43 protein-coding genes and 1 tRNA gene (2 of these 44 cut by a window edge) are annotated in these 57671 nt (G+C 70.2%); 43 read left to right on the top strand and 1 reads right to left on the bottom strand.

All coding sequences use genetic code 11. The features are described from left to right. From GXY35_00245 to ligA, 17 genes are all read left to right on the top strand, one after another. Positions 1-1991: the 3' portion of a carboxypeptidase regulatory-like domain-containing protein gene (locus GXY35_00245; protein ID NLW93032.1), read on the top strand. It extends 868 nt beyond the left edge of the window; the window shows 1991 of its 2859 coding nt (coding positions 869-2859); its start codon lies off the left edge, out of view; its stop codon occupies positions 1989-1991. Between the two features lie 52 nt (positions 1992-2043). After that, the gene (locus GXY35_00250; GenBank protein ID NLW93033.1) at positions 2044-11007 is read left to right on the top strand and encodes a hypothetical protein; all 8964 of its coding nucleotides are present in this window, start codon (positions 2044-2046) and stop codon (positions 11005-11007) included. 168 nt (positions 11008-11175) lie between these two features. Next, a complete protein-coding gene (locus GXY35_00255) occupies positions 11176-12360 on the top strand; it encodes a hypothetical protein (protein NLW93034.1) in 1185 nt (394 codons plus the stop codon). A gap of 86 nt (positions 12361-12446) precedes the next feature. Continuing rightward, the gene (locus tag GXY35_00260) at positions 12447-13325 is read left to right on the top strand and encodes a lysophospholipid acyltransferase family protein (protein ID NLW93035.1); all 879 of its coding nucleotides are present in this window, start codon (positions 12447-12449) and stop codon (positions 13323-13325) included. A 67-nt stretch (positions 13326-13392) separates the two neighbouring features. Further along, positions 13393-14061: a glycosyltransferase family 2 protein gene (locus tag GXY35_00265; protein NLW93036.1), complete on the top strand. Its 669-nt coding sequence runs from the start codon at positions 13393-13395 to the stop codon at positions 14059-14061. Positions 14062-14173: 112 nt separating this feature from the next. Beyond that, entirely contained in the window at positions 14174-14824 is a 651-nt protein-coding gene (locus tag GXY35_00270) for a protein-L-isoaspartate(D-aspartate) O-methyltransferase (protein NLW93037.1), read from the top strand. Between the two features lie 48 nt (positions 14825-14872). Further along, positions 14873-15460: a DedA family protein gene (locus tag GXY35_00275; protein ID NLW93038.1), complete on the top strand. Its 588-nt coding sequence runs from the start codon at positions 14873-14875 to the stop codon at positions 15458-15460. A gap of 44 nt (positions 15461-15504) precedes the next feature. Next, positions 15505-15581: transfer RNA gene (locus GXY35_00280), tRNA-Pro, on the top strand. Positions 15582-15658: 77 nt separating this feature from the next. Beyond that, the gene (locus tag GXY35_00285; GenBank protein ID NLW93039.1) at positions 15659-16327 is read left to right on the top strand and encodes an MgtC/SapB family protein; all 669 of its coding nucleotides are present in this window, start codon (positions 15659-15661) and stop codon (positions 16325-16327) included. A gap of 43 nt (positions 16328-16370) precedes the next feature. Continuing rightward, the gene (locus tag GXY35_00290; protein ID NLW93040.1) at positions 16371-16961 is read left to right on the top strand and encodes a cation transporter; all 591 of its coding nucleotides are present in this window, start codon (positions 16371-16373) and stop codon (positions 16959-16961) included. A 39-nt stretch (positions 16962-17000) separates the two neighbouring features. Further along, positions 17001-17852: a thiol peroxidase gene (tpx, locus tag GXY35_00295; GenBank protein NLW93041.1), complete on the top strand. Its 852-nt coding sequence runs from the start codon at positions 17001-17003 to the stop codon at positions 17850-17852. A 114-nt stretch (positions 17853-17966) separates the two neighbouring features. Then, on the top strand, positions 17967-18932 hold the full coding sequence (locus tag GXY35_00300) for a hypothetical protein (protein NLW93042.1): 966 nt from the start codon (positions 17967-17969) through the stop codon (positions 18930-18932). A 77-nt stretch (positions 18933-19009) separates the two neighbouring features. Then, complete coding sequence (murJ, locus tag GXY35_00305) at positions 19010-20563, top strand: murein biosynthesis integral membrane protein MurJ (protein ID NLW93043.1); 1554 nt, start codon at positions 19010-19012, stop codon at positions 20561-20563. Next, complete coding sequence (locus GXY35_00310) at positions 20530-21720, top strand: glycosyltransferase family 4 protein (GenBank protein ID NLW93044.1); 1191 nt, start codon at positions 20530-20532, stop codon at positions 21718-21720. The genes murJ and GXY35_00310 overlap by 34 nt, the downstream gene beginning before the upstream one ends. A 30-nt stretch (positions 21721-21750) precedes the next feature. Continuing rightward, complete coding sequence (locus tag GXY35_00315) at positions 21751-22476, top strand: metallophosphoesterase family protein (GenBank protein NLW93045.1); 726 nt, start codon at positions 21751-21753, stop codon at positions 22474-22476. A gap of 1 nt (position 22477) precedes the next feature. Further along, positions 22478-22843, top strand: a complete 366-nt coding sequence (vanZ, locus tag GXY35_00320; protein ID NLW93046.1) for a VanZ family protein — start codon at positions 22478-22480, stop codon at positions 22841-22843. A gap of 30 nt (positions 22844-22873) precedes the next feature. Continuing rightward, positions 22874-24895 (top strand): NAD-dependent DNA ligase LigA, encoded by a 2022-nt coding sequence (gene ligA, locus GXY35_00325; GenBank protein NLW93047.1) that lies wholly within the window; start codon positions 22874-22876, stop codon positions 24893-24895. 90 nt (positions 24896-24985) lie between these two features. On the opposite strand, the gene GXY35_00330 is transcribed toward ligA, so the two are convergent. Then, positions 24986-27427 (bottom strand): YfhO family protein, encoded by a 2442-nt coding sequence (locus GXY35_00330; GenBank protein ID NLW93048.1) that lies wholly within the window; start codon positions 27425-27427, stop codon positions 24986-24988. A 165-nt stretch (positions 27428-27592) separates the two neighbouring features. Between GXY35_00330 and GXY35_00335 the strand changes: the two genes are divergently transcribed. The 26 genes from GXY35_00335 to GXY35_00460 all read left to right on the top strand — a co-directional run. After that, positions 27593-29629 carry an elongation factor G gene (locus GXY35_00335; protein NLW93049.1) on the top strand — a complete coding sequence of 679 codons (2037 nt, stop codon included), beginning with the start codon at positions 27593-27595 and terminating at the stop codon, positions 29627-29629. Between the two features lie 9 nt (positions 29630-29638). Continuing rightward, on the top strand, positions 29639-30613 hold the full coding sequence (locus tag GXY35_00340; protein ID NLW93050.1) for a radical SAM protein: 975 nt from the start codon (positions 29639-29641) through the stop codon (positions 30611-30613). Positions 30614-30653: 40 nt separating this feature from the next. After that, the gene (locus GXY35_00345) at positions 30654-31409 is read left to right on the top strand and encodes a YebC/PmpR family DNA-binding transcriptional regulator (GenBank protein ID NLW93051.1); all 756 of its coding nucleotides are present in this window, start codon (positions 30654-30656) and stop codon (positions 31407-31409) included. Positions 31410-31425: 16 nt separating this feature from the next. After that, complete coding sequence (gene ruvC / locus GXY35_00350) at positions 31426-31974, top strand: crossover junction endodeoxyribonuclease RuvC (protein NLW93052.1); 549 nt, start codon at positions 31426-31428, stop codon at positions 31972-31974. A 4-nt stretch (positions 31975-31978) separates the two neighbouring features. Further along, positions 31979-32566, top strand: a complete 588-nt coding sequence (gene ruvA, locus GXY35_00355) for a Holliday junction branch migration protein RuvA (GenBank protein NLW93053.1) — start codon at positions 31979-31981, stop codon at positions 32564-32566. 190 nt (positions 32567-32756) lie between these two features. Further along, entirely contained in the window at positions 32757-33779 is a 1023-nt protein-coding gene (gene ruvB / locus GXY35_00360; GenBank protein ID NLW93054.1) for a Holliday junction branch migration DNA helicase RuvB, read from the top strand. A 25-nt stretch (positions 33780-33804) separates the two neighbouring features. Next, positions 33805-34872: a tRNA preQ1(34) S-adenosylmethionine ribosyltransferase-isomerase QueA gene (gene queA / locus GXY35_00365; GenBank protein NLW93055.1), complete on the top strand. Its 1068-nt coding sequence runs from the start codon at positions 33805-33807 to the stop codon at positions 34870-34872. A 17-nt stretch (positions 34873-34889) separates the two neighbouring features. Then, the gene (locus GXY35_00370; GenBank protein NLW93056.1) at positions 34890-35858 is read left to right on the top strand and encodes an MBL fold metallo-hydrolase; all 969 of its coding nucleotides are present in this window, start codon (positions 34890-34892) and stop codon (positions 35856-35858) included. 75 nt (positions 35859-35933) lie between these two features. Then, positions 35934-37055: a tRNA guanosine(34) transglycosylase Tgt gene (gene tgt, locus GXY35_00375; protein ID NLW93057.1), complete on the top strand. Its 1122-nt coding sequence runs from the start codon at positions 35934-35936 to the stop codon at positions 37053-37055. A 104-nt stretch (positions 37056-37159) separates the two neighbouring features. After that, positions 37160-37411: a preprotein translocase subunit YajC gene (gene yajC / locus GXY35_00380; protein NLW93058.1), complete on the top strand. Its 252-nt coding sequence runs from the start codon at positions 37160-37162 to the stop codon at positions 37409-37411. Then, positions 37408-38070 (top strand): HD domain-containing protein, encoded by a 663-nt coding sequence (locus tag GXY35_00385; protein NLW93059.1) that lies wholly within the window; start codon positions 37408-37410, stop codon positions 38068-38070. Before yajC ends, GXY35_00385 begins: the two co-directional genes overlap by 4 nt. A gap of 120 nt (positions 38071-38190) precedes the next feature. Continuing rightward, complete coding sequence (gene secD, locus GXY35_00390; GenBank protein ID NLW93060.1) at positions 38191-40707, top strand: protein translocase subunit SecD; 2517 nt, start codon at positions 38191-38193, stop codon at positions 40705-40707. 52 nt (positions 40708-40759) lie between these two features. After that, complete coding sequence (locus GXY35_00395; protein NLW93061.1) at positions 40760-41722, top strand: glycosyltransferase family 9 protein; 963 nt, start codon at positions 40760-40762, stop codon at positions 41720-41722. A 25-nt stretch (positions 41723-41747) separates the two neighbouring features. After that, on the top strand, positions 41748-42614 hold the full coding sequence (gene vanZ / locus GXY35_00400; protein ID NLW93062.1) for a VanZ family protein: 867 nt from the start codon (positions 41748-41750) through the stop codon (positions 42612-42614). Positions 42615-42700: 86 nt separating this feature from the next. Then, positions 42701-44641, top strand: a complete 1941-nt coding sequence (locus GXY35_00405; protein NLW93063.1) for a hypothetical protein — start codon at positions 42701-42703, stop codon at positions 44639-44641. A 74-nt stretch (positions 44642-44715) separates the two neighbouring features. Further along, positions 44716-44862 (top strand): hypothetical protein, encoded by a 147-nt coding sequence (locus tag GXY35_00410; protein NLW93064.1) that lies wholly within the window; start codon positions 44716-44718, stop codon positions 44860-44862. 126 nt (positions 44863-44988) lie between these two features. Beyond that, complete coding sequence (locus GXY35_00415; GenBank protein NLW93065.1) at positions 44989-46173, top strand: nucleoside-diphosphate kinase; 1185 nt, start codon at positions 44989-44991, stop codon at positions 46171-46173. Positions 46174-46179: 6 nt separating this feature from the next. After that, entirely contained in the window at positions 46180-47352 is a 1173-nt protein-coding gene (locus GXY35_00420) for a pyridoxal phosphate-dependent aminotransferase (protein NLW93066.1), read from the top strand. A 78-nt stretch (positions 47353-47430) separates the two neighbouring features. Next, positions 47431-48639: an isocitrate dehydrogenase (NADP(+)) gene (gene icd / locus GXY35_00425; GenBank protein NLW93067.1), complete on the top strand. Its 1209-nt coding sequence runs from the start codon at positions 47431-47433 to the stop codon at positions 48637-48639. Then, positions 48636-49202 carry a manganese efflux pump gene (locus GXY35_00430; protein NLW93068.1) on the top strand — a complete coding sequence of 189 codons (567 nt, stop codon included), beginning with the start codon at positions 48636-48638 and terminating at the stop codon, positions 49200-49202. The genes icd and GXY35_00430 overlap by 4 nt, the downstream gene beginning before the upstream one ends. Positions 49203-49307: 105 nt before the next feature. After that, positions 49308-50606 (top strand): homoserine dehydrogenase, encoded by a 1299-nt coding sequence (locus GXY35_00435; protein NLW93069.1) that lies wholly within the window; start codon positions 49308-49310, stop codon positions 50604-50606. 78 nt (positions 50607-50684) lie between these two features. Further along, positions 50685-51926: a cofactor-independent phosphoglycerate mutase gene (locus tag GXY35_00440; GenBank protein NLW93070.1), complete on the top strand. Its 1242-nt coding sequence runs from the start codon at positions 50685-50687 to the stop codon at positions 51924-51926. Beyond that, positions 51917-53155: an aspartate kinase gene (locus GXY35_00445; protein ID NLW93071.1), complete on the top strand. Its 1239-nt coding sequence runs from the start codon at positions 51917-51919 to the stop codon at positions 53153-53155. Before GXY35_00440 ends, GXY35_00445 begins: the two co-directional genes overlap by 10 nt. Next, positions 53152-54741, top strand: coding sequence for a citramalate synthase (locus GXY35_00450; GenBank protein NLW93072.1), 1590 nt, complete (start codon positions 53152-53154; stop codon positions 54739-54741). Before GXY35_00445 ends, GXY35_00450 begins: the two co-directional genes overlap by 4 nt. 9 nt (positions 54742-54750) lie before the next feature. Then, positions 54751-57390: a valine--tRNA ligase gene (locus GXY35_00455; GenBank protein ID NLW93073.1), complete on the top strand. Its 2640-nt coding sequence runs from the start codon at positions 54751-54753 to the stop codon at positions 57388-57390. A 79-nt stretch (positions 57391-57469) separates the two neighbouring features. After that, positions 57470-57671, top strand: the start of a protein-coding gene (locus GXY35_00460; GenBank protein NLW93074.1) for an alpha/beta fold hydrolase. It continues 578 nt past the right edge of the window; 202 of the gene's 780 nt are visible here — the first part of the coding sequence; its start codon is at positions 57470-57472; the stop codon falls past the right edge of the window.

Below are 57671 nucleotides of genomic sequence, written 5' to 3' on the forward strand. Positions count from 1 at the left end.
TCGGCGACGAGGGGAACGGCATCGAGTGGGACGACAACCTCGACGTCATCAAGGTCCAGTTCTCCCGCATCGGCGGTTTCATCAACAACGTCTGGGCGCGCTGGGGCACGATCGATCTCGAGGCGGGCATCTACCACCCCGTCGGCGTGACCGCCCTCGAACCGGTGACCGGGGAGTGCGACGACGGGGGGTCCAACTACCTCATCGACGACAGCGTCGATTTCTACGAAATCGGCGCCGAGCCGGGGATCGAGGTGTTCAAGTACCCCGACATCGTGACCCCCGTTGGCGTCATCACCGCCATCGGTTCCATCCCCTCCTACCCGGTGACGAACAACACGCTCTTCTTCTCCGAGGATCCCCCGGTAACTTGGGCGGTAAACGATGTTTACTACTTTCACCCCTACCCGGATTACGACAACATCGACCTCGGCGACCCGGACGCGTCGGGCTACTGGCCCCCGACCTATTCTGCCCCCTACAGCGAGGGGGAAAACGAGTTCTACGGCGTGCAGAATCCCTCCACCGATTTCAATATCCGGATGGAGCAGGGATCGAACAAGCCCCCGTCCCTCTACCAGCTCGACATCTGGGCGGTGAACAACTGGTGGGTCACGACGGACGACAACGTGGTGAGCCGCTACATCTGGGACCGCAGCGAAAACGGCTACCTCGGCATGGCGACGTGGCTCCCGCACCGCAATCCCGATACGCGGCGCACCTACTCGATCTCCGGCAGGATCCTGGACAAGCTGAAAGAAGCCGTGCCGGGCGTCCGCGTCGAGGTGGACATCAGCGCGCAGTTCGCGGGGCACACGGTCCTGGCCGACATCACGGACGAGAACGGGTACTACACGATCTACGGCCTGCCCCCCCACGCGACCGCGTATGTCGTGAAGCCGACGAAGCTCGGCTACACCTTCTCCCCCGCGTCGAAATCGGTTTCCATTAAGCCCGCCGCCCCCTCGGACACAATCGGAACAAACTTCACGGCGCTCCTGCCCAAGCCGGCGATCTCGACCGCCGTTCGCGCGGACGGCAAGGACGGCGCGCCGTACGGCCTCAGCGGCAGGACGAACTGGGGGCTCGTCAACGAGGAGACCGCGCTGCGGATCACCGGGTACAACTTCCGCGAAACGCCCGCCGTCTTCCTCAGGGGGCCGAGCCCGGCCGGCACCGATACGCCGTGCGAAGAAGTCGTCTGGACCTCCGCCACGCAGCTCTCGGCGCTGGTGCCGAACGGGATGAAACGGGGGGACTACTCCGTGCGGGTCGTCAATCCTGACGGCCAGTTCGGCGCGCTGGGGACCGCCGCAACCCCGGGCTTCACCATCACCTCGCTCCCCGTACCGGTGGTGACCGGCATCTCCCCGAGCGGCATCAATCAGAACTACCGAGGCCCCCTGACCATCAGCGGCCGGAACTTCCTCGACGGCTGCACGGTGAGGATCGGTAGCGCGCAATTCGGCCCCTTCGACCCGGAGGCTTCGGGGACGCGCATCTCGCTCAACTACGCCGCGGGAACGCTCGGCACCGGCATCTGGGCGGTCGTCGTCGTCAACCCGGACGGGCAGGCGTCCGCCGCCGGCGTCACCCTGTCGGTCAGCTCCAAACCGGGGATCCTTGTCGACACCGTCTCGGAGACGTACGCCCCCGGCTCCCAGATCGCGCTGATCTACTCCCTCTGGCCCGGCGCGGTTCAGGAAGACAACGTCGTGGACCCGTATATCGCGGTCTTTCTCCCCTCCGGGAGCTGGCTCTTCTACGCCGGGAACCATCGCTGGACGTCGTCGCCGGTCCCGGTCTACCGGGGGTTCGCCATAGGAGAGGCGTCGGAGGGCACGCTCGCGGTGTTCACCGTCGGGGCCGACTGGCCGAAGGGGCTCTACAAGCTCTACGGGGGTCTGAACACCCCCGGGAAACCGCCGGTCCTTCCCCCGCCCGGTTTCTGGCTCTCCGATCTTTCGAGCCGCACGTTCACGATACGGTAGCGCCGCCGCGGCGAGGCGGCGAAGGTTTCTCACCCGCACCCGAGGACCCGCAATGCGCTCTACACTGTGTCTGGCTCTGGCATCCATCTGCGTGTCGTTCCCATTCGCGGCGCACTCCCAGACCACCTCCGGCTCCATCTGGGGGAGCGAGACCTGGGATTCGACGATGAATCCGATCCTCGTCACCGGCGACGTGACGATCGAGGAGGGCGCGACGCTCACCATCGAGGCGGGGACGGAGGTCAGGTTCGAACCGAGCGACGACACGGAGTACGGCTGGGATTTCGACCGGTGCGAGATCATCGTCTACGGCACCCTCAACATACTCGGGACCGACGAGAACCTCGTGGTGCTCACCGGGCGGGATACCGCCGCGATGGGCTGGTTCGGCATCATCTTCTCCGATGTCAACGCGACCGGCACGGTCCAGTACTGCAACATCGATCGGAGCGTCTACGGCATCAACTTCACCTCCTGCGCCGGGGGCGCGAACGCCCCCGCGGTGTCGAACTGTCTCATCAACGACGTCGCGGTCGGGATGTATTTCGACAGCGACTCCGCCCCGGCGATCACCGACTGCACGGTCGTCAACGCGAGCATCGGCTTCGAGTGCTGGGACGTCTCCGCGCCCGTGATCACCAACTGCAACGTCTCCGGGCTCGTGCCGGGCGCCGAGGGCGCCGGCAGGTCGGTGTACGCGACCGAGAGGTGCACCCCTGTCTTCACAGGCTGCGCCTTTGCCTCCGGGCCGGTGGATATCGACTGTTGGGCCGACGTCTCGCTCACCGACACCACCGTCGCGCGCACCGCCTCCGGCGTCGTCGGCTACGAGACCAGGAAGTTCGAACAGAGCAAGGTCCCCTCCTACTGCAAGGCCACGCTCGACAACTGCAATATCATCGGCCTCGGCGACCGGGGGAACGGCATCGAGTGGGACGACAACCTCGACGTCATCAAGGTCCAGTTCTCCCGCATCGGCGGTTTTACCAACAACGTCTGGGCGCGCTGGGGCACGATCGATCTCGAGGCGGGCATCTACCACCCCGTCGGCGTGACCGCCCTTGAACCGGTGATCGGGGAGTGCGACGACGGGGGGTCCAACTACCTCATCGACGACAGCGTCGATTTCTACGGTATCGGCGCCGAGCCGGGGATCGAGGTGTTCAAGTACCCCGACACCGTAACCCCCGTCGGCGTTATCACGGCCATCGGTTCCATCCCCTCCTACCCGGTGACGAACAACGCGCTCTTCTTCTCTGAGGATCCGCCGCTGAACTGGATGGAGGAAGATCTGTACTACTTCTGGCCCAACCCGGATTTCGACAACATCGACCTCGGCGACCCGGACGCGTCGGGCTACTGGCCCCCGACGTATTCTGCCCCCTACAGCGCGGGAGAAAACGAATTCTACGGCGTGCAGAATCCCTCCACCGATTTCAATATCCGGATGGAGCAGGGTTCGAACAAGCCCCCGTCCCTCTACCAGCTCGACATCTGGGCGGTGAACAACTGGTGGGCCACGACGGACGACAACGTGGTGAGCCGCTACATCTGGGACCGCAGTGAAAACGGCTACCTCGGCAGGGCGACGTGGAACCCGCACCGCGACCCGGACAAGCGGCGCACCTACTCGGTCTCCGGCATCGTCGTGGACAACCTGAACGAGGCGGTGGAAGGGGTGCGCGTCGAGGTGGACATCAGCGCGCAGTTCGCGGGGCACACGGTCCTGGCCGACATCACGGACGAGGAGGGGTACTACACGATCTACGGCCTGCCCCCCAACGCGATCGAGTACAACGTGACCCCGACGAAGCTCGGCTACACCTTTGATCCGGCGGCAATCCCCGTCTCCATCCCGGTCGCGGACCCGTCCGATGTCGTCGACCAGGATTTCGACGCCACGCTGCCGGCGCCGCGCATCACGAGCGTCGGCCGTGCGGACGGGCTCGACGGCGACGCGCACGGCCTCCCCGGGAGGACGAACTGGGGCCTCGCGAGCGAGACGACCGATATTGTCATCAACGGCCTGAATTTCAGGGACGGAGCCACCGTGTACCTCAGGGGGCCGCTCCCCGGCGCGGACGACATCCCCTGCTCGAACGTCGTTTGGGTCACCGGCACGCGCCTCACCGCCACGCTCCCCGCGGGGCTGGCCGTGGGCGACTACGTGGTGCGTGTCGTCAACCCGGACACGCAGGAGGCCGTCTGGGGGGACACCGACAATCCCGGTTTCACGATCGTGCCCCCGCCCCCCCCGCACGTCTCAGAGATAGTGCCGGCGGAGATCAACTCCTTCGAGAGCGTCGACCTGACGATCACCGGATCAGACTTCATCACCGGCTGCAGCGTGGCGATCGGCGGGACGCTCTGGTCGTCGCTCTCCGTGTTGGACGACGGCGGGCGCATCGTGGTGCACTATTCCCCCGGCACTCTCGCCCCAGGGAGATGGCCGGTTCGTGTCACGAACCCCGACGGGCAGACCTCCAACGAAAACGTGACGCTCGCCGTGAACGGCCCGCCGGCGCCCGCCGATATCCAGATAGACCCCGACCGCGGCCCGAACAACAAGGTCGTGGACGTGATCATCACGGGGCTCAACTTCGTCGCGACCCCCTCGGTGCGGATAGGGACCACCTTCTGCCTCAACGTGGCCCTGATCGACGCCGGGCGCCTGGAGGCCCAGGTCCCGACCGGCATCACGCCCGGCACGTACGATGTCGTAGTCACAAACCCCGACGGCGGCACCGGAACCCTCCCGAACGGCTACACGGTCGAAGAGCCGCCCCTCGCCGTGCACGGCGTGAGCCCGCCGATGGGGAAGGACGACGCGGAGACGGACATCATCGTGGTCGGTGAGAACTTCAAGACGGACCCGAACATCCCCACGGTGAAAATCGGCGACGCGCCGGGGACGGAGTGCACGAACGTGCGTGTGGTCAGTTCGACCTGCATCCTTGCGACGGTGCCGGCGATGATGCCGGGGCTCTACAACCTTATCGTGGACAACGCGGACGGCGAGCAGGCGACGCTCGAGAACGGCTACACGGTGGTGGGGGTGCCGACGCTCTCCTCCGGCGGCCCGACGAGCGGGGCTGCGAACAAGACCACCCCCCTCACGGTACACGGCGCCAACTTCGTCTACATCCCGAAGGTGGAGATACTGACCGACCCGCCGACGCGCTGCACGGACGTGAGGTTCGTCTCGTCGGCGCAGCTTGAGGCGAACGTGCCGTCGGGGATCGAGCCGGGGACGTACGGCATCCGGGTGACCAACCCGCTCGAAAAAGCGGGCGAGCTTCCGGCGGCATACGAGGTGACCGCGCCCCCCGTGAACGAGCCGACGGTGACGGGCGTGAACCCGGCGCGGGGCAGCAACGGCGCGGCGACGGAGGTCACGATCACGGGCTCGGGTTTCACAGACGTGATGGGTACCGTGACGCTGGACACGGTGCCTCCCACGGTCTGCACGCCTCTGACGTGGACGGACACGCAGATCACGGCGACGGTCCCGGCGGGCCTGCGCGTGGGGAGCTATGACGTGGCGGTGACCAACGCGACGGGCACGGGGGCGCTGACGCACGGCTTCACGGCGGGCGGATCCGGAACGCTGCCGGCGGGGCAGACGACGCTGGCGGGGACGGTGCTGCTGACGGGTGACCTCGTGGTGCCCGCGGGTTCGACGCTGACGGTGGAGCCGGGGTCGATGCTGAGGTTCGAGGCCCTCTCCGACGACACGAGCGGGAACTGGGACGGTTCCCGCGGGGAGATCAAGGTCTCCGGCCGGCTGGAGATCCTCGGCGAAGAGACGGCGCGCGCGGCCCTGACATCCAACGGCGGGGCGGCGTCGGACTGGCTCGGCGTGATCCTCTCCGACACGACGGCGTCGGTGTGGATCGAGCACGCCGACTTCACGAACGCGGTGTACGGCCTCGCGTTCGAGTCGAACCTCGCGGTGCCGGCGGCGGACGATCCGCGCCCGTGGGTGCACGATATCTACGTGGCGAACTGCGCCACGGGCGTCGCCCTCAATAGCTCGAAGGCGTTCACCTGCCCGGCGATCGACGGCTGCACGATCGACACGGTGGAGACCGGGATCACGGCCCGGAGCACGGCGGCGCCGATCTTCACGACGGTGCTGTTCAGGAACGTGGCCGGGACGGGGCTGGAGGGGAGGGAGAACGCGATCGTGACGCTCGAGGGCTCCTCGATCGTGGACGCCCCGAAGGCAATCTCCTGCCCGGCGAAGGGGACGGGGGAGCAGGCGAACGCCTCGACGGTGAACCTCGTCTTCTCGGTGCTGGGGAACGGAGCGGTCGAGCTCTCGGACTCCTCCCGGCTGACGGCGAGGATGGTGACGCACCTCCTCTTCCCGGACACGGAGCTGGCGGCGGGGCTGCGCGGCGAGAAGGCGGCGGTGGCGCGGTTCGACTACTCCAACGTCGTGCAGGGCGACCCGATGGGTGTGGGGATCGACTGGGGGAGCGCGGGCGACTGCGCCCTCTCCTACTCGGTGATCCACGACTGGGGCGTGGGGGTGAAGCGGGAGGGCGACTGCGGCGCGGTCGACCTCGGCGGCGACGTCTCGCCCGGCTGGAACGAGTTCCTCGGCGTGATGAATCCCGAGTTCAACGTCTGGAACGATTGCGCGGACGAGATGACAGCGCAGAATAACTGGTGGCTCACGACGGACGAAACGGTCATCGGGAACCATCTCTACGACGGTCTCGACGACCCCGAGCTCGGCCTCATCGACTACGCGGGCTTCCTCGCCGCCCCGCGCACCTACTCGGTGTCGGGCACCATCCTGGACTCCTCGGAAACGGGTGTGGACCGGGTGCAGGTGGTGGCCGAGTACGCGACGCCGCACACGGACAACGACCGGATGGCGATGACGGACGAGAACGGCCGCTACACGATCTTCGGCCTCCTCCCCGGCGACTACACCGTGCGCTTCGAGAAACAGGGATACCGATTCGAGCCGGACTCGTTCCCCGTCTCCATCGACCTCACCAACCCCACGGATATCAACGGGCAGGACACGGTGGCCGACGTCGCCCCTCCGGCGGTCTACGGCATCCGGCGGACGGACGGGGTGGCGAAAGCCCCCTACGGGACGCAGTGGGCGTACCGGCCGATGGCGACGGAGGTGACGATCACGGGCCTCAACTTCCGCCCCGGGGCGACCGCGGCGCTCGTCGGGCCGCTCCCGGCGGAGGCGCCGAACAACCTCCCGGTGCTGACGGTCGGCGCCACGACGATCACCGCGAGCGTCCCCGCGGGCTTCGCCCTCGGCGGGTACGGGGTGCGCGTGACGAATCCGGACACGCAGGCGGCCGACTTCGGCCTCGACGAGGCGAGCCCGGCGTTCACGATCATCGATCCGCCCGCGCCGGTGGTGTCCGCGATCAGCCCCGCCTTGCCGACGAAGGATTACGACGGCCTCTTCGTCATCACCGGCCTGAACTTCTTCGGCGTGCCGGAGGTGCACTTTGGGGACGTCACGGGGTACTACAATTTGGAATACCCCAACTTCGATCCCGCGCCGACCTCGACGACGATCTGGATCCGCATCGCCCCGGAGGATCTCCTCTCGCTCTGCGACCAGGGGGAGCAGCCGGTCCAGGTCTTCAACCCGGACGGGCAGGGGTCGAACACAGACATCATACTCACGGTGAACGGCCCGCCGCCGCCGACAGTGACGAGCGTGACGCCGGCGTCGGAGGAAAGCAACAAGGTCTGTACGATCACGATCGACGGGAGCGCCTTCGTGGAGACCCCGTCTGTCTACCTGGTGAATCCCGACACGGGCGTCGCGACCGACTGCCTCAACGAGACGTTCGTGTCGACCTCCCGGATCACGGCGGACGTGCCGACTGGCCTCGATCCGCGGGCGTACACGGTGCGGGTCTGCAACCCGCCGTGCAGCCCGGGGGCGCCGATCCGCTGCGGCGAGCGAACCGGCGGTTTCACCGTGACGCTGCCGCCGCTGAACGTGATCGGCGTGAGCCCCCCGATGGGACTTCCCGGCGCCCCCACGGAGATCGTCGTGGTGGGGGAGAATCTCCAGCCCTCCGCGACGGTGCAAGTCGGGGCGATGGACTGCCCGGTCGTCCGCGTGGTGAGCACGACCTGCATCGTGGCGACAGTGCCCGCGGGGATGGAGCCGGGGCTCTACGGTCTCACGGTGGACAACCACGATGAGAACCCGACAGCGACGCTCCCGGATGCCTACACGGTGCCGGGGATCCCGACGATCACGTCGGTGACGCCCCCCAACGGTTTCCTGAACGCCACGACGCCTGTTACGGTAGAAGGCACGATGTTCGTCTACCCGCCCATCGTCCGCCTGGAGCAGATCTTCGACGAGGAGACCTCGACGGGGGCGGATTCGAACACGATGACGGACACGGCCGCCGCATGGGAGGTGGATCAGCTCCGGAACGGTATCGTGCGGATCGTGCTGGGGCCGGGCGTGGGGCAGGAGCGGCGCATCGTCTCGAACACGGAGACCACGCTCACCGTCGCCCGCGACTGGGATATCCCCCCCGCGGCCTCCGGCTACCAGCTCGTCCTCGACGGCGCGTGGCATCGCTGCGTCCAGGCGGCGCAGGACCCGGACTCGCCCTCGACCAAGGTCCTGGCGAAGGTTCCGTCGGGTCTCCCGGCGGGGGCATACTTCCTGTCCGTGGTCAACCCGCTGAGCCAGAGCGGCGTCAGCACGCTCGCCGCGTTCACGGTGAATGCGGCGCCGGTGGGGGCGCCGGTGGCGGCGTCCGTGACCCCGCCCGACGGGACGAACGACAAGGAGACGTCGATCACGATCGAGGGGTCTAACTTCACCGGCGCGACGGGTGTGACGGTGGGCGGGACGGCCTGCACGAGCGTGACGGTGGTGAGCGACACGCAGATCACGGCGACTGTGCCGGCGGGCTTGAGGGTGGGGAGTTATGACGTGGCGGTGACCAACGCGACGGGCACGGGGGCGCTCACGCACGGCTTCACGGCGGGCGGATCCGGGGGACTCGACCCCGCCGCCGACACGACGATCGCGGGAGGGGTGCTGCTCACCGGCGACATCGTGGTGCCCGCCGGCAGGACGCTGACGCTGGAACCGGGGACGGTCGTCACGGTTGCGCTCGGCGACTCCACCGGGACCGGCTGGGACACGGAGAGGACCGAGATACTGGTCTACGGCCGCCTGAATGTCCCCGGCGACGCGGAGGCCGACACGGTTCTCCTCGCCTCCGCGGACAACAACGCGTCGGATTGGCTCGGCGTCGTCTTCGCCGATTCGACCGCCTCGGCGTGGGTGCGGCACGCGGAGATCTCCGGCGCGGTCTACGGCCTCGACTTCAAGTCGAGCGTGAAGCTTCCGACCGCGGCGAACCCGCGGCCGTGGATTCAGCGCCTCCTCGCCCAAAAATGCGCCACCGGCGTCGCGCTGGGCAGTTCGATCGGCTTCAGCGCGCCCGCCCTCGACGCCTGCGAGGTGCGTGACTGCGCGACGGGGATCGCCGCGGGCGGGACCGCCGCGCCCATCTTCACCGCGCTCCTTCTCACCGGGGCCGATGCGTCGACCGCCGCGGGCAACTCGATCGTCACCGTCAAGGACTCGGCGTTTGTCTCCGCGGGAACGATCGCGCTCGCGGACGCCGCCTCGCTCAACCTGATCGGTTCGACCGTCGATGCCGCGGGGGGGGTCGTCTGCACGGGCTCCTCCGCCGCCGCGGCGCTGTTCAGCGCGCTCCTCGACGCGCCGGTCGCCCTGAAGGATTCCTCCTCGCTCGCCGCCCGCACGACGACGTTCCTCGGCAAGGGGATCGGCGCCGAGGGGGACTCGAGACTCTCGGCCGCGCATTCCGCCGTCGTCCGGGGGAACTACGAGGGGACCGGGGTCTCCTGGGGCAGCACCGGGCCGTGCGCCTTCAGCACCACCGTCTTCGGAGGGTGGAACATCGGCCTCGACCGGGCGGGCGGGTGCGGCCCGGTGCAGCTGGGGATCAGCCTGGAGAGCGGGGGGAACGAGTTCCTCGGCGCGCAGAACCCCGGGGCGGAGTACAACGTGGCGAACAACTGCCCCCTGGGCATCTCCGCCCAATACAACTGGTGGCTCGTGGCCGACGACGGGTCGGTGATCGGCGACTATATCTGGGACGCGGCTGACGCGGACGGGCTGGGCCTCGTCGACTACTCGAACCAGCTGACGGAGCCGCGAACCTATATGGCCGCGGGGCGCGTGACGGACGTCTCGGGCGCCGGCGTGCCGGGGGCCCGCGTGGAGGCGCGGGGAGTTCCCGCCGCCCCGTACGCGGACGGCGACAGGATCACCTTGACCGACGCCAACGGCTACTACGTCATCTACGGACTCGTCCCCGGCGACTACACGATAGAGGCCAAGGCGCCGGGAGCCGCGTTCGACGTATTGTCCGTGACGATCGCGGACACGTCCCTGGCGGGTCTCGACTTCCCCGGGATCGCCCCCACGCCGACCCCCACCGCGGTGCCGACGTCGACGGCGACGCCGATGGTCACCCCGACGCCGACGGTTACCCCGACGCCGACGCGCACGCCCACTCGGACGCCGACGCGCACGCCCACGCGCACGCCCACGCGCACCCCGACCCGGACGCCGATTCCGCTCACCCTGAACGTCGTCCCCGCGGCCCCCAAGGTGTTCGGCCCGGTCCGGTTCGACGTCACCGTGAGCCCGCTCTCCATCGCCGTCGACGCGTGGGGCGCGATCTTCATGCCGGGAGGGAAGATCCTGTTCCTGACCGGCCCGCCGCCGTGCGCGCTCAGCACCGCCGCGGCGCCCATCGCGCGGAACGTGATGCTCCCCGCGGGCGGCTACAAGGGGACGCTCTTCTCGGTCCCCGCCATCCCGCTCGGGTACGAGGGGACGTACAAGGTGGTCGTGGGCCTGGCGCGCGCCGGCTCCCCCGTGAACCCGGTGAGCCCGTACGGTCTCTACGACGGCTTCTGGGCCCAGAAGATCGTGACGGTGACACTCCCGTAGACGTTGTATGCAACCCCTACGGTTGCAGGGAGTAGCGACGTTATTCGTCCCCGCCGCGTCTTCGTTTCCGCCGCCATTCCTCCAGGCGCGTCCTTCTCCGCCTCCCCGCGACGGCGTCGCGTGAAGCGCGGGGCCTGTGCTATAATCGGCCCGTTCCCGCTGACGCCCATGAAGAAGATCCTCGTCCTCTACGGGTTCGAGCACTCGGGGCACCACGCCGCGGCGCTTGCCCTCCGCGACGCCTTCCTCGACTGCGACCCGGCGCTCTCCGTCGATCTCTTGAACCTCTTCGCCTACGCGAGCAGGATCATCGAGAAGATCGCCACGGGGATCTTCTTCCGCATCGTCAAGAGCACCCCCTCGGTGTGGGACGGGATCTACACGAACCCCAGGAGCGACCCGCGCTTCGACAGGTTCAGGAGCGTGGTGCGGCGGCTGGCGTCGCGCGGCGTCGAGGACGCGTTGCGGGAGTACCAACCCGACGCGGTGGTCTGCACGCAGTCGTTCCCCTGCGGGATGGTCCACGACTTCAAGGAGCGGCGCAACGCGGCCGTCCCCCTCTACGGCGTCCTGACGGACTTCTCCGTCCCCCCGTACTGGGTCTACCGTCGGGTGAACCGGTACTTCGTCGCGTCCGCGGAGGCGAAGGAGGCGCTCGCGCGTCAGGGGATCGACGAGGATCTGATCGAAGCGGCGGGCATCCCGATACACCCGCGCTTCGCCCGGCCGCGCGACCGCCTCGAGGCCCGCGCGGCGTTCGGCCTCGACGCCTCCGCGCCGGTCGTCCTCGTCGCGGGCGGATGGAGCGGCTGGGGCGCGCTCGAGCGTCTCGCGGCTGAGACGGCGAGGAGGGGAGGGGGCTGCAGGGTCGTGGTCGTGGCGGGGAACAACAGGGAGCTTTACGGGCGCCTCAGCGGCCGCGGCGAACTGAAACGGCTCGGCGTGACCGTCCTTCCGCACGTCGAGCGGATGGACCTGCTGATGGCCGCCGCGGACCTGCTCGTCGGGAAGGCGGGCGGGATGAGCGCATCGGAGGCGCTCGCCTCCGGTTTGCCGATGGTCCTGGTGGACTCCCTCCCCGGGCAGGAGCGCCACAACGCGCGGTATCTGTGCCGCGGCGGCGCCGCCGTCGAGGCGCGCGGGGTCGCGGAGGCCGCGGAGGCAGCCGCCGCGCTCTCCCGCGACGCAACGCGCCTGCGCCTGATGGGGGAGCGGGCGAGGAAGATGGCCAGGCCGGACGCGGCGCGCGTGGTGGCGAGGGGGGTGCGGGAGGGGGCGGCGCGGATGGAGGCGCGCCCGACGGGGGAGGCACGGCGGGCGATCGCGAGGGATCCCGCGCGCGCCTTCGCGTGAACCCCTCCCGCGAACCGGAACGCCTCGACGCGCCGGCGAAGGATGCGGCAGGCGACAGGCGCGTGCCGCATCGACGGAGGGGCCGCATGCTCCTGTATCTGGGGTATCTGATCGCCTGGTGGGGGATACGGATCTTCCCGCGCCCGTGCTGCGTCTGGTTCAGCAAGCGGGTCGCGGACCTCTGCTTCATCTTCGACACGGCCGCCCGCAGGGCGGTGATCGCCAACCTGTCGCACGTGCTCGCCCGCACGGGGCGCGAGACGCGGTCTCGGCGCGGCAGGGCCGGCATCAACCGGCTCGCGCGGGAGACGTTCGAGAACTTCGCCGTCCATATCATGGATTTCCTGCGCGTCTACAGGGTCCGGGACGACATCGAGTCGGGCCTCCTCCGCGTGGAGCATTTCGACCGGTTCACGAAGGAGTTCTCCCGGGGGAAGGGGCTCATCTCGGTCACGGCGCACATCGGGAACTGGGAGATGGGGGCCGCGGCGGCCGCGTGCCTCGGGATGCCGCTCAGCGCGGTGGCGATGAAGCTTCCCGACCCGCGGCTCGACCGCTTCTTCACCGAGCTGCGGCAGTCCGGGCACATCCGCCCGTTTCCCGCGGGGCAAGCGGCGCGCGGCTGCTTCAGGGTTCTGGCGAAGGGGGAGATGCTCGCCTTCGTGGCGGACAGGTCGCTCGACGGGAACGGCATCCGGGTGAAGCTGTTCGGCAGGGAGGTCACCATCCCGCGCGGGCCCGCGGAGATGGCCTCGCGCACCGGGGCGCCGATCGTGCCGGCGTACTGCCTGCAGGAGGCGGGGGGGCATTTCCGCCTGGTGATCGAGGAGCCGATCGAGGTGGACGAGGCGCTCCCGGCGCCGGAGAAGGTGGCGGCGATCGCCCAGGCGATGGCTCGCGGCTTCGAGGAGTATATCTCGCGCTACCCCGCGCAATGGTTCGCCTTCTACAAGGTGTGGGGCTGAACGCCGTTTCTCGCGGACCGTCTCCGGTTTTCCGGAATCGGGCGCGGCGGCGGACGGGAACGAAGATATGCGCGTCTGCGCGGTGATACCCGCCTTCAACGAGGCGGCGCGGGTCGGGGATGTCGTGCGGGAGGCGCGGGGGCGCCTCCCGGGGGTCGTCGTCGTGGACGACGGCTCGGCGGACGGGACCGCCGACGCCGCGCGGCGGGCGGGCGCCGAGGTGCTGCGCCATCCGGCGAACCGGGGCAAGGGGGCCGCGTTGAAGACCGGGATGGGACGCGCGTTCGACGACGGGTACGACGCGGTCGTCGTCCTCGACGCGGACGGGCAGCACGCCCCCGGGGAGATCCCCCTCTTCCTGGAGGCGGCGGAGCGGACCGGGGCCGATATCGTGGTGGGGAACAGGATGGAGAACGCAACGGGGATGCCGCTCGTCCGCTACTTGACGAACCGGTTCACCTCCGCCGTCGTCTCGAAGCTGGCGGGGCAGCGGATCCCCGACAGCCAGTGCGGCTTCCGGCTGATCAACGAACGGGCGTTCAGGCGGATGGGGTTCGCCACGTCGCGTTTCGACACCGAGTCGGAGATGCTGATCGAGGCGGGGCGCGCCGGGTGCCGCATCGTGTCGGTGCCGGTGCGCACGATCTACGGGGCCGAAAAGAGCAAGATCAATCCGTTCGTCGACACGGCGAGGTTCTTCCGCCTGGTGGCGCGCCACCTGCGAAGGCCCCGGTGAAGCCCCTTTTCCCGGGGCACACGCGATTATGTCCCGGGGATGAGAATCATTACAACCTTAAGGCACACTTAAGTGTGCCCTGGGGCTGTGGATAACTATGGTGCAAACGGGTATGGACGAAACGGGCTTTGCACGCGAGCGCGAGCTGATGGTCGCACAGCAGCTCGCGCGCAGGGGGATTCGAGACCCGAGGGTGCTGGAGGCGTTCCGCCTCGTCCCGCGGCACCTGTTCGTCGGGGCCTCGCGCCGAAACGGGGCCTACGCGGACCATCCCCTGCCCATCGGCGAGGGGCAGACCATCTCCCAGCCGTACATGGTCGCCCTGATGACGCAGTGCCTCGCGCTCGAGGGAAGCGAGCGCGTGCTGGAGATCGGGACCGGCTGCGGCTACCAGGCGGCGATACTCGCCCGCCTCGCGGCGGAGGTCGTCACGGTCGAGCGCATCGCGCCGCTCTCGGAAAAAGCCGAGGCGTTGCTGGGGAGGTTGGGGTATACTAACGTCCGTTTCGTCGTCGGGGACGGCACGCGGGGCTTCCCCCCGTCCGCTCCGTACGGCGGCATCGTCGTGACGGCGGGCTCCCCGAAGATCCCCGAGCCGCTGACCGAGCAGCTCGCGGAAGGGGGGCGTCTGGTCATCCCGGTGGGGGGCCGCTGGGCGCAGGAGCTCCTCGTGGTGCGCAGGGAGGGCGCGGCGCTGGCGGAGCAGCGGGTCTGCGGTTGCGTGTTCGTGCCGCTGGTGGGCGAGCACGGATGGAACGGATAGCCGGCGCCTTGTCGGGAGCCGGGGACGGGAATAGGAGAGGAGGGCACGATGCGCTGGTTGAGACGCCTGTACGACTGGGTGCTGCACTGGGCCGACACGCCCTACGCCGCGCCGGCGCTCTTCCTCCTCGCATTCTCGGAATCCTCCTTCTTTCCGGTGCCCCCCGACGTGCTCCTCATCGCCCTCGTGATGGGGGCGAGGAGGCGCTGGTTCCAATACGCCCTGCTCTGCACGATCGCCAGCATCCTGGGCGGCCTCACGGGCTACGGGATCGGCTACTGGCTGATGGACACGGTGGGGCAGAGGATCATCGCCTTCTACCACGCCCAGGAGTATTACCGGCAGGTGATGGAATGGTACAGCCGGTACGACTACTGGATCGTCTTCATCGCCGCGTTGACGCCGATCCCGTACAAGGTGTTCACCATCGCCTCCGGGGCGTTTCATATGAATATCCCCGGATTCATGGTCATTTCGATGCTGGGGAGGGGGATGCGCTTCTTCCTCGTCGCCGGCCTCCTGTTCTGGTTCGGGCCGCCCATACAGAGGTTCATAGACCGTTATTTCAACCTCCTCTCCTTCCTTTTTGTTATACTGCTGATCGGCGGGTTCCTGGTCATCAAGATCTGTGTGTAGCGCGGGCGGGGATTCCGTTCCCCGCGCGGCGCGCGGGGGCATATCGGGGCGTAGCGCAGCTGGCTAGCGCGCAGCGTTCGGGACGCTGAGGCCGTGGGTTCAAATCCCACCGCCCCGACCATTACCGAAGGCGGGCGGCCCCGCCCTCTCGCGGCGTGCCTCGGGCGGCTCCGTCTTTCGGGTTCGAGGAGTGCGGCGATGCTCACCCCCTTGGATATCGTCGTGCGGATGCTGGCATCCGCCCTGTTCGGCGGCGTGGTCGGCTTCGAGCGCGAGCGTCATAACCAGCCGGCGGGGCTCCGCACGCACGTCATCCTCTCCATCGGCTCCTGCCTCGCGATGTGCGTCTCCATCAACCTCGCGATGCAGTTCCGCCCGCTCGTCCCCAACGGCGACCCCGCCCGCCTCGCGGCGCAGGTTCTCTCGGGGATCGGTTTCCTCGGCGCGGGGGCGATCCTCCGCTACGGCACGAATGTGCGCGGGCTCACGACCGCCGCCTCCCTCTGGACCATCGCCGTCGTCGGTCTCGCCGCGGGCGCCGGCCACTTCATCCCCGCCCTCGTCGCGACCGCGCTCCTGTTCGCGGTGCTCCAGGTCCTCGACAGGCTGGAGAAACGGTACATGGGGAACCTCGTCCCCAAGATCATCACGGTCAGGGCGAAGGACCGCTACGGCGTGGTGGACGAGGTGAAGAATGTCGTCCAGGGGTTCCACAGCACCTTGAAGACGATGAGCCTCTCCAAGAACCTCGAGCGTCACGAGATCGAGATCGAGGCGGTGGCGAGCATCCCCGCCGGGGAGACGATGGACAAGGTCTTCTTCTCTCTCTCGTCGATCAAGGACGTCACCTCCGTCGAGGTGCAGTAGTCTCTCGTCCCCCCGGCGGGCGTCTCACGGGCACCCGGACCCGATGCACGACCTTCGCAGGAAAGCCCTTCTCCTCTCGTACCTCACCGTCGGCTACAATCTTCTCGAGGGGATCGTGTCGGTCCTGGCGGGCGCCGCCGCGGGAAGCGTCGCCCTTGTCGGGTTCGGCCTGGACAGCGCGGTGGAGTCGCTCTCGGGGTGCGTGATGATATGGCGGCTGCGGCGGGCGGCCGCGGGGGGCGGGGAAGAGGAGGAACGCGTGGAGCGGAAGGCGCTCCGGCTGATCGGGGCGACCTTCTTCATCCTCGCCGCGTACGTGCTGTACGAGTCGGGGGCGTCGCTCCTCTCGGGCGAGGCCGCCGGGCGGACCGTCCTGGGCGTCATCATCGCGGCGGTGTCACTCGTCACGATGCCCGCGCTCTTCTGGGCCAAGCGCCGCCTCGGCGTGAAAATGGGGATGGGCAGCCTCGTCGCCGACTCCAAGGAGACGCTCGCCTGTGCGTTCCTCTCGGCGGCGCTCCTCGCCGGGCTCGGGCTCAACTACCTCTGGGGGCTCTGGTGGGCGGACCCGGCGGCGGGGCTGGTCATCGCGGCGTTCCTGGTGCGGGAGGGGGCGGAGGCGGTTTCAGGCTGACAATCGAGGCGGACGGGTCGCAAGAAAGGAGGCGCCGGGATGCAAGGGAGAAGGGTGTTGTTCAAGGGGTCGCCGCTCACGCTGGCCGGGCGGACGGTGCGGACCGGCGACGCGGCGCCGGAATTCCGCGCGACGACGAAGGAGCTCAAGGAGATGCGCCTCTCCGACTTCCGGGGGAAGGTGAAGGTGATCACCTCGTTCCCCTCGATCGACACCCCGGTCTGCGACCTCCAGGTGAAGGAGTTCAACGCGCGCGCGGCGGAGCTCGGCGTCGGGGTGGCGGTCGTCGGGATCAGCAAGGACCTCCCGTTCGCCCAGCATCGTTTCTGCGAGACGTTCGAGATCGCGAACGTACAGCTGCTCTCCGACTACCTCCACTCCTCATTCGGCCTGAACTACGGCCTGCTCGTCAAGGAGCTGAATCTCCTGGCGCGCGCCGTGCTCATCGTGGACGCAGGCGGCGTCCTGCGCTACCTCCAGGTGGTGCCCGAGATCGCGTCCCCGCCGGACTACGACGAGGCGCTCGCCGCCCTCCGAGAGGTGTTGAAGTCGCCCGGCGATCCGTCGAAGGCGGCGCCCGCCCCCCGGTGCGTCCCGTGCGAGGGCGGCGTCCAACCGCTGCCGCCGGGGGAGGCCGCCTCCCTCGCGGCGGGCATGCCGGGATGGGGGATCGTCGAGGGAACGCGGCTCGTCCGCGACTACGCATTCGGCGACTACCGCGATGCGGCATATTTCGTCGACCTCGCCGCGGCGTTGGCGGAGGAGCAGGGGCACCACCCCGTGCTGACGCTCTCCTGGAACAAGGTCGCGGTCTCCCTCACGACGCACGCGGCGGGCGGGCTCACGCGAAACGACTTCACGATGGCCGCCCTCCTCGACCAGCTCCTCTAGTGGGGTCAGGTCCTTATTTATTATACTAGGGGGCCGAAAGAGCCCCGTTTCGACAGACGGCGACGGCGTCTTCGACGATCTCTCCGGGCGGGGAGGGGGGAAGGGGGGGAGGGCATGTCCAGGCCCCAGAGGATCGAATACCCCGGCGCGCTCTATCACGTGACAAGCCGCGGCAACGAAAAGGGAGCCATCTTCTGGGAGGACAGGGACAGGCGCAAATTCCTGTCGCTGATCGACGCCGCGCATCAGCGCTATGAGATCCTGCTCCACGCCTATCTCCTCATGCCGAATCATTACCACCTGCTGATCGAAACCCCCCGGGGGAACCTCGCCAGGGTGATGCACGATCTGAACGGAGTCTACACGGGGTACGTGAACGCCGTCCGGAAGAGGACCGGCCACCTGTTCCAGGGGCGCTACAAGGCGATTGTGGTGGAGAAGGACCGGTACCTCCTCGAACTGTCGCGGTATATACACCTCAACCCCGTGCGCGCGGGGTTGGTGAAACTGCCCGGACAGTACGCGTGGAGCGGGGTGCACTACCTCCTGGGCGCCGCCGACGCCCCCGCATGGTTCGACGCGGATTTCACGCTGCGTATGTTCGCCGAATCCCGGCGCGATGCGAGGGCCGCGTATCGCGAATTCCTGCGCCAGGGCCTGGAGAAGAAGAGCCCGCTTGAAGACGTCTACGCGCAGTGCATGCTCGGTTCGACGTCGTTCATCGCCGCGGTCAAAAGCGCATGGATGCAGGATGACCGCATCGGCCGGGACGTGGTGCGCGCGAAATCCCTCTCCAGGAAGGCGACCCTCGACTCGATCAGGGATCTTGTGGCCGGGGAGGCGGGGCCGAATGAACAGCCGTTTCCCCGCCCCGGGACGCGGAAGGACCATCTCGGCGTGAAACTCTTTATCTACTTGGCCCGAAGATACACGGACAAGACCCTGCGGGATATTGCGGACTATTTGGGCTGGATGAACGCAAACGCGGTCTCCCAGGCGCATTTCACGTTCAAGCGGCGGCTCGAGCGGGACAAAACGATCCAGGCGACTGTCGCCCGGCTCGAGCAGGCGCTGCGCTAGACTAATAAATAAGGACCTGACCCCACGATGATGAGCGGACGCTGCGCTAGACTAATAAATAAGGACCTGACCCCACGGTGAGGAGGATTGCGCGGGCGTCGATGCTGCTGGCGGCGGCGAGCGCGGGGTGCCACGTCCTCGGGCTGGTCAAGGAGATGCTGATCGCCGGGCAGTTCGGCATCAGCCGGGCGATGGACGCGTTCTACGCCGCCCTCGCGGTCCCGCACGCGCTCAACAATATCCTCCTGTCGGCGTTCGGCGCCGTCTTCATCCCCGCCTACGTGCGCCACGCCCTCCTCGGCAACGAGGCCGCCGACCGCGTCGCCGCCGCGGCGCTGCGCCGCCTCGGGCTCATCCTCGCCCTGGCGGCGGCCGCCCTCTTCGCCGGGGCCCCGCTCGTCATCGGGCTCGGATTCCGGGGCCTGCCGCCCGACGGGGCGGGGGAGGCGGTCCGGATCCTCAAGGTCGTCGCCTTCACGATGGTGCTGAGCGGGGCGGCGGGGGCCTTGTCGGGCGTGCTCAACGCGCGCGCGCACTTCTTCTGGCCCGCGGTCTCGCCGGTCCTCGTCACCCTCGTCAGCATCGTCTTCATCGTGCTGGGCGCCCAACGGATGGGGGTGATGGCGCTCGCCTGGGGCCTGGGCGCGGGACTCCTCGCCCAGTGCCTCGTCCTCGCCGCCGCCGCCCGCCGCGAGGGGTTTCGTCCCGCGTTCCTCGACGCCCGGGGAGAACCGGCGGTGCGGGAGATGACCGCCGGGGCGCTCCTGCTCATCGTCGGCATCGTCGCGGCGCAGGGGAACGTCCTCGTGGACAGCGTGATGGCGTCGTACCTCGCCCCCGGCAGTCTCGCCGCGCTCTCCTACGCGGCGAAGCTCGTGATGGTCCCCCTCGTCGTCTTCACCGGATCCCTCGCCACCGCGGCGTTCCCCCACTTCTCGAAGCAGGCCGCCGGGGGGAGGATCGCGGAGCTGAAGGAGGCGCTCGCGGCGAGCATCCGGATGGCGGGCTTCGTCTTCCTCCCGCTGACGGTCGCGCTCGTTATCCTGGCGCGGCCGCTGATCGCGCTCCTCTTCCAGCGCGGGGCGTTCGACCGCGAGGCGGCGGAACTGACCTCGGCCATCCTGGCCTGCTATGCGCCCCAGATGTTCTTCTGCACGGTCAGCATCCTCCTCGTGCGCGTCCACCTCGCGCTCGACGAGAGGGCCGTGATGGTGAAGGTCGCATTCGCGGGGGTGGGGATGAACGTCGCCTTCAACCTCCTCTTCATCCGGTTGATCGACCCGCCGGCGGCCGGTCTGGCCCTCTCGACCTCGCTCGTCCAGTGCATCGCGTCGTGGCTCTTCTACCTGCCGCTGGCCCGCCGCATCGGCGCCTTGCACGCGCAGGACCTTCTCCCGGCGCTGCTCCGCACCGCCTGCGCCTCCGCCGCGATGGCCGCGGCGATCCTGGCGGCGTCGGCCGCGGCCGGGGCGCGCGGGGCGGGGCCCGTCGCGTGCCTGGCTGTTTCCGCCGCCGCGGGGGCGGTCGTGTTTCCCGCGGCGGCGCGGCTGCTCGGGTCCACCGAGCTCGACGGCCTGGCGCGCCTCGCGCGGGACGCATGCCGGCTTCGGCGGCCGGGGGGGAGCCGGTGAGCGGCCCCCCCCGCGTCTGCATGGTCGTGTGCAACTTCAGCCCGGCCGTGGGGGGGACCGAGAGGCAGGCGGAGGCGCTCGCGCGGGGGCTCCTGGCGGAGGGCGGCGAAACGTTCGTGCTGACGCAGCGCGCCGCCGGGCTGCCGCGCGAGGAGATCAGCGGCGGGCTGCGCGTGCTCAGGAGACTGGGCGGCCCCGAACGGCGCGGCATCGAGGGGATCGGCTACCTGCTGGGGGCGGCGCGCCTCCTCCTGCGCGAACGCCGCCGCTACGACCTGATCCACTGCCACGGGATCTACCTGCACACCGTCGCGGCGGTGCTCGTCGCCCGGGCCGCCGGGAAGCGGGTCGTCGTGAAGGCCGCCTGCGGGGGCGCGTACGGCGATCTCGCGGCGATGCGGCGGCACAAGGGCGGCCGGGCGCTCATCGCGATCTGCCGCGCCGCGGACCGTTTCGTCGCCGTCAGCTCCGAGATCGCCGACGAGCTCCGCGCCGCGGGCGTCCCCGCGCGGCGGATCGTTGCGATGCCGCCCCTCCTGGACACGGAGCGGTTCAGGCCGGCCGAAACCGCGGAGAAGGCGGCGCTGCGGGGCGCGCTCGGCCTGCCGGCCTCGGGGCTGCTCGTCTCGTCTGTCGGCCGCCTCGCGCCGCAGAAGGGGCTCGGCACGCTCCTCGACGCGTGGGGGCGTCTCGTGGACCGGCCGCGCGCCACCCTCCTGCTCGTCGGCGACGGCCCCGCGCGCGGCGAACTGGAACGGCGCGCGCGCGGAGACGATACGGCGGGGCGGGTGCGCTTCCTCGGGGAACGCCGCGACGTCGCCGACATCCTGCGCGCCTCGGACGCCTTCGCATTCCATTCGCTTTCGGAGGGGATGCCGAACGCCCTCGTCGAGGCGATGGCCTGCGGCCTCCCGTGCGTCTCGTCGGCGACCGGGGGGGCGCGCGACCTCGTCCGCCACGGCCTGAACGGGCTGCTGGTCGAACCGTCAGACGCGGCGGCGCTCGCCGGGGCGCTCGAGACGATCCTCCTCGACGCGGGGCTGCGCCTCCGGCTCGGGGAGGCGGCGCGGGCCGCGGCCGCGGCCCGCTGCGCCGCGCGGCTCGTCACGGGCCGTTACCGCGCCCTGTACCGGGAACTCCGCGCCCCGGCGGTGTAATTGTCGGCCCGGATATGCTATAAGGTGCCCATGCGTTACGCGATATTCGGCGACGTCCACGGCAACCGCGAAGCGCTCGAGGCGGTGCTGCTCGACATGGAGCAGGCCCGCGTCGACCGGCGGCTCTGCCTCGGCGACATCGTCGGGTACGGCGCCGACCCGGTCGACTGCCTGCGCCGGATACGGGACCTCAAGATAGAAACGGTGCAGGGGAACCACGACTCCGCGGCGGTCGGCGAGACCCCGCTGGACTATTTCAACCCGTTCGCGAAACGGGCGATCGAATGGACGGCCGGGCGGATCGGGAAGGAGGACGCGGCCTGGCTGAAGGGCCTCCCGCTCGTGCGCGACTGCGGCGGCTTCACCCTCGTCCACTCCTCGCTCGCCCGCCCGCGGGAGTGGGGGTACATCCTCGACTACGAGGCGGCGCAGCGTTGCTTCCGCCTCCTCTCGTCGCGCGCCTGTTTCATCGGCCACTCGCACGTGCCGCTCGTCTTCAGGGACCACGACGACGCGGTCACCGTACGCCGCGCGGCCACGGTGGCGATCGAGCAGGCGGCGCGGTACATCGTCAACGTCGGCAGCGTGGGGCAGCCGCGCGACGGCGATCCGCGGGCGGCCTACGGGATCTACGACGAGGGGGGCGGCACGCTGGAGCTGCGGCGCGTCGAATACGATATCCCCGCCGCGCAGCGCAAGATCGTCGAGGCGGGGCTCCCGGAGTTTCTGGCGGTGCGGCTGGAGGCGGGGCGCTGAGATGTCACGACCGTACGCGATCGCGGCGTTTCTCTGGGCGGCGCTGATGCTCGTGGCCGCGGTCTCGCAGACGCAGCCCGCCGCGGCGACGCTCTTCCCCCAGGAGGACAAGCTCCTCCACTTCATCGAGTACGCGGTGTTCGCCCTCCTCCTGTACCGGGTCTTCAGCCACTCCTCCGACACGCGGATTATCGGGAGGGCGGCGCTCTACACCGCCTGCATCGCGATCGGCTACGGGATCGCGCTCGAGGCGCTCCAGTCCACGCTGCCGTACCGGGAGTGCACCGTCTACGACTTCCTGGCGAACTGCGCCGGCGTGGCGTTCACGCTGGGGCTCTGCTGGAGGCCGGGGCCGCCGGCGGCCTGATCGGCCGGTTTCCCGCCGCGGAGGGAGCGGATGGACACGGCGCGGGCGAAACGGGAGATCGAACGCCTCCGGCGCGCGATCGAGCGCCACAACTGGCGCTACTACGTCCTCGACGACCCCGAGATCTCCGACGCGCGGTACGACGCGCTGCTGCGGGAGCTCGCCGCCCTCGAGGAGCGGTTCCCCGCCCTCCGCAGCCCCGATTCGCCCACCCAGCGCGTGGGCGCCGCCCCGCGCGCGGAGTTCACCCCGGTCAGGCACGGCATCCCGATGCTCAGCCTCGGCAACGCGACGAGCGCCGACGAGGCGCGCGAATTCGACCGTCGGATCAGGCGGATCCTCTCCCTGCCGGGCGACGCGGCGATCACCTACGTCGCCGAACCCAAGTTCGACGGGGTGAGCGTCGAGCTCGTCTACGAGGAGGGCACGTTCGTCTCAGGCTCGACGCGCGGCGACGGCGTCACGGGCGAGGACGTGACCGCGAACCTCAAGACCGTTTCCAGCGTGCCGCTGAGGCTCAGGGGGGAGGAAAGGGCGATCCCCGCGCGTCTCGAGGTGCGGGGCGAGGTCTACATCGACATCGAGGATTTCGAGCGCCTCAACCGGGATCGAGAGGGGCGGGGAGAGCCGCTCTTCGCGAACCCGCGGAACGCCGCGGCCGGTTCGCTCCGGCAGCTCGACCCGTCGGTCACGGCCGGGCGGCCGCTGAAGATCTTTCTCTACGCCCCCGGGCAGGTGGAGGGTGACCGGTTCGAAAGCCAGTGGGGGTTCCTCCGCGCCCTCCCGGAGTGGGGGCTGAGGGTCGAGCGCCATATCCGGCGCTGCGCGGGGATCGACGAGGCGATCGAGTTCCACCGCCGGATGGAGGAGGAGCGGAGCGCCCTCCCGTACGAGATCGACGGGGTGGTCATCAAGGTCGACGACTACGCCCTCCAGCGGCGCCTGGGGGAGGTGAGCCGGAGCCCGCGCTGGGCGATCGCGTACAAGTTCCCCCCGCGGCAGGAGACCACGCGGGTCGTCGACATCGTCGCGCAGGTCGGCAGGACCGGGGCGCTCACGCCGGTGGCGTTGATGGAGCCGGTGCGGGTCGGGGGGGTGGAGGTGCGCCGCGCGACGCTCCACAACCAGGACGAGGTGGAGCGCAAGGACGTCAGGGTCGGGGACACGGTCGTCGTGCAGCGCGCGGGCGACGTCATCCCGGAGATCGTGAAGGTCGTCGAGAGCGCCCGCCCCCCGGGGACGAAGCCGTACCGGCTCCCCGCGCGCTGCCCGGTGTGCGGGGCGGTGGTGGAGCGGATCGAGGGGGAGGCGGCGGCGCGCTGCACGGGGATCTCGTGCCCCGCGCAGCTCGAGGAGAAGATACTCCATTTCGCCTCGAGGAGGGCGCTGGATATCGACGGCCTCGGGGAGAAGCTGGTCCGCCAACTCGTCTCGACGGGCAGGGTGCGGAGCGTGGCGGACCTCTACTCCCTGAACGAGTCCGATCTCCTCCCGCTGGAGCGTATGGCGGACAGGTCCGCGGCGAAGATCGTCGCCTCGATCGACCGGAGCCGGCGCACGACGCTCGCCCGGCTGATCTTCGCCCTGGGGATCCGGCACGTCGGGGAGCACGTCGCGCGCCTCCTGGCGCGCGCGTTCGGCACGCTGGAGCGGATCGGGCGGGCGACCGAGGAGGAGCTCGCCCAGACGAGGGAGATAGGCCCGCGGATCGCCGCGAGCATCGTCACCTTCTTCTCCCAGCGCCTCAACACCGAGGTCATCGAGCGCCTCAGAACGGGCGGGGTGACCTGGAGCGAGACGCCGGCGGCGGGGCCGGGCGTCTTCGCCGGGATGACGTTCGTCTTCACCGGGACGCTCCGACGCTTCACTCGCGACCAGGCGCGACTCCTGGTCGAGGAGCGGGGCGGGCGCGCCGCGGGGAGCGTGAGCACGAAGACGCGCTACGTCGTGGCGGGCGCGGACGCGGGGTCGAAGCTGGAGAAGGCGCGGGCGCTCGGCGTGGAGGTGCTCACGGAGGAGAGGTTCGCCGCCCTGCTGAAGTCGGAGAAGTAGCGGACGCGGCGCGTTCGCTCGGTTCCCCCGAACTCCCCATCGGAGTGCCCCGCACTACGATACAAAGTTATCCACAGCCCCAGGGCACGCTTACGTGTGCCCTGGAGAGGGCGGTGGATATGGGATTGTCTTGCCGCTTCGGGCGCACATGGTTATGACAAGACCCGCGAGCGTGAAGAGGGAGACGACCGCCCCGATGCGGAACCCCGGCGGCGTGTAGCGCAGGCGCACCGCATGCCTCCCCGGGGGCAGGCGGATCCCGCAGAATATCCCGTTCGTCCTCGTCACCTCGACCGGCGTTCCGTTCAGGGCCGCCTCCCACCCCGGCGCCCAGATCTCCCGCGTGCACAGGTGGGCGGGCTGCTCCGTCGCGACCTCCGCCTCGAGCAGCCCCGGCGCGGCCCGCCGCACCGAAACCGCCCTGAACCCGCCCTCCGCGGCCAGCGGCCGCGCGCCGGGGGCGAGGAGCGCCTCCAGGCGCGGGTCGAACGACCGCAGCGTCCGTCCCTCCTCCCCCGGCGGGCAGACCGTTGCGCGCGCGACGAGCCAGGCGTGGGGAAGCCGTTCGGGATTCCGGAAGAGGAGGAGGCGCGGCGCGACCCCCTCCCCGAGGAACTGCCGGTAGACCGGGACGCCGGCGAAGACGCCGTCGGGACGCAGGCCCGGGATGCCGGGCGGGCGGTCCGAGAGCACGAGCCCGACGCCGAGCAGCGAGAGGAGCTCGGGCGCCTCGATCGAGTGGACGGCGAGCGACCAGCGGGGCAGCGGGCCCGCCGCGCCTGAGGCCAGGTCCAAAAACCGGGCGTAGGCGGAGAAGTTGACCGGGGTGTAGCCGTCCACGCGCGAGATGTCGAGCGCGGTGCTCGACGCAAACGGGTACGCCGCCCAGAACGCCGCCCCGCGGGGCGGGGTCATGTCGAGCATCCGCCCGCAGTCGTTCCCCGCCTTCCCTATCGCGGCGGCGAGGGGGGAGGCGGGATGGAGCAGGCCGAGCGGCTGCGCGGCGAGGAACGCCCCCGAGGAGCGGAGAAGCTCGAGGAACGCCAGCGCGCAGAACGCGAAGGAGAAGACGCCTCTCCGGATGCGGGCCCGTTCCCTCAGGGCGCAGAGGAGGCAGAGGACGGGGACGAGCAGCAGGGAGAAGCGCAGGGAGCCGACGGCGTCGGCGAGGTGGCGGGAGGCGCCGCGCGCGGCCCGCGCGGCGTCGAGCAGCGGGAGCCGGGCCTCGCCGAAAAGAAAGACGAACCGGTTCGAGAGGTTCGCGGCGAGGCGGGCGGGGTCGGCGCCGCGCATCGCCGCCCAGAGCGTGCCGTACAGGAGCATCCCCGCCGCGCAGACGGCGAACCAGGCCCGCCCGGCCCCTCCGCGCCGCGGCTCCATCGCGCCCGCGACGGCGTCGAAGAGGCGCGCGGCGAGCATCGCGAGGAAGAACGGAACCAGATAGAGCAGCCGCCCCGGGTTGCGGAATCTGCCGAAGAACGGGACCAGGCGGTCGAGCGCGGCGTGGACGAAGGAGAGCTCCCGCGCGGAGAGCAGCACGGCGCCCGCGGCGAGAAGCCCCCAGAGGGCGACGTCGCGCCGCGTCATGCGGGACGGCGCGTTGCGGAGGAGCAGGAGCAGGGGCGCGACGCCGGCGAAGAGCGCGCACTCCCACGAAAGCGTCCCTAGAGGAGCGTACTCGCCGACGAGGGAGGGGGAGACGAGGGACGCGGCGATCTCGCCGAGCGAAGGGGCGAAGTCGAACCGCGCCTGGCCGAGGGGGTGCGACCGGGAGAGGAGCGGGTAGAGGCGGTGGGCCGGGAGGAGGTAGAAGGCGGAGAGCGGCGCGGAGAGGAGGACGCCGAGGAGAAGGCAGCGCCGCGCCTGGCGGGGAGCGGCGGTGACGGGCGTCGCGCGCGGCCGCAACGCGGCGTAGGCCGCGATCCCCGCCAGGGCGCAGGCGAGGATCTGCGCCTCGCCGGTGAGGCAGGCGAGCGAGAGGGAGACCGCGAGGCACGCCGCGGAGGCGGCGGAGGGCGCTCGGAGGCAGCGCTCGGCGCAGAAAAACAGCAGCGGGATGAAGGAGAAGATCGCCAGGCGCGAGTAGAGCCCCGCCTGCGCGTGCGTGAGGCTCCGCGCGCCGAGCGAAACGACGATCCCCGCCAGCAGGGCGCCGGCCCGCGAGCAGCCCGCCTGCCGGGCGCAGGCGAAGGAGAGCGCCCCCGCGAGGAAGAAGTGCAGGAGGAAGCCGAGGTTCAGGGCCAGCGCCGGGGGCAGGGGGGAGAGGAGGAGGGAGGGGAAGGAGAACGCGGGGTAGAGCGGGTTGGGGAAGGCGGGGGTTCCCGCGCACTCGTACGGGTTCCAGAAGGGGAGGCGGCGGTGCACGAGCAGGGACCGCCGGACGAAGACCTGGTGCGGGAGATACTGCGTGACGGCGTCGCTGAAGCGGGTGGCGAGGAGGTTCGACGGGGTGAACGCGGGCGGGGGGAAGGCCGCGGCGACGAGCAGGAGCAGCAGCCCGATGCAGACGAGATCCTTCGCGCCCGGTTTCACGCGGATAGGATAGCACCGGAGGGCGCCTCGGCCCACGGATAATCGGCATCCCGGCCGTTCCCCGCGCAGTTCACCCTTGTCCCGAAGATGCGTTTCTGATAGGGTACGACTGTATCCGGGCTCGGACCTCGCGCCCGGCAGACCCCTGAGAAAGGACTGCGCATCATGAAGGGTATTTCCGTCGAGAAGGTGCGGACCCTCTCCCTGATCGGCCACGGCGGCTGCGGCACGACAGGCCTCGCGGACGCGATGATGTTCCTGAGCGGCGCGAACGACCGGCACGGCCGCGTCGACGCCGGCTCCTCCATCGCCGACACCAGCGACGAGGAGAAGGAACGGAAGGGCAGCATCCAGTCGCACCCGCTCCATATGGGATGGAAGGAGCACAGCCTCTTCGTCGTCGACACCCCCGGGGACGCCGACTTCGTCGGGGACGCGGTCTGCGCCCTCCGCGTCTCGGACGCCGCGGTCGTCGTCGTGGACGCCCTCGCGGGCGTGGACGTGGGGACGCTCCGGGTCTGGCGACTCGCCGACCAGCGCTCCCTGCCGCGCGCGGTCTTCATCAACAAGCTCGACAAGGAGAACGCCGACTACGCCAAATGCCTCGAGGCGGTGAAGAGGAGCCTCGGCCCCGCGTGCGTGCCGGTGACGCTGCCCGTCGGCAGGCAGGCGGGCCTCAGCGGGGTGGCGGAGGTGCTCTCCGGCGCGGGGATGGACCGCCTCGACGAGGACGTCAAGGCGCTCGCCGCGGGGCTCCGCGAGAAGCTCACCGAGGCGGCCGCGGAGACCGACGACGCCCTCACGGAGAAGTACCTCGAGAGCGGGACGCTCGACCCCGAGGAGGTCGGTCGCGCGTTGCGGAGGGCGGTGAACGCCGGAACGCTCGTGCCGGTCTTCTGCGGCTCGGCCGACAAGGAGATCGGGGTGGCCGAGCTGCTCGACGGGATCGTCGGCCTCTTCCCCTCCCCGGCGGACCGCGGGCCGGTCAAGAGCGCGGACGGCGGAACGGTCGAGCCGAGGCCCGACGCCCCGTTCAGCGCCTTCGTCTTCAAGAACATCACCGACCCGTTCGTGGGCCAGCTCACCTACTTCAGGGTCTACGCGGGGACGCTCCGCGCCAACAGCTCCTTCCTCAACGCGACGCAGAAGAAACCGGAGCGGTTCGGCCACCTGTACCTGATCAAGGGGAAGGAGCAGATCTCGGTCGACGAGGTCGGCCCCGGCGACATCGTGGCCGTCCCGAAACTGAAGCTGACCGGTGTGGGGAACAGCATCTCCTCCGAGGAGCACCCGGTCGAGTTCGAGCCGCTCTGGCTGCCGAAGACGGTGATCTCGTTCGCCGTCCACGCCAAGAAGGCCGGGGAGGAGGAGAAGATCGCCGCGGGGCTCCACCGGCTCATGCAGGAGGACCCGACGCTCAGGGCCGCGCGGAACGTCGAGACGAAGGAGTTCATCGTCTCGGGGATGGGCGACGTCCATATCTCGACCGCCCAGCAGCGGCTGAAGAACAAGTTCAACGTCGACGTCGAACTCCGGCTGCCCACGGTCCCGTACAAGGAGACGATCAAGTCCAGCGCGGAGGGGCACGAGCGGCACAAGAAGCAGACCGGCGGGCGCGGACAGTACGCCGAGGTGTACCTCAAGCTGGAGCCGGCGGAGCGCGGGGCCGGCTTCGAGTTCGTGGACGACATCGTCGGCGGCGCGATCCCGAAAGGGTTTCTGCCCGCCATCGAGAAGGGGGTGCGCGGCTCGATGGCCCAGGGCGTCGTCGCGGGGTTCCCGGTCGTCGACCTGCGCGTCCGCTGCTACGACGGCACCTTCCACGACGTCGACTCGTCCAACATGGCGTTCGAGCTCGCCGGCTCGAAGGCGTTCAAGGACGGGATGGCGAAGGCGCGCCCGATACTCCTCGAGCCGATCTACGTGCTCGAGGTGACCGTCCCGGCCGACTACATGGGCGCCATCACCGGCGATCTCAACAGCCGGCGCGGGCGGATCATGGGGATGGAGCAGATGGGCGAGCTGCAGAAGATCAAGGCGCAGGTGCCGCTCTCCGAGATGCTCAGCTACTGCACCCAGCTGCGCTCGCTCACCGGGGGGCGGGGGACGTTCGAGATGGAGTTCTCCTCCTACGAGGAGGTCCCGGCGGCGCTTGTGCAGAGGGTCGTCGCGCAGCAGCAGGCGAAGAAAGAAGAGAAGTAGACGCCGGCGATGGAGCGCAGCGAACTGGCCTGCCGCGCCCGGGAAGCGCTCGCGATGCAGTCGCCGTGCCGCCTCTGCCCCCGCCGCTGCGGGGCGCGGCGGGCCGCGGGGGAGCGGGGGGCGTGCGGCGAGGGGGCGGCGGCGCGCGTCTACCGCGCCGCGCCGCATCGCGGCGAGGAACCCCCGCTCTCCGGCGTCGCCGGGTCGGGCACGGTCTTCTTCAGCGGCTGCACCCTCCGCTGCGTCTACTGCCAGAACCACCCGTTCAGCCAGGGGGGGGCGGGGGAGGAGCTCTCGGCGGCGGAGCTCGCGGGCGTCTTCCTCGCGCTTCAGGCGGCGGGGTGCCACAACCTGAACCTCGTCACCCCGACGCACGTCCTCCCGCAGATACTCCAGGCGCTGGAGCGGGCGGTTGGCGACGGGTTCGCGCTCCCGGTGGTCTACAACACCAGCGGGTACGAGACGCCCGAGGCGCTGCGGCTGCTCGACGGCGTTGCGGACATCTACCTGCCCGACCTCCGATATGCCGACGGGGACGCCGCGGCGCGCTACTCGGGCGCGGCCGACTACCCGGCGTTCAGCCGCCGCGCGGTGCGGGAGATGTGGCGGCAGGTGGGGCCGCTCGCGACCGACGCGGCGGGGATCGCCCGGCGGGGGCTCATCGTGCGGCACCTGGTCCTCCCCGGGGGGGTCGCCGGCACCGGGGAGGTCATGCGGTTCCTCGCCGAGGAGGTCTCCCGCGACGTGCGCGTCAGCCTGATGCGCCAGTACACGCCCTGCTTCCGGGCGGTTGGAGACCCGGTCATCGGCCGCAGGGTGACGCGGCGCGAGTTCGACGAGGCGGTCGCGGCGATGCGCCGGGCGGGCCTCTCGCGCGGCTGGGTGCAGGAGGGGGCCGACGAGGCGCCCGAAGAGTTCCTCGGGGAATCGTTGGCGCCGAAACGCGCACAAATGCGTACTGTGCGGACCCGGAATCGCGTATAATGCGCACGGATTTCCCGGCGCCTGCCGGGGGAGGGGATCGATGAGCGGACACTCGAAATGGGCCAGCATCAAGCACAAGAAGGGCGCGGCGGACCAGAAGCGCGGCAAGATCTTCAGCAAGTTCGTCAGGGAAATCAGCGTGGCGGCGCGTTTCGGCGGCGGCGATCCGGCCTCGAACCCGCGCCTCCGCACGGTGATCGCCAAGGCGAAGCAGTTCAACATGCCGGCGGACAACATCGACAAGGCGATCAAGAAAGGGACCGGCGAGCTGCCGGGGGTCTCCTACGAGGAGATCACCTACGAGGGGTACGGGCCCGCGGGCGTGGCGTTGATGGTCGACTGCCTCTCGGACAACAAGAACCGCACCTCGTCCGAGATCCGCAACATCTTCGACAAGCGGAACGGGCGGATGGCGGGGGCGGGTTCCGTGGCGTGGAACTTCAACAAGAAGGGGTTCATCGCGGTGGAGAAGGAGGGGGTCGACGAGGACCAGCTGCTCGCCGTCGCCCTCGACGCGGGGGCCGAGGATTTCAACGCCGAGGAGAAGGGGGCGTACGAGATCTTCACCCGGCCCGAGGCGCTCGAGGAGGTCAAGAAGGCCCTCGAGGCCAAGGGGATACGCTACTCCCATGCCGAGATCGCCCGCATCCCCAAGACCACGGTGGCCGTGACCGGGAAGGACGCGCAGCACGTCCTGGAGCTGATGGAGGAGCTGGAGGACCACGACGACGTGCAGAACGTCTCGTCGAACGCGGACCTGCCGGACGACCTCGTCGAGGCCGCGGCGAAGCGCTGATCGCCGGGGGGACGCGGTGAGAATAATCGGCATCGACCCCGGCACCATCGTGACCGGCTACGGGATCGTGGACCGGAAACGAAGCGCCGTCTCCTTCGTCGCCTGCGGTTGCATCGTGAACCGGCCCCACGTTCCGCTTCCCGTCCGGTTCCTGAAGATCCACCGGGAGCTGGGGGAGGTTCTGGACGCCTACCGGCCGGCGGAGATGGCGGTCGAGGGGATCTTCTTCTGCAGGAACGTGAAGACGGCGCTGGCGCTCGGCGAGGCCCGCGGCATCGCGATGCTGGCGGCGGCCGAGCGGGGCCTGGGGGTGTTCGAGTACGCGCCGCGGCGGGTGAAGCAGGCGATCCTCGGCCGCGGGGGCGCGGACAAGGCCCAGGTGCAGTTCATGGTGAAGGCGATCCTCGGCCTCCCGGAGGCGCCGCGCCCCGCCGACGCGGCCGACGCGCTCGCCCTCGCCCTCTGCCACGCGTACACGGGGGCCGGGTGCGCGGCGCGGGCCCCCGATCCCGCCTTGGGCGGGCGGGCAGAGGCGCGGCCGGCGCGCGGCCGCGTGAAAGGGTGAGCGGATGATCACGCACCTCGAGGGGGAGCTCAGGGAGGCCCAGCCGACCCGCGTCGTGATCGACGTGGCGGGGGTGGGCTACGAGTGCGTCATCCCCCTGAGCAGCTTCGACCGTCTCCCGCGGAGCGGGGCGCGGGTTTCGATCCTGACGCATCTGCATCTCCGCGACGACGGGCTGGTGCTCTTCGGCTTCCTGACCGAGGAGGAGCGCGGGCTTTTCCGCCTCCTCATCTCCGTCTCGGGGATAGGGCCCAAGATCGCCATCGGCATCCTGAGCGGCATCTCCCCGCGCAACTTCCGCGCGGCGGTGCGGGAGGGGAACGCCGCGGCGCTCTCCGCGGTCCCGGGGATCGGCAAGAAGAAGGCCGAGCGTCTCATCCTGGAGCTGAAGGACCGCGTCGAGGCGTTCGAGGAGGGGGAGCCGGGGGTTCCGGCGGCGGGGCGCGCGGAGAACGACGCGGCGATGGCGCTCGTCTCGCTCGGCTACTCGCAGGCGGAAGCCGCGCGGGCGGTCCACGCCGCGGCGAAGCGGATCGGGAAGGCCGCGGATGCGGAAACGCTCATCCGCGAGGCGCTGAAGGCGGCGAACTGAGAGGGACCGTGGTCTTCGACGCGGCTGACGAGATCGCATTGTTGCCGCGGATGAACGCGGATCGTCGCGGGGACGGGCGCGGGGTGCGCGGCACGACAGGTCCGCGCCGTTCCGCGAAGATCCGCGGCTGCACAAACGATATATCTTGTCGCGGCGGGATCCGCGGGCGGGAAACGGCGACTGGTTCGCCATGACGGAGCGATTCGTGGAAAAGGCGCTGAAGGACCGGGACCCCCAGCTCGATCTCACGCTCCGCCCCGCGGAGTTCGGCGAGTTCATCGGGCAGGAGCGGATCAAGGAGCGGCTCGGGATATTCATCCGCGCCGCGCGCGAGCGGGGCGAGGCGCTCGAGCACGCCATCTTCTCGGGCCCGCCGGGACTCGGCAAGACCACGCTCGCCCACCTGATCTCCCGGGCGATGGGCTCCAACATCAAGGCCACCTCCGGGCCGGTCATCGAGAAGGCCGGCGACCTCGCGGGGCTTTTGACCAACCTCGAGAACGGCGACATCCTCTTCATCGACGAGATCCACCGGCTGAACAAGGTGATCGAGGAGTACCTGTACCCGGCGATGGAGGACTTCACGCTCGACATCATCATCGACCAGGGCCCCAGCGCCCGGAGCGTGCGCCTCAACCTCGCCCGGTTCACGCTCCTCGGCGCCACGACCCGGAGCGGGCTCATCAGCGCCCCGCTCCGCTCGCGTTTCGGGATGACGATACGGCTCGACTACTACCCTGCCGCCGACCTCGAGAAGATCGTCCGGAGGAGCGCGGGGATCCTCGGCGTCGAGATCGACGACGGCGGCGCGGCGGAGATCGCCCGGCGGGCGCGCGGCACCCCCCGCATCGCCAACAACCTCCTCCGCCGGGTGCGGGACTACGCGCAGGTGAAGGCCGGCAACCGCATCGACGCCGCGACGGCCGACGCGGCCCTCTCCTTCCTCGACGTGGACCGGCACGGCCTCGACGAGATGGACGCGCGGATACTGACGACCATCATCCGAAGCTTCGGCGGGGGGCCGGTCGGGATCGGCAGCCTCGCCGTGGCGGTGGGAGAGGAGCGGGAGACGATCGAGGAGGTGTACGAGCCGTACCTCATCCAGCAGGGGTATCTGAAGCGCACCTCGCAGGGGCGTGTCGCCACGGAGAAGGCCCGCGCCATGTTCGGGGAGCCCGGGAAGGGCGGGGCGGGGCAGGGGGAGCTTCTCTGAGGCCGCGGAGGGGTGCGCGACGCCGATGACCCGCCTCAGGACCTCCGACTTCGACTACCCGCTCGACCCGGGGTACATCGCGCAGGAGCCGCCTCCCCGGCGCGAGGCGGCCCGTCTGATGGTCTGCCGGGGCGGGGCGGCGGGCGTCGTCCACACGGTCTTCGACCGGATCGGGGATCATCTCGAGGACGGGACGCTCCTGGTGCTCAACGACACGAAGGTCTTTCCCGCGCGGCTGGCCGGCAGGAAGGCGGGCACGGGCGGACGGGTGGAGGTGCTGCTGCTCCGCGAGCGCGGGGGAGGGGAGTGGGAGTGCCTCCTCAAGCCGGGGAGGCGGCTCCCGCGGGGCGCCGAGATCGAGTTCGAGGGCAGTCCGCTCGTCGGGCGGGTCGAGGATCGGCTGCGCGGCGGCGCGTTCGCGGTGCGCTTCCGCGGAACGGGGGAGATCGAGCGGGAGATCGACAGGATCGGCCGGGTGCCGCTGCCGCCGTACATCCGCCGGCCGCCGGCCGGGGGGCGCCGCGCCCCCTGCGACGACCGGGAGCGATACCAGACGGTCTACGCGCGGCGGCGGGGGGCGGTCGCCGCCCCCACGGCGGGGCTCCACTTCTCCGTGACGCTTCTGGAGCGCCTCGCGGCCCGCGGCATCGCGACGGCGGCGCTCACCCTCCACGTCGGCCCGGGGACGTTCCTCCCGGTCCGCGAGGAATACGTCGACGACCACCGGATGCACCCGGAGTGGTACGAGATCGGGGAGGAGACCGCCGCGAAAATCGCCCGGGCGCGGGAGGAGGGGAGGCAGCTGGTGGCGGTGGGGACGACCGTCGCGCGGGCGCTCGAGGCCGCCGCCGACGAGCGGGGCGCGGTGCGGCCCGGCGCGGGCTGGACGGATATCTTCATCCGCCCCCCGTACCGTTTCAAGGTCGTGCGGAACCTGCTCACGAACTTCCATCTTCCCGGCTCGACGCTCCTGATGCTGGTCGCGGCGCTCGCGGGCAGGGAGACGGTGCTGGGCCTCTACGAGACCGCGAAGAGGGAAGGGTACCGGTTCTACAGCTACGGGGACGCGATGCTCGTGTCGAGCGCGCCGTGACAAGAGGAGTTCGTTCCATGCCGAAGAGATTCCTGCGCATCCTGCTGGCCCCGCTCCTCGCCGCGGGCCTGTTCGCGGCGCGGGGCGGGGCCGCGCCGCCCGCCGCGCTGCCCGCCTCCCCCCTCGCCGTGCACGTCCTGGACGTGGGGCACGGGGACGCGATCGTCATCCTCACCCCCGGCGGCCGGTGCGTCCTCATCGACGCGGGCGGCGGCCGGAGGGGCGGGGGGGCGGTCCTCTCGCTGCTGAAGGAGAAGCGGGTCCGGCGGCTGGATACGGTCGTGATGTCGCACGCGGACTCCGACCATATCGGCGGGATGCCCGCGGTCCTCTCCAGCGGAATCGAGGTCGGCGAGTTCCTCGACCCGGGGTACCCGCATACGACCACCCTGTACCGCCGCGTGCTCGAGGCGGTGCAGGCGAGGCCGGAGACGCGCTACCGCACCCCCAGGGCGGGGGAGCTCCTCGACTGGGGGAAGGAGCTGCGGGTCCGGGTGCTCGCCCCCGGGGACGATCCGCGCGGCACCAACGACAGCTCGATCGTGATCCGCCTCACCTACGGCACGGTCAGCTTCCTGTTCACCGGCGACGCCGGGCGACGCTCCGAGCGGGAGATGGCCCGCCGCTTCGGGACCGGGCTCAGGGCGCAGGTGCTGAAGGCGGGGCATCACGGCTCCAAGTCGTCGTCGACCGCGCCGTTCTTGAAGCTCGTGAAGCCTGAGGTGGCGATCGTCAGCACGCGGGGCGCGGGGCCGGACGATCCGTACCGGGAGACGACCGCCCGGCTGCGCGCGGCGGGGTCGAAAATCTACCAGACGGGCAGGTACGGGATGGTCACGGTCTATTCCGACGGTGCCGGGTACCGGGTGGTCACGGAGCGCGAGGTCGAGCCCGCCGAGGCGGAGGTCCGCGAGACCGCCGCGGCCACCGGCGCGGCCGCGCCGCCGCGGGAGCTGCCTGCATCGACCGCGGCGGTCGCGCACTGAGTTCCCGCGGGCGGCCGGGATCCGCGGGGGCGCGCGTTCGGCCGCCGCATCGGCGAGGCGAGGGGGATCCGACAGATGGAGTTCACCGTTCACCGGACGGATGCGCAGACCCCCGCCCGCCTCGGCACGATCGCCACCCCGCACGGTTCCTTCGACACCCCCGTCTTCATGCCCGTGGGCACGCAGGGGACGGTGAAGACGATGAGCCCGGAGGAGCTCCGCGAGATCGGCTTCGGCATCATTTTGGGGAACACCTACCACCTCTCCCTCCGACCCGGCGCCGACATCGTCGCCCGCGCCGGCGGCCTCCACCGGTTCATGCACTGGGACGGGGCGATACTGACCGACAGCGGCGGCTACCAGGTCTTCAGCCTGGCGACGCTGCGCGAGATATCCCCCCGCGGGGTTTCGTTCCGCTCGCACATCGACGGGGCGGCCCACTTCCTGAGCCCCGAGCGGGCGGTGGCGATCCAGGAGGCGCTCGGCGCCGATATCATGATGGTGCTCGACGAGTGCACCCCGTACCCGTGCGCGCAGGATTATGCTTGCCAATCGATGGAGCGGAGCCTAGAATGGGCGTCCCGCTGCAAAGTCGCCCGCCGTTCGCCGCACGCGGCCCTCTTCGGCATCGTCCAGGGGGGGACGTACGCCGCCTTGCGGACGCGATCAGCGGCGGGGCTGGCGCGGATCGGCTTCGACGGGTACGCCATCGGCGGCCTCAGCGTCGGCGAGCCGGGGCCATTGATGCTCGAGCTCGTCGCGCACTGCTGCCGGGAGCTTCCCGGCGACAGGCCCCGTTATCTGATGGGGTGCGGGACGCCGGTGGAGATCGTCGAGGCGGTGGCGCGCGGCGTGGACATGTTCGACTGCGTGATGCCCACCCGGAACGGGAGGAACGGGACGGCGTTCACCGCCCGGGGGAAGCTCGCCGTGAAGAACGGCGCGTTCAAGGAGGATTTCAGGCCGATCGAGGAGGGGTGCGGCTGCGCCGCCTGCCGGCACTACACGCGCGCCTACCTGCGCCACCTGTTCAACGCCGGGGAGGTGCTGGGGCTCAGGCTGGTGACGTGCCACAACCTGTACTTCTATCACCAACTGATGCGGCGGATCCGTGAGGCGATCGCCGCGGGGACGTTCGAGCGGTTCAGGCGGGAGTTCATCGAAAGGTACCAACGCGGGGGGGAATCGTGCACGTGACCATCTGTGCAAAGGGGCTGTGGAACGCGGCACGCGGAGCGGGATTCGTCCCCCCGCCCGGCGGCGCGGGGGGCGAGGCGCCCGGCTTCGGCTCGTACCTGCCGATGATCGCGATGCTGGTCGCGATCTTCTACCTGATGATCTTCCGCCCGCAGCAGAAGAAGCAACAGGAGCAGAAGGCGATGCTCGGCTCCCTGAAGAAGGGAGACCAGGTGGTCACCACCGGCGGCATCCACGGGGTCGTGGCGGGGGTCCGGGACGACGTCGTGGTGCTGAAGGTGGCCGACAACGTGAAGATCGAGTTCTCGAAGAGCGCCGTCGCGGCGGTCGTCAAGGCGGAGAAGGCGTCGTCGTGACGGTGACGATCGGGCAGGTCAGGAAGAACGGGGAGGTCAACGCCTACCTGGAGAAGACCGACCGGTGCATGGTGTCGATGGGCTACACCGAGCACGGGGCCCGGCACGCGCGCATCGTCTCGGACGCCGCGCGCGCCATCCTCCTCAAGCTCGGCGTCCCCGCGCGCGAGGCGGAGCTCGCGGCGATCGCCGGCTACCTCCACGACCTCGGCAACCTCGTGAACCGAGAGAACCACGCCCTCACCGGGAGCGCGATGGCCCGCGACATCCTCCAGGCGATGGGGATGCCGGCCGCGGAGGTCGCCGACATCGTCGCGGCCATCGGGCACCACCAGGAGGAGAACGGGGAGCCGATGAGCGGCATCTCCGCCGCGCTCATCCTCGCCGACAAGATCGACGTCCACCGCGGGCGCGTCCGCAAGAGCAACCAGATGGACTTCGACACGCACGACCGCGTGAACCACTCCGCGAAGCGCTCGGTCGTCAAGGTGAGCCGCAAGAGGCGGACGATCCGCTACGACCTGACGATCGACACCCGCCTCTCCAGGGTGATGGACTATTTCGAGATATTCATGTCGCGGATGATCATCGCCCGGAAGGCCGCGGCGTTTCTCGGCTGCAGACTGGAACTGGTGATCAACGGCGCCAAGATGCTTTAATCAGCTGTACGCCGTGAGCTGTACGATATACGCTGAAAGCTTGCGGCGCACATCCAAGCGGCTTGCAGCTTGCGTTGTATGGCGTACAGCGTATAGCGTACAGCTGAAAAGGGAGGATTCATGAATCGCAACCTGAAATGGAGGATCGCCCTCATCTTCGCGGTGCTCCTCGGCTGTTTCTACTACATCTACCCGACCGCGCGCTGGGCGGGGCTTTCGCTTGAAAGGCGGAAGGCGCTGGAGGGCGAATGGGCGCGCCGCGACGCCGAGACCAGCGGCGAGGGGCTCGCCACCCGCGTCTTCTACTCCCTGGAGAAGTGGCTGCGCGGCGACCCGCGCAGGATCCTGAACCTCGGGCTCGACCTGCGCGGCGGGATGCACCTCGTGCTCCAGGTCGAGACGGCGGAACTCACCGACGACGCGAAGCGGGACGCGGTCCCCCGCGCCCTCGAGATCATCCGCAACCGCGTCGACGAGTTCGGCGTCGCCGAGCCGTCGATCTACCCGGAGGGACGGGACCGCATCGTGGTGCAGCTCCCCGGCATCGACGACCCGCGGCGCGCCATCGACCTCATCGGCAAGACCGCCCTGCTCGAGTTCAAGCTGGTGGCCGAGGACGCGCTCACCGAGAGGACGCTCGACGCGATCGACGCGAAGCGGCCGCTCCTCTCCCACCTCGAGGACGACCGCGGCAGGACCTCCGAGGGGGTCGGCTACACCTCCTGGCACGTCCTCGAGGCCAAGGCGGGGCTCGTGGAGGAGATCCTCGCCTCGCCCGAGGCCCGGGAGCTCGTCCCCGACGGGTACGAGTTCCTCCTCGGGAGGGCGCTCCCGTCCCCGCGGACGAAGGACCGGATGCGGGGCGTGCACCTCGTCCGGGAGGAGCCGATCATCAGGGGGCTCTCGCTGAAGAACGCGCAACTGAGCCGGGCCGGCGCGTTCAACCAGCCCGTGGTGACGATGGACTTCGACCGGGAGGGGATGCGCAAGCTCCGGATCGTCTCCGGCGAGGCGGAGAAGCGGTACAAGGATCCGAAGAACCCCGTGGTGACGCGCCTGGGGATCGTGCTCGACGACGTGGTCTACTCCGCGCCGCTGATGATGGTCAAGCTCGACTCGAGCCCGTTCATCGAGGGGCGGTTCAGCGTGGAGGAGGCGAACGATCTCGCCATCGTGCTCAGGGCGGGGTCGCTCCCGGCCCCGGTGAAGATCGCGGAGAACCGGATGGTGGGTCCGAGTCTCGGCCGCGACTCGATCGCGGCGGGGGTGAAGGCCTCGATCTTCGGCCTCGCGCTCGTCGTCCTGTTTATGATGGCCTACTACCTCCGGGCGGGCGTCGTCGCCGACTTCGCCCTGCTCTTCAACGGCCTCCTGATGATCGCCGCCCTGTCGATGTTCCGCGCCACGCTCACCCTCCCCGGTATCGCGGGCATCATCCTCTCGCTAGGGATGGCGGTCGACGCGAACGTCCTCATCTTCGAACGGATCCGCGAGGAGATGGCCATCGGCCGGAAGATACGCGCGGCGATCGAGAACGGCTACGCCAGGGCGTTCGTCACGATCGTCGATTCCAACCTCACCACGCTCGCCGTGGCGCTCATCCTCTACTGGATAGGCACGGGGCCGGTGCGCGGCTTCGCGGTGACGCTGAGCATCGGCATCCTGACCGGCATGTGGACCTCCCTCTTCGTCACCCGCGCGGTCTTCGACTCGATGTGCCTCAGGCCTTCGTTCACGCGCCTCCGGATGCTCCAGGCGATCAAGCTGACGAAGATCGACTTCATCGGGAAACTCCCGTACGCGCTCGCCCTCTCCGTGCTCCTCATCGCGCTCGGCTGCTGGAGCTTCTTCGGGCGCGGATGGAAGAACAACTTCGGCGTCGACTTCAGCGGGGGCGCGCTCCAGCAGTACAGGTTCGAGCGCCCGGTCCGGATGGAGGAGGTCAGGAAAGGGGTGCGCGAGCTCGGCCTCCAGGATTCGATGATCCAGAACGTCGAGGAGGGGCGGGAGCTCATCATCAAGACCGCCTCCGACCGCGGCGCGGAGATGCTCGCCCTCTTCACGGCCATCTTCCCGGACAACCCCGCCACGCTGCTCAGATCGGAGGTCGTCGGGCCGGTGGCCGGAAGGGCGCTCAGGCAGCAGGCGGTGCTGGGCCTGCTGGTCTCGTTCGTCGCGATCGTCATCTACGTCGGCGTGCGGTTCCGAAACGTCCAGTACGGGCTCGCCGGCGTGATCGCCCTCGTGCACGACGTGCTCGTCACGGTCGCCGCCTGCGCCCTCACCGGGAGGCCGTTCGACCTCGGCATCGTGGCGGCGCTGCTCACGATCGTCGGCTACTCGATCAACGACACCATCGTGATCTTCGACCGCATCCGCGAGGATCTGCGCCTGATGAAGAAGACGAGCTTCCGCGAGATCGTCAACCTGAGCATCAACCAGACGCTCTCGCGCACGATGATCACCTCGTTCACCTCCCTGCTGATGGTGACCTGCGTCTTCATCTGGGGAGGCCCGGTCATCCACGACTTCGCCTTCGCCCTGATCGTCGGCATGGTCGCGGGGATCTACTCCACCGTCTATATCGCCGCGCCGATCCTGATCCTCTGGCCCGGCGCGCGGCGGTCGGGGGCCTGAGCCGGTCGTCGCGCCGGCGCCGTTCCCGCCGCCGAGCGAGGCAGCGCCCCGAATGACGGCCGATCCGCGGACGGTCCTCGTCGTCAGCCTCGGGGGCCTCGGGGATTTTCTGACCCGCTGGCCCCTCTGGCAGTCCGTCCGGCGCTCGTTTCCCGGCGCCCGGATCGTCTACCTCGGCGCCCCCCGCCACGCCCGCCTTCTCGCCGCCGCGGGCCTCTGCGACGAGGCGCGGGATTTCGACGCCGCGGACCGCCGGTTGCCGAACAGGGCGGACACGCTGGTCTCCGCGCTCGGGGCGCGCGGGGCGGCGTGGGCGGAGCGGCTGGCGCGGGAGACGGGGGCGGCCCGTCTCGTGTCGATCGAACCGTTCCCCGGGGAGGAGGCGCGCGTGCCGGTGGGGGTGCATGTCGAGCGGCAGATCTCCGCCGCGGGTCTGGCGGCGCCGGATCCGCCGGAATGCCGCATCCCGGAGCCGCTGCGCCGATGGGCGGCCGAACGCCTCGCGGAGCGGGGGCTCGACGGGGCCCGCACGGTCGCCATCCACCGCGGGAGCGGGTCGCCCGCCAAGAACTGGCCGCGGGAGCGGTTCGAGGCCCTCGCGGCCGGGGCGGCCGGGCGCGGCTTCGAGGCGCTGTTCCTCGACGGGGAGGCGGAGGAGGGGCGGTTTTCCGAAACCCCGGGGACCGCCAGGTTCCGCGGCCTCGACCTCGCGGAGGCCGCCTCCCTCCTCGCCGCGTGCCGGGCGTACGTCGGCAACGACAGCGGCGTCTCGCATCTCGCGGCGCTGCTCGGCGTGCCGACGACGGTCATCTTCGGCCCCACCGACCCGGCGGTCTGGGCGCCGCGCGGGAGGCGCGTCACCGTGCTGGCGGGCCGGGCCCCCTGCGCCCCCTGCGGCCGGGAGCGGATGCAGAGGTGCGGAAATCGCCGGTGTCTCGCGGAGATCTCAACGGAAAAGGTTTTGGACGCGCTGGGGCGCGCGGGCCGTGCGGCAACGTCGCGCGAACCCGTCTGACGCCTCGGCGCGGGGGGGCGATGCCGTGCCCGTCGCGTGCCGCTGGATCGTCGCCGCCTGCTACGCCGCCGCCCTCCCGTTCCTGCGCGGGGGCTGGGAGCGGATCCGCGCGCGCGGCGGGGATTCGTTCGCCGCGGCGCTTCCGTTCGCCGCCGCGGCGGCGCTCGCCGCGGCGCTCCTCTGGTACCTCGCGGCGAGGAAACGCGAGACGAGAGTCACCGTCTACCTTCTGCTCGCCGTCCTGTGCGCCGCCGCCCTCGCCCTCTTCCGCTCCTCCCCCGAGCCGATTGCGAGGATCCACATCGCCCAGTACGCCTTGCTCGGTCTCCTCGTCTTCTGGGCCATGGACGGCCCGCGCGAGGGACGGATCTGCTGCCTCGGGGCCTTCCTCGCCGGCTCCGCACTCGGCCTCGCCGACGAGACGCTCCAGGGCGTCCTCCCGTCGCGCATCTACGACCTCCGGGACGTCGCGCTCAACATCCGCTCCGTCCTCCTCGGCCAGGCGGCGATCCTTTTCGTGCTGCGGCCGTGGGAGCGCAACGGGGGCGGGCCCCCGAGGCGGGGAGGGGGCGGGCGACTCGCCCTGCCGGCCTGCGCCTTCTCGCTGGCCGCGCTCCTGTGCCTGGCGAACGTCGCGCTGGTCGAGATGGGGACGCCGACGCGCCCGGGGTGGGAAGGCGCCGTCGCGGGCGGGAGGGACGGGTTTCGGCACTTCGGCCCCGCGGCGGTCGCCGCCAACACGGTCGGCATCGCCGCGGCGGTCGCGATGCTCGGCGCCGCGCGCGGGCCGCTGCGGGGCGCGGCGCGCCTCCTCCGCGCCGCGGCCGTCTGCGGGCTTCTCCCACCGCTGATCCTCCTCGTCGGGGCGCTTCTGGGGCTGCGGTTCCGCTGAACGGTTCCCCGCGCGGGCGGGGCGTTTTCGCTTGCCCCGTCGCGGGCGGGATGCTACCGTGAGGGCTGTTCGCAAGGAGGATCCCCGTGCCTGCACGCATCGCCCTCATCCTCGCTTTCGCGTGGGCCGCGTCTGTCCCGCCGCTTGCCGCCGCCCCGCCCCCCGCGCCCGCCGCGGGGTGCCGCATCGACCTCGACGCGTTTACGGTGGACGGCGTCGGCCTCCGTTCGTCCGCGGCCGAGGTGCGCGCCGCGCTCGGGGCGCCCGAGGAGGAGCAGCGGATCTCCGGCGTCGTCACCGACGCGGAGCGCGAACGCGAACGGGCCTCGACCGACGCCGAGGAGGGGGAGGAGCCGGACGTCCGCGACCCGCAGACGCGGCAGGCGCGGGTCGTCTACGCCTATTTCGCCAAGGGGATACGGGTCGTCTTCCTCGCGGAGACGATGCGCGTCGAATCGATCGACCTGTACATCAAGGCCCTCCCCCCGTACGCCCGCTTCACCGGCTCGTTCGTCCAGCCGTTTTCGGTCGAGGTGCGCGAGGCGGACCTGCTCCGCCCCCTCGCCGGCCGGATCTACAAGGACAGCCCCGTCTCCCTCTCCCTGAAAAAGGACGACGCCGCGCCGAAACGGGAGACGGCGCTCCTCTCCTTCGGCGTCGAGGGGTGGCTCACCCGGGTGACCTTCTCGTGGGAGGAGAATCTCGAGATCGACTTCGACCGGCTCAGCGTGGCGGGGATCGGCCCCGGCGACCCCGTCTCGCGCGTGCTCGAGCGCCTCGGCCCCCCCGACCGCCACGCCGTCCGCGCGAAACAGACGATCGGCAGGTGGGAGCGGGAGGGGCTGCGGATCCACGCCGGGCAGCATGACGGGCGGGTCTGCCGCATCGTCGTCGCCCTCGCCAGGTTCGACGGCGGGGCCGCGCAGGGGTTCCCGCTCGCGCAGCGCAAGGACGCGTACCGCGCCCATCTAAAAGACCGGATCTACCAGGAGTCGAGCGCCCGGATATGCGCCTATCGGGCGGGGGAGCCGCTGAGCCCGCAGAAGCTGATCCTCAACTTCGACGAGAGCGACCGCCTGAAGTCCGTCGTCATCGACGTCGCGCCGAATGTCGCGGTCGACCTCGCCTCGTTCGCCATCGGCGGGATCCGCGTCGGGGACCCGGCGAAGAAGGTGCGGAAGGCCCTCGGCTCGCCGAAGAAATGGCGCAGGGCGGGCAGGCAGGTGATCCTCGGCTACCCGGTCGAGGGGATCCGGGTGCATCTGGAGGACGCGGCGGAGCGCGAGGACGACCGGAAGGCGCCGGAATTTTCCTGGAAGACGCTGGGCGAGGTGAAAAGGGTGGAGGCGCTGCTCGAGACCTCCCCGCGCCTGTACGGGACCCCGTTCTCGTTCGGGTCCCCGGCGGCGGAGTGGGAGAAGGAGGCCTCCGCGATGCGTTTCAGCAAAAAGGGGGAGACGCTCTACCTCAGCCCGGACGGGAAACCGCCCGCGCGCGGCGTGGCCGCGCTGGTCGCGTTCGAGAAGATCGGCTGGCCGCGCGCCGCGATGATCAGGGAGTTCAGCGACGTCCTGATCGACATGAAGAACTTCTCGGTGCACGGGGTCACGCTCGGGACGCACGCCGACGAGGTGCGCAGACTGCTCGGCAAACCGGAGAGGGCCCGCGTGCTGGAGAAGCAGCACCTGGAGGTGCTGCGCTACCTCGGGAAGGGGCTCGTCGTCGTGATCGACCGGATGAACCGGGGGGTCTGCAAGATCACGGTCCATATGGACCGGTTCGAGGGCTCGTTCGCGCAGGACCTCTCCCCGGACTCCAACGCCGACGAGTTCGAGAAGGCGGTCTACGCGCAGATCTACACGCAGGACGAGAAGCGGCTCTGCCTCAGCCGCGACGGGAACCCGCCGGTCTGGGAGGAGGGGATCGTCAACTTCGGCCTCTCCGGCGAGGTGGACACGATCGTCTTCCAGACGCTCGGCATCAAGAAGGAGGGGATTCTCCTTGACATAACCCGCGAGCTCGAATGAGAATGTCTCCGCGCGGGTTCCGTCGCTCGGCATCCGTTCGCGGCGCGGGCGATTCGCAACCGGAGGAGGTCGTCATGGCGGAGGGGTATTGCGTGAAGTGCAAGGCCAAGAGGGAGATGGTCGGCCCTGAGGATGTCACCCTGAAGAACGGCAAGAAGGCGATCAAAGGCAAGTGCCCCGACTGCGGGACGGGGATGTTCAAGATCACCGGCAAGGCCTGAGCCTCGTCGCGAGGACAGGCGGCCTCAAACGGAACAGGCGGAGTGGCCCGTCAGTCCGCTTGTTCCGTTTCCGCCTCTCCCGGGCCGGTCGCGCGCCCGTGCCGAGGGGCGGATGAGGAAAGGCGGATGAGCGAGGAACTCTGTTTCGTCGCGATCAACCCGTACACGATACGCAAGTCGCGCACCGGCGGCGTGATCGGGCGCCTCCTGTCGCGTTCGAGCCTCGAACTCGTGGCCGCCAGGATGTACGCCCCCTCGCGGGAGCTCGTCGAGGAGTACCTCTCGACCATCCCGGCGAGGCGAAACGACCCGGACCGGCAGGTCAGGACACTCATCAGGAACTACGTGCGGCTGAACTACGCCCCCGGGCCGAATGGGAGCCGCCGCCGGGTGATGTTCCTCCTCTTCAAGGGGCCCAACGCCTGCCGCGAGCTCTCCGAGGTCGTGGGACACATCACCAGGAGCAGCCTCTCCGGCGAGTGCATCCGGGACACCTACGGGGACTGCATCTGGAGCGGCCGCGGCACCGTGCGGTACTTCGAGCCCGCCGTCCTCATCGTCCCCGCCGGGGAGGCCCCCGGGCCGTCGCTGCGGATCTGGGGGCGGCACGCGGCGCGCGACGGCGGGCTCCTGACGGACGTCATCCCCTGGCCGAAAGGGGTGCGGCCCGAGGAGACGACGGTGCTCATCAAGCCCGAGATCTTCAGCTCCCGGAGCATCCGGGCGGGCAACATCATCGACATCTTCTCCAAGGCCGACCTGTACATCGTCGCCGCGAAGCTGCTCCGGATGAGCGTGGCCCAGGCCGAGGAGTTCTACGGTCCCGTCCGCGACTCGCTCGCCGAGAAACTGCGGGGGCCGGTCACCGCCCGCGCCCGGCTCGCGCTCGAGAAGGAGTTCGGCTTCACCCTCCCGGAGGGGACCGCGCGCGGCATCGGGGGCCGCCTGAACCGCCTCGTCGCCGAGGACCAGTTCAGGCAGATCGTGCGGTTCATGACCGGGCGTGACGCCGCCTCGACCCCCCCCGCCGAGCGCGACGCGCCCGGGCTCGTGCGGTGCCTCGCCCTCGTCTACCAGGGGGTGGACGCGGTGCGCAAGATCCGCGCGATCATCGGCGCGACGGACCCGAAGAAGGCGGATGTGGCGACGGTGCGGAAGGAGTTCGGGAGGGACATCATGGTGAACGCGGCGCACGCCTCCGACTCCCCCGAGAACGCCCGGCGCGAGATGCGGATCATCGACTTCGAGCGCGACGACGTCGGGCCGGCGATCGAGGAGCACCTCGCCGCGCGTCAAGAGCGGGAGGGGTGACCGGCGATGGCCAGCCGCGGCTTTGCGCGCTCCGTTGAGGCGGTCGAGCCGTCGCACACCCTCGCCATCGACGCCAGGGCGAAGGCGCTGCGCCTGGCGGGGAAGGACGTGGTGGGGTTCGGCGCCGGCGAGCCGGACTTCGACACCCCCGCGCACGTGAAGGAGGCCGCCTGCCGCGCGATCGCCGAGGGCCGGACCAAGTACACCCCGGTCGCCGGCATCCCCGCGCTCAGGGAGGCGGTCGCCCGCAAGCTCGCCGCCGACAACGGCGTCTCCTACCGGCCGGACGAGATCGTCGTCTCCTGCGGGGCGAAGCACGCCCTCTACAACGCCATCCGCGTCCTCCTCAACCCCGGCGACGAGGCCCTCATCCTGTCCCCCCACTGGGTCACCTACCCGGCGCAGGTGATCCTGGCGGGGGGGAACCCGGTCTTCGTCGCCGCCGAGGCCGCAGACGGGTTCCGGATCGATCCGGAGCGGGTCGAGGCCGCGGTGACGCCGCGCACCCGCCTGATCATCGTCAACAGCCCGAACAATCCGACCGGCTGGGTCGCGGAGCGCGACGAACTGGCCGGCCTCGCGGAGATCGCGCTCCGGCACCGCCTCCACCTGATCTCCGACGAGATCTACGAGAAGATCGTCTATCCCCCCGCCGCGCACCTGAGCATCGCCTCCCTGGGGCCCGAGATCAAGGAATGCACGATCGTCGTGAACGGCGTGTCGAAGTCGCACGCGATGACCGGGTGGAGGATCGGGTATCTTGCCGCTTCCCGGAAGATCGCCGCGCTCGCCGAGCGGCTGCAGAGCCACTGCACCTCGAACCCGGACTCGATCGCGCAGGCCGCGGCGGTCGAGGCGCTGGGCGGGGACCGGGGGTTCGTCGAGATGATGTTGCGCAGCTTCCAGGCGCGCCGCGACCTCCTCGTCGGCCGCCTCGCCGCGATGCCGGGCGTGCGCTGCGCGGTGCCGCGCGGCGCCTTCTACGCATTCCCCGACATCTCCTCTTTCGGCGTGGGGTCCGCCGCCCTCGCGGAGGAGCTGCTGGAGAAGGCGCTCGTGGCGGTGGTGCCCGGCGCGGCGTTCGGCGCCGACGCGCACCTGCGCCTCTCCTACGCGACCTCGACGGAGCAGATCGAGAAGGGGATGGACCGGATGGAGCGGTTCCTCCGGTCGCGCTGACGGATTGCAGGCGGCCCCGGGGCGCGCATATCCCCGGCACCGGCGAGCCGTTCGCGGCCGCGCCGGAGATCAGACCCTATGCCCGACAAGATCAGAATCGCCGACGACGGCTCCCTCGCGGTCCCCGACCGCCCGATCATACCCTACATCGAGGGGGACGGGGTGGGGCCCGAGATATGGCGCGCCGCCTCGGCTGTCCTCGACGCGGCGGTGGCGCGCGCCTACGGGGGGGGGCGGCGCATCGCCTGGCGGGAGATCTACGCGGGGGAGAAGGCCGCGGCGCGTTTCGGGGCGGACACGTTCCTCCCCGAGGAGACGATCGCGGCGATCGCGGAGCACGCCGTGGCGATCAAGGGGCCGCTCACGACGCCCGTCGGCGGCGGCTTCCGGTCGCTGAACGTGGCGCTGCGGCAGCGCCTCGACCTGTACGCCTGCGTGCGCCCGGTAAGGTATTTCCCCGGGGTCCCGTCGCCGATGCGGCACCCCGAGCGCCTCGACGTGGTCATCTTCAGGGAGAACACCGAGGACGTCTACGCGGGCATCGAGTGGCCCTCCGGGAGCCCGGAGGCCGAGGCCCTCGCCGGGTTCCTCTCCTCCCGCCTCGGCGCGGCGGTGCGGCCCGGCTCCGCGCTCGGCATCAAGCCGGTCTCGCCGGAGGGGTGCAGGCGGCTCGTGCGCCGCGCCGTGCGCTACGCGGTCGACCGGGGCCGGAAAAGCGTCACGCTGGTCCACAAGGGGAACATCATGAAGTGGACCGAGGGGGCGTTCCGCGAGTGGGGCTACGCCCTCGCGGCGGAGGAGTTCGCCGGGGCGGTCGTCCGCGAGGGGGAGGGGGGGGAGGGGAGCGGAGCGGTGGTGATCAAGGACCGGATCGCCGACTCGATGTTCCAGCAGCTCCTCCTCCGCCCGGAGGAGTACGACGTGATCGCGACGACGAACCTCAACGGCGACTACCTCTCGGACGCCTGCGCGGCGCAGGTGGGCGGGCTGGGGCTGGCGCCCGGCGCGAACATCGGGGACCGGGCCGCGGTCTTCGAGGCGACGCACGGCAGCGCCCCGAAGCACGCGGGGAAGGACCGGGTGAACCCCGGCTCCCTCATCCTCTCGGGGGCGATGCTGCTCGAGCATATCGGCTGGGCCGAGGCGGCGGCGCTCGTCGTCCGGGCGCTCGGTGACACCATCCGCGCGGGCACCGTGACCTACGACCTCGCCCGCCAGATGGAGGGGGCCCGCGAGGTCGGGTGCGGCGCGTTCGCCGCGGCGGTCATGCGGGCGATCGAGCGGTGAATCCGATCCTGCTGCTCGCCCTGGCCGCGGCGCTTGCGATGGACGCGTTCGCCGTCTCGCTGGCGATCTCGCTCCTTCTCGGGAGGCCGTCCGGCGCCCAGACGTTCAGGCTCGCCTTCAGCTTCGGCCTCTTCCAGTTTGCGATGCCCGTGGCCGGCTGGTTCGCCGGGCGCGGGATCCGGGCATACATAGAGGGGGTCGATCACTGGATCGCGTTCGGCCTCCTCCTCTTCATCGGGGGCAGGATGCTCCGCAGCGCCGGCAGGCTCGACCGCGACGGCGGCTGCCCCCCGTGCGACCCGACCTGCGGCGCATCCCTCCTCATCCTCTCCGTGGCGACCAGCGTCGACGCGCTCGCGGCGGGGCTGAGCTTGAGCTTCCTGGGCGTGGAGGTCGCCATCCCCGCCATGGTGATAGGCGCCGTCGCCTTCCTGCTGACGGCGCTGGGGATGCGGATCGGGCCTCTCGCCGGCCGTCTGTTCGGCCGGCGGGCGGAGATCGCCGGGGGGCTCATCCTGATCGCCATCGGCGCCGGGATCCTCGTTGACCATCTGTGCGCCTGAGCGGACGGTGCGGCCCCCCGCCTGCGCCCCATTTCCCTTGAACCGCGCGCATCTTTTCGCTACCGTGGTGCGATGTCGCTTCGCCACGGAGCGGAAGGCGCGGGAATGAAGAAGATCAGGATCGGGCTCATCGGCCTCGGCACCGTCGGCACGGGCTTCGCGAAGGCGCTCGCGCGGAACGGGCCGGTCATCCGGCAGCGGTTCGGGATCGACCTCGACCTCGCGCTCGTGGCCGAGAAGAACCGGCGGGCGGGGAGGGAAGCGCCCATCCCGCCCTCGCGCCGGGTGCGGGATGCGGCGCGGCTCGTCCGGGATCCCGAAATCGACATCGTCGTGGAGCTGATCGGCGGCTGCGGCGCCGCCAAACGCCTCATCGCGGAGGCGTTGCGCCGGGGGAAGCACGTCGTCACCGCCAACAAGGCGCTGCTCGCCGAGCACGGGCGCGAGCTGTTCGGCATCGCGCAGGAACGCGGCGCGGATCTCTACTACGAGGCGAGCGTCTGCGGGGCGATCCCGATCGTCAGGGCGCTCCGGGAGGGGCTCGCCTCGACCCGTGTCGCGTCGATCTTCGGCATCGTCAACGGCACCTGCAACTACATCCTCTCGCGGATGACCGGTTCCGGGATCGACTTCCGCGCGGCGCTCCGCGAGGCGCAGCGCCTCGGCTACGCCGAGGCGGACCCGGCCCTCGACATCGACGGCACCGATTCGGCGCACAAGCTGGCGATCCTGGCCACCCTGGCCAGCGGGAGCTGGGTGCCGCTGGGGGCGGTCTACGTCGAGGGGATACGGCGCATCTCGGCGATCGACATCCGGTTCGCGAAGGAGTTCGGCTACGTCATCAAGCTCCTCGCCATCTACAAGCAGCGGGCCGGGCAGGTGGAGGCGCGCGTCCACCCGACCTTGATCCCCGCGAGCCACCTCCTCTCCTCGGTGGGCGAGGCGTTCAACGCGGTCTGCGTCGAGGGCTGGCCCGCGGGCGAGATCGTGCTCTACGGCCGCGGCGCGGGGCAGGCGCCCACCGCGAGCGCCGTCCTCGGGGACGTCATCGACATCGCGCGCAACATCGGGCGCGGCTGCTGCGGGAGGGTCCCGCCGGTGGCGGCGCGCGTCGGCGCCCCTCGCGTACGGCCGGTCGAGGAGATCGAGACCCAGTACTACCTGCGCTTCTCCGTGGTGGACCGGCCCGGCGTCCTCGCGCGGATCACCGGCATACTCGGCAGGCAGGGGATCAGCATCGCCTCGGTGCTCCAGACGGAGCGCAGGATAGGCGGCGTGGTGCCGGTGGTGCTGATGACGCACCGGTCGCGCGAGGGGAACGTGCGCCGGGCGATCGCGAGGATCGACCGTCTCGCCGATGTCCGCGACAGGACCGTCCTGCTGCGCGTGGAGGAGAAGGTCTAGCCGGGAACGAGAAAGGCGCGAGGCGGAGCACCCGGTTCCCGCACACCTTGTTCCCCGGTTCCCGACCTTGCCATAGAGATGAAATACGCAATCCTCGTGGGCGACGGGATGGCGGACCACCCGGTGCCCGAGATGGGACACCGCACCCCGCTCGAGGTGGCGCGCACCCCCCGGATGGACCTTCTGGCCCGCGGCGGGGCGGGCGGCCTGGCCAGGACCGTGCCGCCCGGGATGGAGCCGGGGAGCGACGTCGCGAATCTTTCGATCCTGGGGGTGGACCCGGCCCGCTGCTACACGGGGCGGGGGCCGCTCGAGGCGGCGAGCATGGGCGTCGAGCTCGCCGACGACGAGTACGCGTTCCGCTGCAACCTGGTGACGGTCGCCGACGACACGATGGTCGACCACAGCGGCGGGAACATCTCGAGCGGCGAGGGGCGCGTGCTGATCGGGCTGATCGCCGAAAAATTCCGGGGCCGCGGCGTCCGCTTCTTCCCCGGCGTCAGTTACCGGAACCTGATGGTCGCGCCCGAACGGCTGCTGTCCGACGGCGAAGGGCCGCTCAGGTGCATGCCGCCGCACGACATCGCGGGGAAGCCGTTCGTTCCGCACCTCCCGTCCGGCAGGGGGAGCCGCCTCCTCCGGGAGCTGATGCAGGCCTCCCGCCTGATCCTCTCGCAGGAGCCGATCAACCGGGTGAAGGTGGACCTCGGCGAGAATCCCGCCAACATGATCTGGCTCTGGGGCGGGGGGACAAAGCCGCGGATCGGGTCGTTCGCCTCGAAACGGGGCGTCCGGGGGGCGGTGATCTCGGCGGTCGATCTCGTCAAGGGGATCGGGAGCTGCCTCGGCCTCGCCGTGGTCGACGTCCCCGGCGCGACCGGGCACTACGACACCGACTACTCCGCCAAGGCGGCGGCCGCCCTCGAGGCCCTGCGGGAGACGGACTTCGTCCTTGTCCACGTCGAGGCCGCGGACGAGGCCGGGCACCACGGCGACCGCTCCGAGAAGGTGCGGGCGATCGAGAACTTCGACCTGAAGGTGGTCGGACCGGTGCTCGAGGGGCTGCAGCGCTCCGGCGAGCCGTTCCGGATCCTGGTGCTGCCCGACCACGCGACCCCGCTCGCGTTGCGGACACACACCGCCGAGCCGGTCCCGTTCTGCCTCTTCGGCCGGGGGATCGCGCCCGACGGGATGGCGGGGTTCAGCGAGAAGGCCGCGCGGGGCGGCTCCCTCATCGTCGAGGAGGGGTGGCGGCTGATGGACGCCCTCCTGGCGGAAGGACCGCCGGGCGAGGCGGAGGGGGTCCGGGGATGGCGCTGATCGTCCAGAAGTACGGCGGCAGCTCGGTCGCCGACCCGGAGAGGATCCGGGATGTCGCGCGGAGGGTGGCGCGCGCGCGGAAGGGGGGGGACAAGGTCGTGGCGGTCGTCTCCGCGATGGGCGACACCACCGACGAGCTGACCGCCCTCGCGCACCGGGTCTCCGCGGCCCCCACCGACCGCGAGATCGACATGCTCCTCTCCACCGGGGAGCAGGTCACCGCGGCGCTGCTCGCGATGGCCCTGCACGACCTCGGCGTCGACGCCGTCTCGCTGACCGGCGGGCAGGTGGGGATCGCCACCGACGGGGCGCACCGGCGGGCGAAGATCATCGGGATCAGCACCGGCAAGATCGCCGAGCACCTCGCCCGGGGCACCGTCGTCGTGGTCGCGGGGTTCCAGGGGGTGGACGAGGATCTCGACATCACCACGCTCGGCCGGGGCGGCTCTGACGCGACCGCGGTGGCCCTCGCGGCGGTCCTCGGCGCGGACGTCTGCCGGATCTACAAGGACGTGGAGGGGGTCTACACGGCGGATCCCCGGATCGTGCCCGCCGCGGGCAAGATCGACCGGATCGGCTACGACGAGATGCTCGAGATGGCGAGTCTCGGCGCCCAGGTGCTCCAGTCGCGCGCCGTGGAGTTCGCCAAGAAGTACGGGATCAAGGTGGAGATCCTGTCGAGTTTCAACGACGCCCCCGGCACGGTGGTCTCGGGGGAGGGGGGGAAGATGGAAGACCTGGTGATACGCGCCGTCACGGTGGACCGCGGCGAGGCGAAGCTGACGATCCGGCGCGTCCCCGACCGCCCCGGCATCGCCGCCTCGATCTTCGGGGCGATGGCGGAGGCGAACGTGAACGTGGACATGATCATCCAGAACGTGAGCGAGGACGGCTACACCGATGTCTCGTTCACCGTGTCGCGCGAAGACTGCGCGCGCGCCGTCCGGGCCCTGGAGCGCACCGCCGCCGGGATCGGCGCCAAGGGGATCACGCGGGACGAGCGGATCGCGAAGGTCTCGGTCGTGGGCGTGGGGATGAAGAGCCACAAGGGGGTCGCCTCGACGATGTTCGGGACGCTCGCGCGGGAGGGGATCAACATCGAGATGATCTCCACGAGCGACATCAAGATCTCCTGCGTGGTGGACGAGGCGGACCTGGAACGGGCGGCGCGCGCGCTGCACGCGGCGTTTGGGCTCGGGGCGGACGGGGAGGCCGGACAAGAGAGATGAAGACCGTCACACTGTACGACACCACGCTGCGCGACGGGTCGCAGGCCGAGGGGATCAGTTTCTCCAGTGCGGACAAGCTCCTCATCGCGCGCAAGCTCGACGAGTTCGGCGTCCACTACATCGAGGGCGGCTGGCCCGGTTCGAACCCGAAGGATATCGACTTCTTCGCACAGATACGCTCCCTGGGCCTGAAGCGGTCGCGCGTCGCCGCCTTCGGGAGCACCCGGCGCGCGAAGACGCCCGTGGCGGAGGATCTGAATGTCATCCGGCTCCGCGAGGCGGAGACGCCGGTGGTCACGATATTCGGCAAGAGCTGGATGCTCCACGTGAAGGAGGTGCTCCGGACCAGCCCCGAGGAGAACCTCGCGATGATCCGCGACACCGTCCGCTACTTCAAGGAGCTGGGCCGGGAGGTCATCTACGACGCCGAGCATTTCTTCGCCGGCTGGCACGCGGACCGCGACTACGCCCTGGCGACGCTTCTCGCCGCCGAGGAGGCGGGCGCCGACACCGTCGTCCTCTGCGACACGAACGGGGGGACGCTCCCCCTGCAGGTCGCCGCGGTCGTCCGGGAGGTCCGGCGGCGGCTGAAGGCCCCGCTCGGGATCCACTCGCACAACGACTCCGGGATGGGGGTCGCGAACGCGATCATCGCCGTGGAGGAGGGGGCGGTCCACGTCCAGGGGACGATCAACGGCTACGGGGAGCGCTGCGGCAACGCCGACCTCACCACCATCATCCCCACCCTCGTTTTGAAGATGGGGATCCCCTGCGTCGACCGGACGCGGCTGCGGTCGCTCGTGGAGCTGTCCCGTTTCGTGGACGAGATCGCCAACATGGCGCCGTGGCCGCGGGCGCCGTACGTCGGGGTCAGCGCCTTCGCGCACAAGGGGGGCGTCCACGCCGACGCGGTGTTGAAGAACCCGTGCGGCTACGAACACGTCGACCCCGCGGCGGTCGGCGGCGCGCGGAGGGTCCTCGTCTCGGAACTGGCGGGCAAGTCGAGCGTCTTCATGAAGGCGCGCGATATGCGCTTGGGGCTCGCCAAGGACGCCCCCGCCATCCGCGGCGTGCTTGAGGTGATCAAGCGCCTCGAGAGCGAGGGGTACGAGTTCGAGGCCGCCGAGGGGTCGTTCAAGCTCCTGATCGAGAAGGCGCTGAAGCGGCACACCGCCTTCTTCGGCCTGGAGGGCTTCCGGGTGAGCGTCGAGAAGCGCGCCGACGGAAGGCTCATCTCCGAGGCGACGATCAAGGTGAAGGTCGGAACGCTGTTCGAGCACACCGCCGCGGAGGGCGACGGGCCGGTCAACGCGCTCGACAACGCGCTGCGGAAGGCGCTGCTCCCGTTCTATCCCGCGATCGCCGACCTCGCCCTGGCCGACTACAAGGTGCGGGTCCTCAACGTGAAGAAGGGGACGGCCGCCAAGGTCCGCGTCCTCATCCAGTCGAAGGACCGCAACGCCGAGTGGGGGACGGTGGGCGTCTCCGATAACATCATCGAGGCGAGTTGGCAGGCCCTCGTGGACGGGGTGGAGTACAAGCTGCTGAAGGACCGGGTGAAGCCCGCCCTGGTCCGGAGGGGCTGAGACGGCGCCATGAAAGAGCTCGCGACGCGCTACGATCCGAAGACGGTCGAGGACCGCTGGTACTCGCGCTGGGAGTCCCGCGGCTACTTCGCCGCCTGCCCGCGCCCGGGGGCGGAGCCGTACGTGATCGTCATCCCCCCCCCCAACATCACCGGCATCCTCACGATGGGGCACGTCCTCAACGCCACGCTCCAGGACATCCTCGTCAGGTGGAAACGGATGGAGGGGCGGGAGGTGCTCTGGCTCCCCGGCACCGACCACGCCGGCATCGCCACGCAGAACGTCGTCGAGAAGGAGCTCGCCAAGGCGGGGACGAAGCGCGGGATGCTCGGGCGCGAGGAGTTCCTGAAACGGGTCTGGGACTGGAAGGAACGCTACGGCGGGACCATCATCCGGCAGCTCAAGAAGCTCGGCTGCTCCTGCGACTGGAGCCGGGAGCGGTTCACGATGGACGACGGGCTCTCGCGCGCCGTGCGCGAGGTCTTCGTGCGCCTCCACGAGAAGGGGCTCGTCTACCGCGGCCGCTACATCATCAACTGGTGCCCGCGCTGCCACACCGCGCTCTCCGACGAGGAGGTCGAGCACGAGGAGCACGACGGGCACCTCTGGCACATACGCTACCCGCTGAAGGACGGGAACGGGCACGTCACGGTGGCGACCACGCGCCCCGAGACGCTGCTCGGGGACACGGCGGTCGCGGTCAACCCGTCGGACGCGCGCTACCGCCTCCTCGTCGGGAAGACGCTGGTCGTCCCCTCGGTGCGGCGCGAGATCCCGGTCATCGCGGACGAGTTCGTGGACCCGAAATTCGGCACCGGCGCCGTCAAGGTGACGCCCGCGCACGATCCGAACGACTTCCAGATGGGCCTGCGCCACGACCTCCCCCAGGTGGCGGTCATGGACGGGAACGCGGCGATGACGGAGGAGGCGGGCCCGGAGTACGAGGGGATGGACCGGTTCGAGTGCCGCGAGGCGCTCCTCGACGCCCTCCAAAAGATGAAGCTCCTCGACAAGATCGAGAAACACCGCCACGCCGTGGGGCACTGCTACCGGTGCCGCACGGTGATCGAGCCGTACCTCTCCCCGCAGTGGTTCGTCAAGATGAAGCCGCTGGCCGAACCCGCCCTGCGGGCGGTGCTCGAGGGGAACGTCGCCTTCTGCCCGGAGCGCTGGGTGAAGGTCTACCAGCACTGGATGGAGAATATCCGCGACTGGTGCATTTCGCGCCAGCTCTGGTGGGGGCACCGGATCCCGGTCTGGTACTGCGCCGGATGCGGGGAGACGGTCGTGGCGCGCGAGACCCCCGCCTCCTGCCCGCGCTGCGACGGGACGAACCTGGCGCAGGACGAGGACGTGCTGGATACCTGGTTCTCGTCGTGGCTCTGGCCCTTCTCGACGCTCGGCTGGCCCGACAGGACGGAGGATCTGCGCCGCTTCTACCCGACCTCGACGCTGGTCACGGGGCCGGACATCATCTTCTTCTGGGTCGCCCGGATGATCATGGCGGGGATCGAGTTCACGGGGGAGGTCCCGTTCGGGCGCGTCTTCTTCACCGGGATCATCCGCGACATGCAGGGGCGCAAGATGAGCAAGTCCCTCGGCAACTCCCCCGACCCGCTCGACGTCATCTCGCGGTACGGCGCCGACGCGCTCCGTTTCACCATTGCGCGCCTGAGCCCGGTCGGGCAGGACGTCCACTACGCCGACGAGTCGTGCGAGCTGGGCAGGAACTTCGCCAACAAGATCTGGAACGCCTCCCGGTTCCTGCTGCTGAACCTCGACGGAGACGACGCAACGGGCGGCGACGCGGCCGCCCCGACGATGGACGACCGGTTCATCCTGAGCCGGCTGCACCGCGCCATCCGGGACGTCACCGCCGCGCTGGAGGCGTTCAGGTTCAACGAGGCGGCCGAGCGGCTGTACGACTTCTTCTGGAACGACTACTGCGACCGGTACATCGAGTCGGCGAAGGGGCGCCTCCAGGCGAAGACGGGGCCCGGCGCGCGGCGGGCGCGGGCCGTTCTGCTGCGGTGCCTGGAGACGTTCCTGCGCCTGCTCAGCCCCTTCATGCCGTTCCTGAGCGAGGAGATCTGGCAGATGCTCCCGAACCGGGACGGCGAATCGGTCACCCGCTGCGCCTGGCCCGCGCCCGATCCGTCGCTGATCGACCCCGCCCTCGAGCGACAGGTGGATCTCAGGTTCGAGGCCGTGCGCGCGGTGCGCAACCTCCGCAAGGAGCACGGGGTGGCGGCCGGGACCGCGGTGGAGGTGGTCGTCAAGCCCGCCTCTTCCGACGAGGCGGCGGCGCTGGAGGAGGGGCGGGAGGTCTGCGAGGCGCTGATGCGGGCGCGGGCGATGCGCATCGACCCTCGATTCGCGCCCCCGCGCACGATGCCGGCCGCGCCGCTCTCGTCGGGGACGATCGTCTACGTGGACCTCTCCGAAATCCTCGACCCCGCCGCCGAGCGGAGCCGCATCGCCCGCGAGATCGAGGGGATCGACCGCGAGCTCGCGAAGGTCGACCGGGAGCTCGCCAACGAGGCGTTCGTCGCCAAGGCGCCGCCGAAGGTCGTGGAGATGCGGCGGAACAAGCGGGAGGCGCTCGCCGCCCGCCGCCTGAAGGTCATGAAGGGGCTGGAGACGCCCTGAGCCCGCGGCGCCGCCCCCGCCCCGCGCCCCCGGCGAACGCCGCGAATCCGCCCCGAAGGGGCGCCTGCCGAGGCGCAGGATGCGACAGGAACCGGTCGTCTTCGAGAACGAAGGCCAGAAGCTGTTCGGGACGGTCCACGTCCCGGACCCCCCGCACCTCCCCCCGTTTCCCGCGCTCGTGATGCTGCACGGCTTCACGGGGAACCGGATCGAGGCGCACCAGCTGTTCGTCAAGGCCGCGCGCCGGTTCGCCGCGGCGGGGATCCTCGTCCTCAGGTTCG

Source organism: Chlamydiota bacterium, assembly GCA_012729785.1.
Classification (GTDB): Bacteria; Auribacterota; Tritonobacteria; order UBA1439; family UBA1439; genus UBA1439.

Coding starts and splice junctions, on each gene's coding strand:
- GXY35_00445 (NLW93071.1), top strand. CDS start 51,917: ATGGCGCTGATCGTCCAGAAGTACGGCGGCAGCTCGGTCGCCGACCCG.
- ligA (NLW93047.1), top strand. CDS start 22,874: ATGGACACGGCGCGGGCGAAACGGGAGATCGAACGCCTCCGGCGCGCG.
- ruvB (NLW93054.1), top strand. CDS start 32,757: ATGACGGAGCGATTCGTGGAAAAGGCGCTGAAGGACCGGGACCCCCAG.
- GXY35_00300 (NLW93042.1), top strand. CDS start 17,967: ATGTCCAGGCCCCAGAGGATCGAATACCCCGGCGCGCTCTATCACGTG.
- tgt (NLW93057.1), top strand. CDS start 35,934: ATGGAGTTCACCGTTCACCGGACGGATGCGCAGACCCCCGCCCGCCTC.
- GXY35_00265 (NLW93036.1), top strand. CDS start 13,393: ATGCGCGTCTGCGCGGTGATACCCGCCTTCAACGAGGCGGCGCGGGTC.
- GXY35_00275 (NLW93038.1), top strand. CDS start 14,873: ATGCGCTGGTTGAGACGCCTGTACGACTGGGTGCTGCACTGGGCCGAC.
- queA (NLW93055.1), top strand. CDS start 33,805: ATGACCCGCCTCAGGACCTCCGACTTCGACTACCCGCTCGACCCGGGG.
- GXY35_00340 (NLW93050.1), top strand. CDS start 29,639: ATGGAGCGCAGCGAACTGGCCTGCCGCGCCCGGGAAGCGCTCGCGATG.
- GXY35_00270 (NLW93037.1), top strand. CDS start 14,174: ATGGACGAAACGGGCTTTGCACGCGAGCGCGAGCTGATGGTCGCACAG.
- GXY35_00255 (NLW93034.1), top strand. CDS start 11,176: ATGAAGAAGATCCTCGTCCTCTACGGGTTCGAGCACTCGGGGCACCAC.
- secD (NLW93060.1), top strand. CDS start 38,191: ATGAATCGCAACCTGAAATGGAGGATCGCCCTCATCTTCGCGGTGCTC.
- yajC (NLW93058.1), top strand. CDS start 37,160: ATGATCGCGATGCTGGTCGCGATCTTCTACCTGATGATCTTCCGCCCG.
- GXY35_00315 (NLW93045.1), top strand. CDS start 21,751: ATGCGTTACGCGATATTCGGCGACGTCCACGGCAACCGCGAAGCGCTC.
- vanZ (NLW93046.1), top strand. CDS start 22,478: ATGTCACGACCGTACGCGATCGCGGCGTTTCTCTGGGCGGCGCTGATG.
- GXY35_00410 (NLW93064.1), top strand. CDS start 44,716: ATGGCGGAGGGGTATTGCGTGAAGTGCAAGGCCAAGAGGGAGATGGTC.
- GXY35_00345 (NLW93051.1), top strand. CDS start 30,654: ATGAGCGGACACTCGAAATGGGCCAGCATCAAGCACAAGAAGGGCGCG.
- GXY35_00260 (NLW93035.1), top strand. CDS start 12,447: ATGCTCCTGTATCTGGGGTATCTGATCGCCTGGTGGGGGATACGGATC.
- GXY35_00310 (NLW93044.1), top strand. CDS start 20,530: ATGCCGGCTTCGGCGGCCGGGGGGGAGCCGGTGAGCGGCCCCCCCCGC.
- GXY35_00435 (NLW93069.1), top strand. CDS start 49,308: ATGAAGAAGATCAGGATCGGGCTCATCGGCCTCGGCACCGTCGGCACG.
- GXY35_00395 (NLW93061.1), top strand. CDS start 40,760: ATGACGGCCGATCCGCGGACGGTCCTCGTCGTCAGCCTCGGGGGCCTC.
- GXY35_00285 (NLW93039.1), top strand. CDS start 15,659: ATGCTCACCCCCTTGGATATCGTCGTGCGGATGCTGGCATCCGCCCTG.
- GXY35_00450 (NLW93072.1), top strand. CDS start 53,152: ATGAAGACCGTCACACTGTACGACACCACGCTGCGCGACGGGTCGCAG.
- GXY35_00420 (NLW93066.1), top strand. CDS start 46,180: ATGGCCAGCCGCGGCTTTGCGCGCTCCGTTGAGGCGGTCGAGCCGTCG.
- GXY35_00290 (NLW93040.1), top strand. CDS start 16,371: ATGCACGACCTTCGCAGGAAAGCCCTTCTCCTCTCGTACCTCACCGTC.
- GXY35_00415 (NLW93065.1), top strand. CDS start 44,989: ATGAGCGAGGAACTCTGTTTCGTCGCGATCAACCCGTACACGATACGC.
- icd (NLW93067.1), top strand. CDS start 47,431: ATGCCCGACAAGATCAGAATCGCCGACGACGGCTCCCTCGCGGTCCCC.
- GXY35_00370 (NLW93056.1), top strand. CDS start 34,890: ATGCCGAAGAGATTCCTGCGCATCCTGCTGGCCCCGCTCCTCGCCGCG.
- ruvA (NLW93053.1), top strand. CDS start 31,979: ATGATCACGCACCTCGAGGGGGAGCTCAGGGAGGCCCAGCCGACCCGC.
- GXY35_00250 (NLW93033.1), top strand. CDS start 2,044: ATGCGCTCTACACTGTGTCTGGCTCTGGCATCCATCTGCGTGTCGTTC.
- GXY35_00440 (NLW93070.1), top strand. CDS start 50,685: ATGAAATACGCAATCCTCGTGGGCGACGGGATGGCGGACCACCCGGTG.
- GXY35_00455 (NLW93073.1), top strand. CDS start 54,751: ATGAAAGAGCTCGCGACGCGCTACGATCCGAAGACGGTCGAGGACCGC.
- tpx (NLW93041.1), top strand. CDS start 17,001: ATGCAAGGGAGAAGGGTGTTGTTCAAGGGGTCGCCGCTCACGCTGGCC.
- GXY35_00335 (NLW93049.1), top strand. CDS start 27,593: ATGAAGGGTATTTCCGTCGAGAAGGTGCGGACCCTCTCCCTGATCGGC.